The sequence below is a fragment of the Plantactinospora sp. KLBMP9567 genome, assembly GCF_033446045.1.
In the GTDB taxonomy this organism is placed as follows: domain Bacteria; phylum Actinomycetota; class Actinomycetes; order Mycobacteriales; family Micromonosporaceae; genus Plantactinospora.
The window spans coordinates 230,146-287,684 of record NZ_JAWQRR010000026.1; the positions used below are offsets into that span (position 1 = coordinate 230,146).

At 71.8% G+C, this 57,539-nt stretch carries 49 protein-coding genes, 1 tRNA gene and 2 pseudogenes (1 of these 52 running past the window's edge); 22 read left to right on the forward strand and 30 right to left on the reverse strand.

Annotated elements, in window-relative coordinates; translation table 11 throughout:
* The first annotated feature begins 354 nt into the window (after positions 1-354).
* From R6Y94_RS21665 to R6Y94_RS21685, 5 genes are read left to right on the forward strand one after another with little or no spacing between them, the layout of a single operon-like run.
* Positions 355-717, forward strand: coding sequence for a hypothetical protein (locus tag R6Y94_RS21665; protein WP_318397696.1), 363 nt, complete (start codon positions 355-357; stop codon positions 715-717).
* Positions 717-1,667 carry a hypothetical protein gene (locus R6Y94_RS21670; protein WP_318397697.1) on the forward strand — a complete coding sequence of 317 codons (951 nt, stop codon included), beginning with the start codon at positions 717-719 and terminating at the stop codon, positions 1,665-1,667. The genes R6Y94_RS21665 and R6Y94_RS21670 overlap by 1 nt, the downstream gene beginning before the upstream one ends.
* 17 nt (positions 1,668-1,684) lie before the next feature.
* The gene (locus R6Y94_RS21675) at positions 1,685-2,179 is read left to right on the forward strand and encodes a hypothetical protein (protein WP_318397698.1); all 495 of its coding nucleotides are present in this window, start codon (positions 1,685-1,687) and stop codon (positions 2,177-2,179) included.
* An 11-nt stretch (positions 2,180-2,190) separates the two neighbouring features.
* Positions 2,191-3,045: a hypothetical protein gene (locus R6Y94_RS21680; RefSeq protein ID WP_318397699.1), complete on the forward strand. Its 855-nt coding sequence runs from the start codon at positions 2,191-2,193 to the stop codon at positions 3,043-3,045.
* 41 nt (positions 3,046-3,086) lie between these two features.
* Positions 3,087-3,551: a RidA family protein gene (locus R6Y94_RS21685; protein ID WP_318397700.1), complete on the forward strand. Its 465-nt coding sequence runs from the start codon at positions 3,087-3,089 to the stop codon at positions 3,549-3,551.
* A 27-nt stretch (positions 3,552-3,578) separates the two neighbouring features.
* On the opposite strand, the gene R6Y94_RS21690 is transcribed toward R6Y94_RS21685, so the two are convergent.
* The 13 genes and pseudogenes from R6Y94_RS21690 to R6Y94_RS45225 form a co-directional block, all read right to left on the reverse strand.
* Entirely contained in the window at positions 3,579-3,767 is a 189-nt protein-coding gene (locus R6Y94_RS21690; RefSeq protein WP_318397701.1) for a hypothetical protein, read from the reverse strand.
* A 98-nt stretch (positions 3,768-3,865) separates the two neighbouring features.
* Positions 3,866-4,732, reverse strand: coding sequence for a peptidase (locus tag R6Y94_RS21695; RefSeq protein ID WP_412102831.1), 867 nt, complete (start codon positions 4,730-4,732; stop codon positions 3,866-3,868).
* The gene (locus R6Y94_RS21700) at positions 4,702-5,979 is read right to left on the reverse strand and encodes a VWA domain-containing protein (RefSeq protein ID WP_318397702.1); all 1,278 of its coding nucleotides are present in this window, start codon (positions 5,977-5,979) and stop codon (positions 4,702-4,704) included. Before R6Y94_RS21700 ends, R6Y94_RS21695 begins: the two co-directional genes overlap by 31 nt.
* Positions 5,980-6,041: 62 nt before the next feature.
* Positions 6,042-7,331 (reverse strand): sulfate adenylyltransferase subunit 1, encoded by a 1,290-nt coding sequence (locus R6Y94_RS21705; RefSeq protein WP_318397703.1) that lies wholly within the window; start codon positions 7,329-7,331, stop codon positions 6,042-6,044.
* Positions 7,331-8,242 carry a sulfate adenylyltransferase subunit CysD gene (cysD, locus tag R6Y94_RS21710; protein WP_318397704.1) on the reverse strand — a complete coding sequence of 304 codons (912 nt, stop codon included), beginning with the start codon at positions 8,240-8,242 and terminating at the stop codon, positions 7,331-7,333. The genes R6Y94_RS21705 and cysD overlap by 1 nt, the downstream gene beginning before the upstream one ends.
* A 185-nt stretch (positions 8,243-8,427) precedes the next feature.
* Positions 8,428-9,291, reverse strand: coding sequence for an inositol monophosphatase family protein (locus R6Y94_RS21715; RefSeq protein WP_318397705.1), 864 nt, complete (start codon positions 9,289-9,291; stop codon positions 8,428-8,430).
* 151 nt (positions 9,292-9,442) lie between these two features.
* On the reverse strand, positions 9,443-10,033 hold the full coding sequence (pth, locus tag R6Y94_RS21720; RefSeq protein WP_318397706.1) for an aminoacyl-tRNA hydrolase: 591 nt from the start codon (positions 10,031-10,033) through the stop codon (positions 9,443-9,445).
* A 116-nt stretch (positions 10,034-10,149) separates the two neighbouring features.
* The gene (locus R6Y94_RS21725; RefSeq protein ID WP_318397707.1) at positions 10,150-10,839 is read right to left on the reverse strand and encodes a 50S ribosomal protein L25/general stress protein Ctc; all 690 of its coding nucleotides are present in this window, start codon (positions 10,837-10,839) and stop codon (positions 10,150-10,152) included.
* 440 nt (positions 10,840-11,279) lie between these two features.
* Positions 11,280-12,260, reverse strand: coding sequence for a ribose-phosphate diphosphokinase (locus R6Y94_RS21730; protein WP_318397708.1), 981 nt, complete (start codon positions 12,258-12,260; stop codon positions 11,280-11,282).
* Between the two features lie 51 nt (positions 12,261-12,311).
* On the reverse strand, positions 12,312-13,826 hold the full coding sequence (glmU, locus tag R6Y94_RS21735) for a bifunctional UDP-N-acetylglucosamine diphosphorylase/glucosamine-1-phosphate N-acetyltransferase GlmU (protein WP_412102832.1): 1,515 nt from the start codon (positions 13,824-13,826) through the stop codon (positions 12,312-12,314).
* 73 nt (positions 13,827-13,899) lie between these two features.
* Positions 13,900-13,970, reverse strand: a tRNA-Gln gene (locus R6Y94_RS21740).
* Between the two features lie 47 nt (positions 13,971-14,017).
* Complete coding sequence (locus tag R6Y94_RS21745) at positions 14,018-14,539, reverse strand: hypothetical protein (RefSeq protein ID WP_318397710.1); 522 nt, start codon at positions 14,537-14,539, stop codon at positions 14,018-14,020.
* Positions 14,540-14,690: 151 nt separating this feature from the next.
* Positions 14,691-14,978 (reverse strand): annotated as a pseudogene (locus R6Y94_RS45225) (hypothetical protein); the annotation flags it as partial.
* A gap of 76 nt (positions 14,979-15,054) precedes the next feature.
* Here R6Y94_RS45225 and R6Y94_RS21750 point away from each other — a divergent pair.
* Together R6Y94_RS21750 and R6Y94_RS21755 are read left to right on the forward strand one after the other, a co-directional pair.
* A complete protein-coding gene (locus R6Y94_RS21750; RefSeq protein ID WP_318397711.1) occupies positions 15,055-16,026 on the forward strand; it encodes an acyl-CoA desaturase in 972 nt (323 codons plus the stop codon).
* A gap of 132 nt (positions 16,027-16,158) precedes the next feature.
* Positions 16,159-16,860 carry a TetR family transcriptional regulator gene (locus R6Y94_RS21755; protein ID WP_412102838.1) on the forward strand — a complete coding sequence of 234 codons (702 nt, stop codon included), beginning with the start codon at positions 16,159-16,161 and terminating at the stop codon, positions 16,858-16,860.
* A gap of 19 nt (positions 16,861-16,879) precedes the next feature.
* On the opposite strand, the gene R6Y94_RS21760 is transcribed toward R6Y94_RS21755, so the two are convergent.
* The 7 genes from R6Y94_RS21760 to R6Y94_RS21790 form a co-directional block, all read right to left on the reverse strand.
* Positions 16,880-17,353 (reverse strand): DUF4383 domain-containing protein, encoded by a 474-nt coding sequence (locus R6Y94_RS21760; RefSeq protein ID WP_318397712.1) that lies wholly within the window; start codon positions 17,351-17,353, stop codon positions 16,880-16,882.
* Positions 17,354-17,481: 128 nt separating this feature from the next.
* Positions 17,482-17,937 carry a DUF4383 domain-containing protein gene (locus tag R6Y94_RS21765; RefSeq protein WP_318397713.1) on the reverse strand — a complete coding sequence of 152 codons (456 nt, stop codon included), beginning with the start codon at positions 17,935-17,937 and terminating at the stop codon, positions 17,482-17,484.
* 166 nt (positions 17,938-18,103) lie between these two features.
* On the reverse strand, positions 18,104-19,912 hold the full coding sequence (locus R6Y94_RS21770) for an ABC-F family ATP-binding cassette domain-containing protein (protein WP_318397714.1): 1,809 nt from the start codon (positions 19,910-19,912) through the stop codon (positions 18,104-18,106).
* Between the two features lie 23 nt (positions 19,913-19,935).
* The gene (locus R6Y94_RS21775; RefSeq protein WP_318397715.1) at positions 19,936-20,892 is read right to left on the reverse strand and encodes a 4-(cytidine 5'-diphospho)-2-C-methyl-D-erythritol kinase; all 957 of its coding nucleotides are present in this window, start codon (positions 20,890-20,892) and stop codon (positions 19,936-19,938) included.
* Positions 20,893-21,022: 130 nt separating this feature from the next.
* Positions 21,023-21,898: a 16S rRNA (adenine(1518)-N(6)/adenine(1519)-N(6))-dimethyltransferase RsmA gene (gene rsmA, locus R6Y94_RS21780; RefSeq protein WP_318397716.1), complete on the reverse strand. Its 876-nt coding sequence runs from the start codon at positions 21,896-21,898 to the stop codon at positions 21,023-21,025.
* A gap of 236 nt (positions 21,899-22,134) precedes the next feature.
* Positions 22,135-23,145, reverse strand: coding sequence for an ABC transporter ATP-binding protein (locus R6Y94_RS21785; protein ID WP_412102839.1), 1,011 nt, complete (start codon positions 23,143-23,145; stop codon positions 22,135-22,137).
* 130 nt (positions 23,146-23,275) lie between these two features.
* Positions 23,276-24,394 carry an ABC transporter ATP-binding protein gene (locus R6Y94_RS21790; RefSeq protein WP_412102833.1) on the reverse strand — a complete coding sequence of 373 codons (1,119 nt, stop codon included), beginning with the start codon at positions 24,392-24,394 and terminating at the stop codon, positions 23,276-23,278.
* A 131-nt stretch (positions 24,395-24,525) separates the two neighbouring features.
* Between R6Y94_RS21790 and R6Y94_RS21795 the strand changes: the two genes are divergently transcribed.
* The 7 genes from R6Y94_RS21795 (at position 24,526) to R6Y94_RS21825 (ending at position 32,527) form a co-directional block, all read left to right on the forward strand.
* Positions 24,526-25,734: a dipeptidase gene (locus R6Y94_RS21795; RefSeq protein WP_318397719.1), complete on the forward strand. Its 1,209-nt coding sequence runs from the start codon at positions 24,526-24,528 to the stop codon at positions 25,732-25,734.
* Positions 25,734-27,347, forward strand: a complete 1,614-nt coding sequence (locus R6Y94_RS21800; protein WP_318397720.1) for an ABC transporter substrate-binding protein — start codon at positions 25,734-25,736, stop codon at positions 27,345-27,347. Before R6Y94_RS21795 ends, R6Y94_RS21800 begins: the two co-directional genes overlap by 1 nt.
* Before the next feature lie 97 nt (positions 27,348-27,444).
* Complete coding sequence (locus tag R6Y94_RS21805; RefSeq protein WP_318397721.1) at positions 27,445-28,410, forward strand: ABC transporter permease; 966 nt, start codon at positions 27,445-27,447, stop codon at positions 28,408-28,410.
* A 73-nt stretch (positions 28,411-28,483) separates the two neighbouring features.
* The gene (locus R6Y94_RS21810; RefSeq protein WP_318397722.1) at positions 28,484-29,404 is read left to right on the forward strand and encodes an ABC transporter permease; all 921 of its coding nucleotides are present in this window, start codon (positions 28,484-28,486) and stop codon (positions 29,402-29,404) included.
* 8 nt (positions 29,405-29,412) lie between these two features.
* Complete coding sequence (locus R6Y94_RS21815; protein ID WP_318397723.1) at positions 29,413-30,579, forward strand: Xaa-Pro peptidase family protein; 1,167 nt, start codon at positions 29,413-29,415, stop codon at positions 30,577-30,579.
* Between the two features lie 2 nt (positions 30,580-30,581).
* The gene (locus R6Y94_RS21820) at positions 30,582-31,448 is read left to right on the forward strand and encodes an alpha/beta hydrolase (RefSeq protein ID WP_318397724.1); all 867 of its coding nucleotides are present in this window, start codon (positions 30,582-30,584) and stop codon (positions 31,446-31,448) included.
* Positions 31,445-32,527: an Lrp/AsnC family transcriptional regulator gene (locus tag R6Y94_RS21825; RefSeq protein WP_318397725.1), complete on the forward strand. Its 1,083-nt coding sequence runs from the start codon at positions 31,445-31,447 to the stop codon at positions 32,525-32,527. Before R6Y94_RS21820 ends, R6Y94_RS21825 begins: the two co-directional genes overlap by 4 nt.
* A 135-nt stretch (positions 32,528-32,662) precedes the next feature.
* Here R6Y94_RS21825 and R6Y94_RS21830 read toward each other — a convergent pair whose 3' ends face one another.
* Positions 32,663-33,568, reverse strand: a complete 906-nt coding sequence (locus R6Y94_RS21830) for a TatD family hydrolase (RefSeq protein WP_318397726.1) — start codon at positions 33,566-33,568, stop codon at positions 32,663-32,665.
* A gap of 203 nt (positions 33,569-33,771) precedes the next feature.
* Here R6Y94_RS21830 and R6Y94_RS21835 point away from each other — a divergent pair, with 203 nt between their 5' ends.
* From R6Y94_RS21835 to R6Y94_RS21845, 3 genes and pseudogenes are all read left to right on the forward strand, one after another.
* The gene (locus tag R6Y94_RS21835; RefSeq protein ID WP_318397727.1) at positions 33,772-35,058 is read left to right on the forward strand and encodes a hypothetical protein; all 1,287 of its coding nucleotides are present in this window, start codon (positions 33,772-33,774) and stop codon (positions 35,056-35,058) included.
* Positions 35,059-35,127: 69 nt separating this feature from the next.
* A complete protein-coding gene (locus tag R6Y94_RS21840) occupies positions 35,128-36,426 on the forward strand; it encodes a DUF6236 family protein (protein ID WP_318397728.1) in 1,299 nt (432 codons plus the stop codon).
* Positions 36,427-36,660: 234 nt separating this feature from the next.
* Positions 36,661-36,856, forward strand: a pseudogene (locus tag R6Y94_RS21845) (DUF397 domain-containing protein); the annotation flags it as partial.
* Between the two features lie 78 nt (positions 36,857-36,934).
* Here the strand turns inward: R6Y94_RS21845 and R6Y94_RS21850 are convergent.
* The 4 genes from R6Y94_RS21850 to metG form a co-directional block, all read right to left on the reverse strand.
* Complete coding sequence (locus tag R6Y94_RS21850) at positions 36,935-37,495, reverse strand: hypothetical protein (RefSeq protein WP_318397764.1); 561 nt, start codon at positions 37,493-37,495, stop codon at positions 36,935-36,937.
* Positions 37,495-38,085 (reverse strand): sigma-70 family RNA polymerase sigma factor, encoded by a 591-nt coding sequence (locus R6Y94_RS21855; RefSeq protein ID WP_318397729.1) that lies wholly within the window; start codon positions 38,083-38,085, stop codon positions 37,495-37,497. The genes R6Y94_RS21850 and R6Y94_RS21855 overlap by 1 nt, the downstream gene beginning before the upstream one ends.
* 470 nt (positions 38,086-38,555) lie before the next feature.
* Positions 38,556-39,416 (reverse strand): SAM-dependent methyltransferase, encoded by an 861-nt coding sequence (locus R6Y94_RS21860; protein WP_318397730.1) that lies wholly within the window; start codon positions 39,414-39,416, stop codon positions 38,556-38,558.
* A 75-nt stretch (positions 39,417-39,491) separates the two neighbouring features.
* Positions 39,492-41,306, reverse strand: a complete 1,815-nt coding sequence (gene metG, locus R6Y94_RS21865) for a methionine--tRNA ligase (RefSeq protein ID WP_318397731.1) — start codon at positions 41,304-41,306, stop codon at positions 39,492-39,494.
* A 221-nt stretch (positions 41,307-41,527) separates the two neighbouring features.
* Between metG and R6Y94_RS21870 the strand changes: the two genes are divergently transcribed.
* A complete protein-coding gene (locus R6Y94_RS21870) occupies positions 41,528-42,637 on the forward strand; it encodes a hypothetical protein (RefSeq protein WP_318397732.1) in 1,110 nt (369 codons plus the stop codon).
* A gap of 24 nt (positions 42,638-42,661) precedes the next feature.
* Here R6Y94_RS21870 and rsmI read toward each other — a convergent pair whose 3' ends face one another.
* Complete coding sequence (gene rsmI, locus R6Y94_RS21875) at positions 42,662-43,522, reverse strand: 16S rRNA (cytidine(1402)-2'-O)-methyltransferase (protein WP_318397733.1); 861 nt, start codon at positions 43,520-43,522, stop codon at positions 42,662-42,664.
* 147 nt (positions 43,523-43,669) lie between these two features.
* Here rsmI and R6Y94_RS21880 point away from each other — a divergent pair, with 147 nt between their 5' ends.
* From R6Y94_RS21880 to R6Y94_RS21895, 4 genes are all read left to right on the forward strand, one after another.
* Positions 43,670-45,316: a dolichyl-phosphate-mannose--protein mannosyltransferase gene (locus R6Y94_RS21880; protein WP_318397765.1), complete on the forward strand. Its 1,647-nt coding sequence runs from the start codon at positions 43,670-43,672 to the stop codon at positions 45,314-45,316.
* A 770-nt stretch (positions 45,317-46,086) separates the two neighbouring features.
* Entirely contained in the window at positions 46,087-48,294 is a 2,208-nt protein-coding gene (locus tag R6Y94_RS21885; protein WP_318397734.1) for a DUF6461 domain-containing protein, read from the forward strand.
* A gap of 41 nt (positions 48,295-48,335) precedes the next feature.
* On the forward strand, positions 48,336-49,862 hold the full coding sequence (locus R6Y94_RS21890; RefSeq protein WP_318397735.1) for a PQQ-binding-like beta-propeller repeat protein: 1,527 nt from the start codon (positions 48,336-48,338) through the stop codon (positions 49,860-49,862).
* 159 nt (positions 49,863-50,021) lie between these two features.
* Complete coding sequence (locus tag R6Y94_RS21895; protein WP_318397736.1) at positions 50,022-50,846, forward strand: SGNH/GDSL hydrolase family protein; 825 nt, start codon at positions 50,022-50,024, stop codon at positions 50,844-50,846.
* Between the two features lie 100 nt (positions 50,847-50,946).
* Here the strand turns inward: R6Y94_RS21895 and R6Y94_RS21900 are convergent, their stop codons facing one another.
* The 4 genes from R6Y94_RS21900 to R6Y94_RS21915 all read right to left on the reverse strand — a co-directional run.
* Complete coding sequence (locus R6Y94_RS21900) at positions 50,947-51,318, reverse strand: sigma factor (RefSeq protein WP_318397737.1); 372 nt, start codon at positions 51,316-51,318, stop codon at positions 50,947-50,949.
* Between the two features lie 172 nt (positions 51,319-51,490).
* Positions 51,491-51,724: a hypothetical protein gene (locus R6Y94_RS21905; protein WP_318397738.1), complete on the reverse strand. Its 234-nt coding sequence runs from the start codon at positions 51,722-51,724 to the stop codon at positions 51,491-51,493.
* Positions 51,725-51,960: 236 nt separating this feature from the next.
* Positions 51,961-54,729: an FtsX-like permease family protein gene (locus R6Y94_RS21910; protein ID WP_318397739.1), complete on the reverse strand. Its 2,769-nt coding sequence runs from the start codon at positions 54,727-54,729 to the stop codon at positions 51,961-51,963.
* A gap of 74 nt (positions 54,730-54,803) precedes the next feature.
* Positions 54,804-57,539 carry the 3' portion of an FtsX-like permease family protein gene (locus tag R6Y94_RS21915; RefSeq protein ID WP_318397740.1) on the reverse strand. The gene runs 456 nt beyond the window's last position, so the window shows 2,736 of its 3,192 coding nt (coding positions 457-3,192); its start codon lies off the right edge, out of view; its stop codon occupies positions 54,804-54,806.

Consider the following 57,539-nt stretch of genomic DNA (forward strand, 5'->3'; position numbering starts at 1 on the left):
CAACCTGCTCCCGGTGACACACATACCTCCGGGTTAGACATGGTTCCGACTTCCAGGTGCCGCCGTTGAGATGGAGTACGAACTGCTGCCCGGGTACCACGAGACCGGCGGCGAGGAACTGACCTGGGACGCCGCCTAGGAAGACGGATCCTGATCGGAGGGTCGGGGTGGTGCGGACATCGAAGTTATCCACAGGTGCGCGACTCTAGGGTGACGAGGCGGTCGCGCTTCGTGCTATAACCTCCGAGGCGATTTCACCTGTAACCGGGGGTAACGGGATCATGGAGACAACCGAGCCGGGCAGGAGGCTCGGCGCGCCCTCCGCTCCAGGCGCCCCAGCGGAGGAGGAGTGGCGTGCCTAAATCCGGCAGTGACTTGGGAGTGGACCTCTACGAGCTGTGGGTCGCCGGCGAACGATCGCTGCCGGAAGTGGCGCAGCAGTTCGCCGAGGCGGGCAAGTGCTTCGGCCAGACGGAGTCGGGGGACGGCTACTTCTCCCGTCCGGCCGAGATCGGCGGTGGTGGCTACGGGCCGGCGCAGCGGGCATTCGCCGAGCTTCGGATGACGATGTCCGCCGTGTTCCGGGACAGCCAGAGCAACCTGGAGCTGGCTGGACAAGCCCTCAAGATGGCCGCTGACAACTATGACGCTTCGGACCAGGCAGCCATGGATCAGTTCAACGCGATGAAGGACGATGCCGGGCAGGGGCGCTTTTGATGGCCGGCTTCACGTACGAGAACCTTGCCGCGGGGGCGGAGGCGTTGCGCAAAGCGGCCATCAAGACGGCCTGCGAGCAGGCGGCGATCCCGCCCCTGCCCGAAGCCCAGTCCGGCCAGCAGAAGCAGGACGTCATCGCTATCGAGGCAGCGTTCGCTGGCGTACCGGCCATGTTCTATCCGTTCCTTGATATGCCAAGGCCGGAGAATTTTGACGGCATCTTCGCTGACCTGCAGCAGAGCGCTACGGTACTGATGACCACACAGAACGCACCGGATTCGGACCTCGAGCTCACTGCAGCGAATAACAACAAGTTCTCCGGGGTAACCACGGTAGGTGACAACCTGGCGAGCTGGAGTGGCGCGGCGGCGCGTGAGTTCAAGTCGCAATATCTCGACAAGCTTCCCGTTCAACAGGCCAGCCAGTTCAACGCCGTGGCCGCCTCCATGAAGCTCATCCAGCAGGAAAAGGCCATCTGGACGGAGGCCCGCAAGAACGTCGCGGATATTGTCAATCAGGCCATCGAGGTACTGGAGAACATGCCGCAGCGGTGCAGCAAGGACAACTGGACGGTGGCGTTCACGGTGGTCGCCGCAGTGGCGAGCGTCGCCGCCGTGTCGCTCGCGGCCGCCGGTGCCGGCATTGTCGTCGGTCTCACCGTGGCCGACAAAGTAGCTGGGGGTTCCTCTCTTTTCATAAAAGACGATCCGCCGGAAAACCGGCGCTTCGAGGCATCGACGGCGGACGGCGTGATCCGCGAGGTCGATCGCGGGGTCAAGGAACTGATCGCCCGGATCGTTGAACAGGAAGGCAAGATCGCGGCGGCGTTCAGCGGCGTTAACGCGTTGGTCTGGGACGAACGGGAGGCGTTCGTGCCGAAGCGGCCACTACTCGCGAAGGCAACCCCGGAGAACATCACTGACCAGGACATGCTGGGTTTTTCGAGCTGATAAGGACGGCCAGAGCCATGGGCGCAATGGCGGACCGGATCAACGCCATCCACGTACATGCCTCGGCACCAGGGGGCGGGATTCACGGCGAGGTCCGCGGGCACAACAGCATCGAGATCTACTTCTCGTCCGGCTACTACGACCAGGCAAACGAGCGACAACTCGAGCGACAACTCGAAGGCCTGGCCCGGCTTTTGTGGACGGCCCGGGAGCGGGCGCTCCGAACAAGCATGGCGGAGTTCAACGTCCACCCCGACGAATCCATCTCGTCGTACGAAGACGAGCGGTTCCACGAGGAGCGCGCCCAGCTGCTCGCCGTCGGCTGCTCGGACGACGACCGCATCGTGGTCTCGGTGCGCGGCATGCAGGAGTGGAGGGTCCAGCTCGCCGCCGGAACGCTCCAGGCGCACAGCGAGCGCTCCTTCCTTGCCGGGTTGCAGGTCGCGGCTACCCGCCTGATCAGCAACCAACTCCAGCAAGTCAACCAACTGAAAGTGCAGGTGTACCAGTGAGACGCCGGAGGATGCTGCTCGCAGGCGCGCTCGTGGTCGTGCTGCTGATGGCGGCGGGCCTGTGGTGGGTACTGCGGCCGGGTGAGGACCCGGAGACTGCGGCCTGCCCATACCCGGTAGTTAGCGGGGTGACCTCGGCGAGGCCGAGCGGCGACAACCGGGCGACGATCGCGGCGCCATCGAGCGGTGCCGTCACGGTGACCGAGACCGGCTTCACGCAGATCACGAACCAGGGTGAGGTCAGCATCGGCGCCGTCGTCGAAAATACGAGTTCCCAGGTGGCATATCAGACCCGTGGAATCTTCGGCGCCTTTGAGGCGGATGGCAGCTACGCGCTTGGGGAGGCCGAGCGGTTCAATTACTTCTTCGAAATCCCGATCATCCGGCCCGGTGAGCGAGCAGTGATCGGCACCTACGCGTTTCTGGACCGGGCCAGCTTCAACCGGACCGGGAACTGGATCCACGTTGCCCAGGCAAGTCTGCAGCTTGTCCAAACCCAGTGGATTTCAGCAGCGGACACAGGGACATTCCCGGCGATCATCGCCCGCCTCAACACTGAGAAGCCGCCGCTAGCACAGGACGGCAGGGTCACCATATATCTCGCGGCGGATTCAGACGTCTGCCGAAAGCTCGGCAGTCGGGGCATGGGCATCGTGTTCCGCGATGCCGGCGGAGCCGTGGTCGGCGGCTCATACTACCCTGTTCGGGATCCGGAATTCTGTGCGTCGGGCGGCTTCACCGCGACGGCACAGGTGTTCGACAGCAAGCTGCCGGATGCGGATCTGGCTCGTACCGACCTCAGCGCCTACTGTGATCTGACTCCGAGCAGCGATCTGCCACCGGGTCCGACCCAGCCCGTCAACTGACCTGGATGACAGTGGTCGTCTGGCCGACGTGAGGACGCTAGATGTTCAACGTGACGCCGCCGGGCGAGGAGCCGGTGGACCGTCGTCCATGGAGTCGACGGCTGTGGAGATCCGTAACATTTCGGAACCCGTCACCGCGACGGGTCCATCCACCCATCGCCGGCTTCCACCACCAGGCCGAGGTTCACGGGGGCCGCTGGTTGGCGTTATCCGGCCAGTTCGGAATTCGACCGGACGGATACGCACCAGACGGCCAGATCGAACAGCTGGGGGTCGCGCTGGAAAACGTCCGACAGAACCTCATCACCGCCGATCTGCTGGTCTACGACGTGGTAAAGCTGACCATCTACCTCGTTGGCGATGCCGACATGGATCCGCTGCGAGCCGAACTCGCCAAGTGGCTCGACGGCCACGCACCGACCCTGAGCATCCTCTTCGTCGCCGGACTCGTCGGTCCCAGCTTCCGGGTGCAGGTGGATGCCCTGGCTGCCGCACCCTTTCGCTGAACCGATCGGGCCGGCTCCCGGCACCCGTCACCGCAGATGTCGACGATTCCGGTGTTCGTTCGCCACCCAGGCGTCCGGCAGCGTGACCCACTCGTCCTGGGCCACCGGCACCACCGTGGCGTCGAGCCGGGGAAGCTGCCCCGGATCCTCCATCGGGCAGAGCAGCCACACCGTCCCACCGCCACCCCGGGCCAGGTCCGCCAACTCCTCCAGCAACTCCCTGGCAACAACCTAGGCGCTCGGGTTATCGGTGTACAGCGCTCGGTAGCCGGCGCTCCGGGGCCCTTCCCGGTCGGGGGAAGGACCCCGGCAGGTCAGCGGCGGCGCCAGGTCAGCGAGAACCCGAAGACTCCGGCCACCGCCGCCAGCACCCCGCCCACCGTCGTCCAGATCCACCGGGTCGAGAACGCCGGCACCCAGTCGAAGGCGTCGTTGTCGTCGGCCGCCGCCGGGCTGGGCGACGCGCCGGATCCGTCCGTCGCGGTCAGCACCGCGCCGGGCCGGGCCGGCGGGGCCAGCGGCGCCCGCAACTCGCCGTCGTCGGCGTCGGCGCCACCGTCCGTGGTGCCGAGCAGCAGGTCGACCTCGACCGGCAGCCCGAGGTCCGCCTCGGGTAGCTCGACGACCGACAGCTTGGCGTAGTACGTGCCGGGCAGCGGGTCACCGGACCACGGCTCGGCCCAGGACCGTACCCGGCGCAGCACGCAGTCGAGGCGTACCTCGGAGGCGTCCTTGGCGACGGTCGGCGTCTGCGCGCCGGCCGTGCACGCCTGCCTGCGCCGCAGCCCGTCGAACACCTCGATGCTCCACGTCGACGGGCCGGACCGCTTCGCACCGGTCGGAAAGCGAAGCGTGGCCGCGATCTCCGTCACGTCGCCGGCCGCCCCCGGGAACGACCAGTAGAGGTAGTCGCCGGTGGAGGCGTCGAGGCGTACCGGCTGGCCAGCGGTGACCGGCGCGGCGGTGAGGAACGACGTGCCGGCCCGGTCCAGCGGAGTCGCCCCGGGCGACGGGGTGGGTGCGGCGAGTGCGGAGGCCGGGGACAGCACTCCGAGCAGGACGGCCAGCAACACCAGGACAGCCGGCAACCGCAGGACGGCCGGCACCGCCAGGGCCGCCGCGACGGCGGCGGGTCGAATCCGGGTACCCATCAGTTCGTCCTCCAGGTCGCGATCCACCACCGGGTCAACCAGCCCGCCAACACGCCGGTGAGCAAACCGGCCGCGCCCAGCACGAGCAGCAGTAGCCAGCCCCGGCCGAGCCCCGGCGCGTCGGGCGTGTCCGAGGCGGTCACCACGTCCACGACCAGCTCGAACGGCAACCCGGGCTGCCCGGCCTGCCGATCGACCGGGGCGAACGAGTTGCTGATCACCAGGCAGACCTCGGTGGGCCGGGCGTCCTCGCCTGTCGCCGGGCTCGGCGACGACCCCGGTTCCCCCGCCGACCAGCGCAATCCGGCGGACAGTACGTCGGTACGCCCGCTGCCCGCGTCCGTACCCCGGACGAGTTCCCGCCCGTCGGCGGCGGTCGCCCGCAGCAGCACCCCGTAGTCGCGCTGGACCGGGCGGTCCGGCGCCACGCTGACCGCCGCCCGCAGCTCCTGCCCGGTGGCCACCGGTACCCGGTACCACCGGTGCTCGGCGGGCTTCTCCCGGTCGGTGTAGACGCCGGGCCCGAGCAGCGGCGCACCGGCGCACTCCCGACCGCCGGCGACCGGCGCCGGGGCGGGAGTGTTGGTGTCTTCGGCCCGCCGCACCAGTTGCCTGATCCGCTTGGTGAGTTGCTCAGGCGTCTGCGCGGCGGCGTACGTCCCGCCGGTCGCGCCGGCGATGCACAGCAACTGCCGGCGTACCTTCTCGTCGGGGGCGAGGCCGAGGGTGTCGACCACCAGTTTGGTGCCCTGGGCCGCCAGCTCCCGGGCCACGTCACAGGGGTCCGGTGGGGCGCAGGTGTCCTCACCATCGGTGATCAGCACGATTCGCCGGTTGCCGCCCTCGGTGCCGAGGTCCCGGGCGCCCTCGCGCAGCGCGAGACCGATCGGCGTGTGCCCGGTGGGCCGCAGCGTGGCGATCGCACTTTTCGCGGCCGCCCGGTCCACCGGCCCGACAGGTACGAGTTGCTGGGTGTCCCGGCAGGCCACCGCCTTGTCCTTGCCCGGGTATGTCGCGCCGAGGACCCGGATGCCGAGCTGGGTGTCGTCCGGCAGTGCGTCGACCACCTCGTTGAACGCCTGCTGGGCGACGGAGATCCGGCTCCGGCCGCCGATGTCGGCGGCCCGCATCGAGCCGCTGACGTCGAGCACCAGCTCGACCCGGGGAGGTTCGGCGGAAGGTTCGGGCTCGGCGGCGAGCGCCGGCACCGCCGCGAGTGGACAGAGGACAGTGGACAGTCCTACAAGGACGAAGAAGGATCGTGATCCGTTGAGCACCCGAGCATCCTAGTGATCAACAACCGTCACTAGCCGTCGCGCCCCGGCGCATTGCGGGATGGTCAACCGGCCTCGACGATCATGCCGGCCCCGACCGTACGGTTGGTCGACTCGTCGATCACGATGAAGCCGCCCGTCGTACGGTTGCGCCGGTACTCGTCAGCCAGCAGCGGCACGGTGGTGCGCAGCCGTACCCGGCCGATCTCGTTGAGCTTCAGCTCGGTCGCGGACTCGTCCCGGTGCAGCGAGTTCACGTCCAGCAGGTACCGCAGGTTGCGGATCACCGCCCGCGCGGACCGGGTGGTGTGCTTGATGGCGTACTTGCCGCCGACCCGCAGCGGCTTGGTCTCGTCCATCCAGCAGATCATCGCCTCGATGTCCTGGGCCACCGCCGGGGCGTTGGTCGGCCGGCAGATCAGGTCGCCCCGGGAGATGTCGATCTCGTCGGTGAGGCGCACGGTTACCGACATCGGCGGGAACGCCTGCTCGACCGGGCCGTCGGCGGTCTCGATCGAGGCGATCCGGCTGGTGAACCCGGACGGCAGCACCAGCACCTCGTCGCCCGGCTTGAGCACCCCGGAGGCGACCTGCCCGGCATAGCCCCGGTAGTCGGTGACCGTGGTCGACTGGGGACGGATCACGTACTGCACCGGGAACCGTACGTCGACCAGATTGCGGTCGCTGGCGATGTGCACGTGTTCCAGATGGTGCAGCAGCGACGGGCCCTCGTACCACGGGGTGTGCTCGGAGCGGGAGACGATGTTGTCGCCGTGCAGCGCCGAGATCGGCACCACGGTCAGGTCCGGCACGTCCAGCTTGGCCGCGAACGCGGTGAACTCGTCCGCGATCCGCTCGAAGATCTCCTGGGACCAGTCGACCAGGTCCATCTTGTTGACGCAGAGCACCAGGTGCGGCACCCGGAGCAGCGAGCAGAGGAACGCGTGCCGGCGGGACTGCTCGACGAGCCCCTTACGCGCGTCGACCAGGATCAGCGCCAGGTCGGCCGTGGATGCCCCGGTCACCATGTTCCGGGTGTACTGGATGTGCCCGGGGGTGTCGGCGATGATGAACTTCCGCCGGGGGGTGGCGAAGTACCGGTACGCCACGTCGATGGTGATGCCCTGCTCGCGCTCGGCCCGCAGCCCGTCGGTGAGCAGCGCCAGGTTGGTGTACTCGTCGCCCCGGGCCGCGCTGACCGCCTCGACCGCTTCGAGCTGGTCGGTGAAGAGCGACTTGGTGTCGTAGAGCAGCCGGCCGATCAGGGTCGACTTGCCGTCGTCGACGCTGCCGGCGGTGGCGAACCGGAGCAGGTCCATCGCACGGGTCTCGGTGGGGACCGCGGTCGCCGTCATCAGAAGTACCCTTCCCGCTTGCGGTCTTCCATCGCCGCCTCGCTGACCCGGTCGTCGCCCCGGGTGGCGCCGCGTTCGGTGATCCGGGTCGCGGCCACCTCCTCGATCACCAGTTCGACGGTGTCCGCCGCCGACCGGACCGCGGCCGTGCACGAGGCGTCGCCGACGGTGCGGTAGCGGACCTGCTCGACAAAGGGCGTCTCGCCGGCCCGGGGCGAGATGAACTCGTTGACTGCGTAGAGCATGCCGTCCCGCTCGACGACCTCCCGCTGGTGGGCGTAGTAGATCGACGGCAGCCCGATCTGCTCCCGGGCGATGTAGTGCCAGACGTCCAGCTCGGTCCAGTTGGAGAGCGGGAAGACCCGGATCGACTCGCCCGGATGGTGCCGGCCGTTGTAGAGCGACCACAGCTCGGGGCGCTGGTTCTTCGGATCCCACTGGCCGAAGTCGTCGCGGAAGCTGAACACCCGCTCCTTGGCCCGGGCCTTCTCCTCGTCCCGCCGGGCACCGCCGAAGAGCGCGTCGAAGCGGTACTTCTCCACCGCGTCGAGCAGCACCGGCGTCTGGATCCGGTTACGTACCCCGTCGGCCGGCTCCTGCACCAGCCCGGACTCCAGCGCCTCCGGCACGCTGGCCACCACCAGTTGCAGCCCCATCTGGGCCACCCGCCGGTCGCGGTATTCCAGCACCTCGGGAAAGTTGTGCCCGGTGTCGACGTGCATCACCGGGAACGGGATCCGGGCCGGCGCGAACGCCTTCTCGGCCAGCCGGAGCATGACGATCGAGTCCTTGCCCCCGGAGAAGAGCAGCACCGGCCGCTCCAGCTCGGCCACCACCTCGCGGATGACGAAGATGCTCTCGGCTTCCAGGGCGTCGAGATGGGAGACCCGGTAGGCCGCCGGCGAGGTCATGGCGCCACCTCGCCGCGCTCACCGGCGGAATCCGGCTTCCCGGCGCTGGCGTGATCGGCGGGGTCGGCAAGGGCGCTGGCCCGCTGGCCGGTCCGTTCGCGGTGCCCGCTCGTGCCGGCCCTCGCAGGTGCTGCTCGCATGGGATTTCCAGACCCTCCCGATCGGTTAAGTCTTCATGTCCCGGTCTACGGTACCTGGAGGTGCCGCTGCAACGCTGCGAGCAACCGAGGAGCGAGATCCTTACGGCACACCACCAGATCCGGCAGGCGGGGATCGGCCTGGTTGTATTTCAACGCGGATCCGTCGATTCGGGAAGCGAAAAGCCCGGTGGCCGTCGCCACAGCGACCGGAGCCGCCGAGTCCCACTCGTACTGGCCGCCTGCGTGCACGTACCCGTCGACCTCGCCACTGATCACGGCGGCGATCTTCGCGCCGGCCGACCCCATCGGCACCAGCTCGGCGCCGAGTTCGGCGGCCAGGTCGGTGAGGAAGACCGGCGGCCTGCTCCGGCTCGCGGCCAGCCTGATCCGCCGGCCGATGCCGTCCGGGCCGGTCGATCCGGTACCGTCGGGCGCCGCCGGCAGCGTCATCGGCGGGTACGCAGGCGGCTGGTCGGTGCCGAGCACCCGGTGCTGGGCGGGCAGCCCGACCGCGCCGGCGACCAGTTTGTGCGCGGTGCCGGCCCGGCGGGACCAGAGCGCCACGTGCACCGCCCAGTCCGCCCGGCCCTCCTCGGAGAACTCCCGGGTGCCGTCCAGCGGGTCGATGATCCAGACCCGGTCGGCGGCCAGCCGGGGCGCCACCTCCGGCTCGGCCTCGGCGGCCCAGGCCAGTCGGGCGCCCTCGTCCTCCTCCGAGAGCACCGCGTCGGCGGGTCGCCAGCGGGCCAGCTCGGTGCGAAGAAGTTCGTGCGAGACCTTGTCGCCGGCCGCCTTCAGCGCGCCCGGGTCGGAAAAGCCCAGCTCGGCCCGGAGTTCCAGCAGCGCCTGGCCGGCTCGACCGGCCAACCAGCGGGCGAACTCGCCGTCGATCACGGGCGGCGCGGCCATCAGCACACCCCCAGGGAGCCGGCTTCGCCGGTCGTCGGACACGAGATCATCATCGTCAGCCTCCTCACCCGCGGCGAGAAGACTACCGGTCTCGATGCGAATGCGGGTGGACCGGCAGTCCGCCACACCGATGCGGTCCGTCCGTCGCTGGTCAGGTCCCGTGGTACGCGTTCTGCGCCCACTCCAGGCCACGGGTCACGACCGTCTCCGCCGCATCGGCCGCCCGGTCCACCAGGAACTCCAGCTCCTTGCGCTCCACCGAGGAGAAGTCGGAGAGTACGAAGTCGGCCGGGTCCTGCCGCCCCGGCGGCCGCCCGATCCCGAACCGCACCCGCAGGTAGTCCTTCGTCCCCAGCGACTTGGACATCGACCGCAGCCCGTTGTGCCCGCCCTCGCCACCGCCCTGCTTCAGCCGGATCTGCCCGTACGGGATGTCCAGCTCGTCGTGCACGGCGACCACCTGGTCGACCGGCACCTTGTAGAACTGGGCCAGCGCCGCCACCGGGCCGCCCGAGAGGTTCATGTAGGTCGTCGGCTTCGCCAGCACCAGCTTCGGCCCGCCGAAGCCGAGCCGCCCCTCGGCCACCTCGGCGACCGCCCGGCGGTGCCGGCCGAACTTGGCGCCGATCCGCTCGGCGAGCAGGTCGGCCACCATGAAGCCGACGTTGTGCCGGTGCCGCGCGTACTCCTTGCCGGGGTTGCCGAGCCCGACCAGCAACCACGGATGAAGCTCCTCCGCCACGCCGCTCTTCCCCCAGTTCTGCTTCCCGGCCCGCTGGGCGTCACAGTCCCGCCGACGTCACAGTACGGAAACAGGCGCCCCCGAACGTCCGGGGGCGCCTGTCAGACGGTTGTCGCTCAGGCCTCCGCGGCAGCCTGCGCGGGCGCGCCCTGGTTGTCGCCCTCGGCCTCGGCGGCCTCGGCACCGGGGCCCTCGGCTCCGGCCTCCTCCTCGGCCTCCTCGGTCGGCTCCTCACCGGCCTCGGTCGCCATCTGCTCGGCGGTCGGCGCCTGGCTGACGAGCGCGAGGATCTGCTCCGGGTCGGCGACCAGCTCCACACCCTGCGGCAGCCGTACGTCCGCCGCGGTCACCTGCGAACCGACCTCGAGACCGTCGATCGAGACCTCGAAGCTCTCCGGCAGCCGGGTCGCGTCGGCACTCACCGAGAGGGTGTTCTGCTCGTGCACGACCAGGGTGTCCCTGGCCGCCTCACCGGTCAGGTGCACCGGCACGTCGACGGTGACCTTCTCGCCCCGCCGGACCAGCAGCAGGTCGATGTGCTCGAGAGTGTCCTTGATCGGATCACGCTGGATGGCCTTCGGCAGTGCAAGCGCCTGGGTGCCGTCACTGATTTCGATCGCGAACAACTGGTTGGCGCCACCGTGCCGGATGGCGGCGGCGAACTCACGCGCGGGTAGCGCGATGTGCTTGGGCTTTTCGCCGTGGCCGTACAGCACGGCGGGCACCTTACCGGCCCGGCGGGTACGACGGGCACCACCCTTGCCGAACTCGGTGCGGGGCTCGGCGCTGATCTTTACCTCGGACACGGGAAGACTCCTGATACGGTCACTGCGGCGCTACGTCGGCTGGCGGTTGGCGGTGCTAGGGCGAAGGGCGCGCTGGGGGCTTTGCGTGTGGCCACTGCCCGGAGCACCGCGTCGATGACGGTGCATCCGTGCGGCGCTTGCTTCAGCGGCCCGCAGGCACCCTCGCCGTGGCAACCGCACCAGTCTACCCGAGCCCCGATGCGGCTTTGCGGCGGTCCCCACCCAGGCAGGTTGGCGCCATTCGCCATCCGCCAATTCCACCTCCCGGCGCCCCCGCAGGCTCACGCCTGCGGCCTGTGGAGGGCCCCTCGACCGACTCGACAGGGCGCCGAGTCAAGCCGGCCGGGCAGACGGCGCCGTGAGGTTCAGCCCGCCTGACAGGCTCCGCCGTCGAGTCAGCCCGCCGGACAGGCCGTCAGCTCAGCCCGCCGAACAGGCCGTCAGCTCAGGCCGCCGAAGAGGGTGGTCACCGAGCCGTCGTCGAAGACCTCGCGGATCGCCCGGGCCAGCAGCGGCGCGATGGAGAGCACGGTGAGCTTGTCGAGCTGCTTCTCCGGCGGCAGCGGCAGGGTGTTGGTCACCACCACCTCGCTGATCCGGCTGTTCTTCAGCCGTTCGGTCGCCGGGTCGGAGAGCAGGGCGTGGGTGGAGGCCACCAGCACGTCCGCGGCCTTCGCCTCGTGCAGGATCTCGGCCGCCTTGCAGATGGTGCCACCCGTGTCGATCATGTCGTCGACGATCAGGCAGACCCGACCCTCGACGTCCCCGACCACCCGGTTCGCCACCACCTGGTTCGGCTTGGAGGGGTCCCGGGTCTTGTGGATGAACGCCAGCGGACAGCCGCCGAGCCGGTCGGTCCAGCGCTCCGCCACGCGTACCCGGCCCGAGTCCGGGGCCACCACCGTCATCGGGCGGCCGGCGTACTTGCGCTGGACGTACTCGGCCAGGATGTCCATCGCGAAGAGGTGGTCCACCGGCCCGTCGAAGAATCCCTGGATCTGCGCGGTGTGCAGATCCACGGTGAGGATCCGGTTGGCGCCGGCCGTCTTGAGCAGGTCCGCCACCAGCCGCGCCGAGATCGGCTCCCGGCCGCGGTGCTTCTTGTCCTGCCGGGAGTACGGATAGAACGGCAACACGACGGTGATCCGCTTGGCCGAGCCGCGCTTCAGCGCGTCGATCATGATCAGGGTCTCCATGACCCACTTGTTCACACCGTGCGTGACGGACTGCACCACGAAGGCATCCGAACCACGCACCGACTCCTTGAACCGTACGAAAATCTCACCGTTGGCGAACTCGTACGCGTCGGACGGTGTCGGCGCCACCCCGAGCACCTCACCGATTTCCGTTGCCAGCTCCGGAAATCCCCTTCCGGAGAAGAGCATCAGACTCTTGCGATTTTCGGCGACGATGCTGCCCATCGGCTCGTCTGCTCCCGTTTGTCGGTGGGTCACCCGGCGTTGGGCCAGAGACTATTCGGTTGCAGTATCTCCCGAGGCCGGACGACCTTCACCCGCTACGGAGCCCCCGTGCAGTGGCTCACCTTCGCTTGCGCCCGGCGCCCCCTGTCCGGCACGCTCCGCGGCCGCCGCCGACTTCGTGCCGGCCCGGCGGCGCAGCACCCAGCCGTCGATGTTGCGCTGCTGGGCCCGGGTGATCGCGAGCGCCCCGGGAGGTACGTCCTTGGTCACCGCGCTGCCCGCCGCCACGTACGCCCCGGCGCCCACCTCGACCGGCGCGACCAGGCTGGTGTCACAGCCGACGAAGGCCGCCTCACCCACCACCGTGTGGTTCTTGTTGACCCCGTCGTAGTTCACGAAGAGCGTCCCGGCGCCGATGTTGGCCCGCGCCCCGATGGTGGCGTCCCCGACGTACGTCAGGTGGGGCACCTTGGCCCCCTCGCCGATCTCCGACTTCTTCACCTCGACGAAGGTGCCGACCTTCGCCTTCTCCCGCAGCGTCGCCTCCGGCCGCAGGTACGCGTACGGCCCCACGCTCGCGCCCGGGCCGACCGCCGCGCCGACCGCGTGCGCCCGGATCACCGTGGCGCCCGCGCCGACGGTGGTGTCGATCAGGGTCGTGTCCGGGCCGACCGCCGCCTCCGGACCGATCGTGGTGGCGCCGCAGAGCTGGGTGTTCTGGTCGACCACCGCGTCCCGGCCCAGCGTGACGGTGACGTCGATCCAGGTGGTCGCCGGGTCGAGCAGGGTCACTCCGCTCCGCATCCAGCCCTCGTTGACCCGGTCCCGCAGCAGCCGGCGCAGCGCCGCCAACTCGACCCGGTCGTTGCAGCCCAGCGTCTCGGTGGCATCTGCCGCCACGTGCACCGCCACCGTCTCGCCGGTCGCGGCGAACTGGCCGAAGACGTCGGTCAGGTATTCCTCGCCCTGGTCGTTGTCGGTGGAGAGCTTGCCCAGCGCGTCGCGCAGTAGCGCGGCGTCGAAGGCGTAGATCCCGGCGTTGATCTCCCGGATCGCCCGCTGGGCAGCGCTGGCGTCGCGCTCCTCGACGATCCGCTCCAGCCCGCCGTCGGCGCCCCGGACGATCCGGCCCAGGCCGGTCGGGTCGGCCACCTCTGCGGCGAGTACGGTCGCCGCCGCTGAAGCGGCCTCGTGCGCGGCGACCAGCTCGGTGACGGTCTCCGGCCGCAGCAGCGGTACGTCTCCGTTGAGCACCACCACGGTGCCCCCGGCGTCCGGCGCACTCTCCAGGGCGATCCGGACGGCGTGCCCGGTGCCGTGCTGCTCGGCCTGGAGCACCGGCTCGGCGTACGGGGCGACCTCGCGCAGGTGCGCGGTGACCTGGTCGGCACCGTGGCCGACCACCACCAGCGTGCGGTCGGCCGACACCGGGGCGGCGGCCGCGAGCACGTGGCCGAGCAGGGTGCGGCCGAGGATCGGATGGAGCACCTTGGGTAGCGCCGACTTCATCCGCTTGCCCTCACCGGCGGCGAGGACGACGACGGTGCGGAGGCGGGGCTGGGACACGAGAATGCTCCCGTCGTAACGGCCGGCAGTATGCGGCCCCATGCTAACCAGGCGCCAGCGACGATGGGCGAAGCTCCCGGGAGAGGATTCGAACCCCTACAATCAGGACCAAAACCTGACGTCCTGCCATTAGACGACCCGGGATCACCCAAAAGGGACAAAGTGCCCCTCAGTTGGAGAGCATCTACACCCTACCGCCCCGCCCTCAGATCCTCATCCGTCATCCCCCGCATGATCCCTTCGATCTTCCAGTACAGCCGGCTCGAGCCAGGGACATCGATGACCAGGCAGCCGCGATAGCCGTCGCCGGTGTTCCGCCGGTTGGTCTCCGGCCGGTGCCGCTTGAGCGAGGGCCTCCGGAAGGCCTGCACCGGAACGTCCACCAGATCGGACCACCACCGCCCGGCGGCTTCCGCGTCGGCCGCCTCGTGGATGCTGACCCGGAACCGCAGGACCGACCGCCGCACTCCGAGCGCCTCGACGAAGCGGATGAACAGAAGGACCAGGCCCGGATCGCTGTTGACGAACTTGACGCGACAGTCGTTCGGGCGCCAGGGCTTGGCCTTGGCACCCTCGCACCAGTAGATCGCCGCACCGACCAGGACCAACTCGCGGTACCGAAGACTCTTCACCCAGGCCGCCGTCGCCTTGATCGTCTCCGCCCGGGCCGCGTCCCGGGCCGCGCGATGCGGTCCCCAGAGCGCGTCGGTCATCCGACGGGAGTAACGACTTCGTGGCCGGCACCGAACCGGGGGTGCTGCGTGCTCGTCGACGGTCAGCCTCGGCTTCCGGGTCGGGGGCGAGCCGCAGGTGCCGAACCCACCGGTACGCCGTCGACTTCGCCACCCCCAGCTCGTCGCCGATCTCCGGCACCAAACGGCCCGCCCCGCGCAGCTCGACGGCCCGGGTCCGCAACTCGTCCTTGGCGTTGGGCCGTTTCGTCCACTCCGGTGGGGGAACATTCCGCAGCAACGCCGACAACCGGTCCTTGCCGATGCCGAGCCGTCGCCGGATCTCTCGCGCGGACAGCAGCTCGACGGTACGCAGACGACGCGCCTCGGCAGCGAGCGGATCAACCATGACCTGGAGATTAGGACTCGTGTACGACAAGATCCGTCGATGGCTGACAGCGGATTCCCAGTCCGCGTACATGGCAGACTACGAGAGCGTAGGTTACGGTGACGTAGGCGTAAGTTATCAGTCTTCCCCCTACGCTCAGCGAGGTGCCATGTCCTCCGTCCTGCTCGAACAACCGGCCTCCGAAGCCAAGAAGGGGCCCAAGCCGCTCACCGACGGCGTCCAGTCCAAGGGCATCCTCGTCGCCCTCTGGTCCTTCGTCACCATCCCCTTCCTCGCCCTGCTCGCCGCGATACCGGTGGCCTGGGGCGGGTGGCTGAGCTGGACCGACATCGCGATCGCCGGAGTGTGGTACGTGGTGGCCGGGCTCGGCATCACGGTGGGCTTCCACCGGTACTTCACGCACGGGTCGTTCAAGGCCAAGCGCTGGCTGCGGGTGGCCCTGGCGGTGGCGGGTTCCTTCGCCATCCAGGGGAACATCACCCAGTGGGTCGCCGACCACCGCCGGCACCACGCCTTCTCCGACCTCGAAGGCGACCCGCACTCGCCGTGGCGGTTCGGCGCCAGCGTGTGGGGGCTGACCAAGGGGCTGTTCCACGCCCACATCGGCTGGCTGTTCAACCGGGAACTCTCCAACCGCGAGCGGTTCGCCCCCGACCTGCTCGCCGACAAGGACATCGACCGGGTCGACCGGCTCTTCCCGCTGCTGGTCAGCCTCTCACTGCTCACCCCGGCGCTGCTGGGCGGCCTGGTCACCTGGTCCTGGCAGGGCGCGCTGACCGCGTTCTTCTGGGCCGGCCTGGTCCGGGTCTCCCTGCTGCACCACATCACCTGGTCGATCAACTCGGTCTGCCACGTCTACGGCGAGCGCCCCTTCGAGGTGCGCCAGGGCGACCGGGCGACGAACTTCTGGCCGCTGGCCATCCTGTCCTTCGGGGAGAGCTGGCACAACCTGCACCACGCCGACCCGACCTGCGCCCGGCACGGCGTACTGCGTGGTCAGGTGGACATCACGGCCCGGACGATCTGGCTCTTCGAGAAGGTTGGCGCCGCGTACGACGTACGGTGGCCGAAGCCCGAGCGGGTCGCCGCGAAACTGCTCAAATCCACACCGTCACAGTGACCCGCGACGCGCCCGGGCATCCGGTTACGAGCGTCTGCCTGGCAGGATGGCCAGGTGACCGAGCGCAGCGAGGGCACCACCAGGGACGGCACGAGTCGGCACGGCATCGCGGGACGGCAGCGGGATGACGAGGTGACAGACGGTTCGCCCACCACCCGCCGGGTCGGGCGCCGGCAGGTCCCGGCCCCGACGCCACCGCCGCCGCCGGCCAAGCCCGTTTCCCGGGTACGGATGTCCGCGGCCCAGCGCCGGGAGCAGCTCATCGCGATCGGCCGGCAGGCCTTTGCCGAGCGCGGGTTCGACGCCACCTCGATCGAGGAGGTCGCCGCCCGCGCCAAGGTCTCCAAGCCGGTGGTCTACGAGCACTTCGGCGGCAAGGAGGGCCTCTACGCGGTCGTCGTCGACCGGGAGGTACGCGCCCTGCTCGACCGGGTCACCACGGCGCTGACCGCCGGGCACCCCCGGGAGCTGCTGGAGCAGGCGGCGCTGGCCCTGCTCGACTACATCGAGGAGGAGACCGACGGCTTCCGGGTGCTGGTCCGGGAGTCTCCGGTGCTCTCCGCCACCGGCAACTTCAGCAGCGTGATGAACGACGTGGCGCACCAGGTGGAACACATCCTGGGCGCCGAGTTCAAGAGCCGGGGCTACGACCCGAAGCTCGCCGAGCTCTACTCGCAGTCCCTGGTCGGCATGGTGGCGCTGAGCGGTCGCTGGTGGCTGGAGGTACGTAAGCCACGCAAGGAGACGGTGGCGGCGCACCTGGTGAACCTGGCCTGGAACGGCCTGTCCCACCTGGAGGCCAAGCCGACCCTGCTCACCCGCCGGACCCGCTGAGCGGCCGGCGGGGCCGGGTTCAGGGGCCGGGGCGGGCGCTCGAACTGCTGCGCATCTCGCGCTCCTCCTCGGCGTGCCCCGGCGGGCCGACTTTGTCGTACAGGCCGGTGGCGAGCAGGACCAGGCCGAACAGCATCGACACGATGACCGTCGACATCGAGAAGTTGAGGATGTTCGCCTCGGTCTGCAACACGGTCATCATCGCGATGGCGACCACCAGGAAGACCACCCCGATGGCCAGGTTCATCAGGTGCCCGAAATTGCCCCGGTGCACCGCCCCGAACAGCACCACCAGCCCGAAGATCACCGACGCCAGCGCGAACGCCATGTTGGTCCGCAGCCCCAACACCCAGTGGCTGCCCCGGCTGAAGAAGTCGTCCCCGGCGGTCTCGAAGAGTCCGAAGACGCCGAAGACCACGATGTAGAGGCCGATCAGCCCGGCGAGTACCCGGTAGACCGGCCGGGCCGGATGGTTGATCGGAATATGCGCCATGTCCCCTCCTCGCCGCCGCTGGGCGGCTTTCCTACCGGATTGTCACCCGGGCCGGAGGGGATTGCCCGGCGAACGCCGGGATCGGCACCGGCCGACCGGGAGATACCGGCGGCCGGTGCGTCGCCGGATCAGAGCACCAGGCGGGCGTCCTGCCAGGCCTTGGCCTCTTCCTCGGAGCCGACCTTGCCGTACATGCCACACATCAGCAGCACCAGACCGAGGATCATGATCACGATGGTGGTGGCGACGGTGAAGTTGAGATAGTTGGCGTCGGTACGCAGCACCGCCAGCTCGGCGAGCCCGAGCGCCATCAGGCCGTACCCGAGGAACTTGTCGACCGCCGTGTCGACGTTCCGGCCGACCAGGGTGGCGAGCAGGATGACGAGGCCGAGCACGGTAGAGATCGCCGAGTAGCCGAGGTTGGTCCCCTGGCCGAGCACGAGGGTGTCGTCCTGGGCGAAGAACTCGCCGCCGCCGGCCTCGACGAAGCCGAGGACGCCGAAGGCCACCAGGTAGAGGCCGGTCAGCCCGCCGATCGCCCGGTAGACCGGCCGCGCGGGATGGTTGACGGGGTTGTGGGCCATGATCAGCAATCTCCAACGCCGTTGCCAGTGGGGGTCGGGCTAGATTCTTCCGCATGGCATCCGGGTGACGCCGCACACCCCCGCCAGGCCCCGTCAGGCACGCCGCCGGTGAGGTGCCGCCGTCGTCGCAGCGCCGGCGCTCAGCCCTCCGGTACAGCCCCGGCACTCAGCCCTCCGGTACCTCCTCGGCCAGGGCCAGCCAGGCCTCCTCGGTCTGCTCCCGCTCGGCCCGTACCGCCCGGAGCTGGCCGTCCAGCTCGGCGATCCGGGTGTAGTCGGTGGCATGCTCGGCCATCTGATTGTGCAGCGCCGCCTCGCGCTGCTCCAGCTTGCCGATCTGCCGCTCCAGCCGGCTCAGCTCCTTGCGGGCCGCCCGCAGTTCCCCGCCGGAGAGCGCGCCGTCGACCCGTGCGACGGCCGGTGCCGCACCGTTGCTCCGCCCGTCCGGTGGCGGCCCGCCGGGCGCGACTGCCCGGGCAAGATATTCGTCGATACCTCCGGGCAGGTGCACCAGCCGGCCGTCGCCGAACATTCCGTACACCACATCGGTGACCCGTTCGACCAGATAGCGGTCGTGACTGGCCACGATCAGGGTGCCGGGCCAGGAGTCGAGCAGGTCCTCCAGCGCGGCCAGGGTGTCGGTGTCCAGGTCGTTGGTCGGCTCGTCGAAGAGCAGCACGTTCGGCTCGGCGGCGAGCAGCCGGAGCAGTTGCAGCCGGCGCCGCTCCCCACCGGAGAGGTCGGAGACCGGGGTCCAGAGCCGCCGGTCGTCGAAACCGAAGATCTCGGCGAGCTGGGACGCGTTGACCTCCCGGTCCCCGAGTACGACCCGGCGGGCCACCTCCTCGACCGCCTCCAGTACCCGCAACTGGCCCGGCAGCTCGGCCAGTTCCTGCGACAGGAAGGCGGGCCGGACGGTGGAACCGGTCCGTACCTGCCCGGCATCCGGCCCGCGTACCCCGGCCAGCAACCGCAGCAGGGTGGTCTTGCCCGCCCCGTTCGCGCCCACGATGGCGATCCGATCGCCCGGACCGACCTGCCAGGTCAGGTTCTCGAGGATCAGCTTCGGGCCGGCGTTCAGGGTGACGTCGGTCAGGTCGTACACCTGCTTGCCGAGCCGGGCGGTGGCCAGCCGTTGCAGCGACACGGTGTCGCGCGGCGGCGGTACGTCCGCGATCAGCGCGTTCGCCGCCTCGATCCGGAACCGCGGCTTGGAGGTCCGGGCCGGCGGGCCGCGCCGCAGCCAGGCGATCTCCTTGCGCAGCAGGTTCTGCCGGCGCGCCTCGGTGGCCGCGGCCACCCGCTCCCGCTCGACCCGGGCCAGCGTCCAGGCGGCGTAACCGCCCTCGTAGGCGCGGACCGTCCGGTCGGCGACCTCCCAGGTGTCGGTGCAGACGGCGTCCAGGAACCACCGGTCGTGGGTGACCACCACCAGCGCGCCGCGCTTGCCGATCAGGTGCCGGGCCAGCCAGTCCACCCCGGCCACGTCGAGGTGGTTGGTCGGCTCGTCCAGCACCAGCAGGTCGGTGGTGCGGACCAGCAGTGCGGCCAGGGCCACCCGCCGCCGTTCGCCGCCGGACATCGGCCCGACCGGCTGGTCCAGCCCGAGGTAGGGCATGCCGAGACCGTCCAGGATCGCGCGTACGCCCGCGTCGCCGGCCCACTCGTGCTCGGCGCCGAACCCCTCGTCGAGCCAGGCGGTGCCGAGCACCACGTCCCGGACCCGGGCCTCGGGGTCGAGTACGAGGGTCTGCGGCAGCCAGGCAACCCGCAGGTCGCGGCGGTGCGTCACCCGGCCGCTGTCCGGCTCCTCGGTCTTGGTCAGCAGCCGCAGCAGGGTGGACTTGCCGGTGCCGTTCAACCCGACGACGCCGATCCGGTCCGAGTCGGAAAGGCCCAGGGAGACGTCGGTGAGGAGCTGCCCCGCCGCGCCGTACCCCTTGGAGACCCGGTCCAGATTGACGATGTTGGCCATGTACTCAGACGGTAGTCAGCCGGTCAGCTCACCCGGGCGCCGGGGACCGGCCCGTACGCCGTCCGGACCGTCCGGCACAACCCGGAGGCGGTCAGCTCGGCGGCGACCCGCTCGGCGTGCCCGCCGTCGGTGGCCAGGAAGACGCAGGTCGGGCCGGATCCGGAGACGATGCCGGCGAGTGCCCCGGCCGCCTCGCCGGCCTTCAGCGTCTCCGTGAGCGCCGGGCGCAGCGAGAGCGCGGCGGCCTGGAGATCGTTGCCGAGCGCCCGGCCGAGCCGGGCCGGATCCCGGCCGCGCAGCGCGGCGAGCAGCGCGTCGGCGTTGCGCAGCGGCGGCGGGGCGGCGTGTTCGGCGCGCAGCCGGTCGAGCTCGCGGTAGGCGGCCGGGGTGGAGAGGCCGACCTCGGCGATCGCCACCACCCAGTGCCAGGTGACCGGCCGGGCCAGGATCGGGCTGATCGTCTCGCCGTGTCCGGTGCCGAGCGCGGTGCCGCCGTACACCAGGAAGGGGACGTCGGAGCCGAGCCCGGCGGCGATCCCGGCAAGGTCGTCCCGGCTCAGGTCGGTGCCCCAGAGCGCGTCGCAGGCGACCAGCGTGGCGGCGGCGTCGGCGCTCCCCCCGGCCAGGCCGCCGGCCAGCGGGATCTGCTTGCGCAGGTGCAATCGGGCGTGCGCCGGCACCCCGGCGTGCGCGGCCAGCGCCCGGGCCGCCCGGATCACCAGGTTGGACTCGTCCAGGGCCAGCTCACCGGCGCCCTCGCCCTCCATGGTCAGGGTGAGGGTGTCACCCCGGCGGGCGGTCAGCTCGTCGTGGATCGAGATCGCCTGGTAGACGGTGTTCAGTTCGTGGTAGCCGTCCGGGCGCAGCGGCCCGACCCCGAGATGGAGGTTCACCTTCGCCGGTACCCGGACCTTGACCGGGCCGGACATCCTCCGGCGCGGACGTTCGTCCTCGTCGTCCGGCCGCCATGCCTCGGTCATGCAGCGATGCCCCGGGCCCGCCGCCGGGCGAGCCGCTGGCGGAGCGGGTCGGGTGACCACGGCCGCCGGGACGCGGGATCGACGGGCTCGGCCGTCACGTCGGCCACCTCCTGCCACACACGCCGTCAGCCTACTCGGCGGGTCGGGCGGCCACCGGGGCCGACGCGGCGATCGCGGCGAACTGCGCGACGGTCAGCGACTCGCCCCGGGCGCCGGGGTCGACCCCGGCCGCGACCAGCGCCGCCGCCGCCCGGTCCGGGCCGCCGGCCCAGCCGGCCAACGCGGCCCGCAGGGTCTTGCGGCGCTGCGCGAACGCCGCGTCGATCACCGCGAAGACCTGGTGCCGGGGTACGTCGGACCGGGGCGGCTCGCGCCGGATGAAGGCGACCAGCCCGGAGTCGACGTTCGGTACCGGCCAGAAGACGTTCGGCGGGACCCGGCCGGCGCTGCGCGCGTCGGCGTACCAGGCGAGTTTGACCGACGGGACCCCGTAGGTGCGGGAGCCGGGGCCGGCGACCAGCCGGTCGGCCACCTCCTTCTGCACCATCACCAGTCCGTGGCGCAGGGCGGGCAGCTCGGCGAGCAGGTGCAGCACCACCGGCACGGCGACGTTGTAGGGCAGGTTCGCCACCAGCGCGGTCGGGACCGGCTCGGCGAGTTCGGCGGCGGTGATCCGCAGCGCGTCGGCGGGGTGCACGGTCAGCCGGGCCGCACCGGCCGGGCCGGCGTACCGGCGCGCCGTCTCCGGCAGCGCCCCGGCCAGCACCGGATCGAGTTCGACCGCGTGCACGTGCCCGGCCACCGGCAACAGGCCGAGGGTGAGCGAGCCGAGCCCCGGCCCGACCTCCAACACCACGTCAGCCGAGGTCAGTCCGGCGGCGGCGACGATCCGGCGCACGGTGTTCGGGTCGTGCACGAAGTTCTGGCCGAGCTTCTTGGTCGGGTGCACTCCCAGCCGGGCGGCGAGTTCCCGGATCTCCGCCGGGCCGAGCAGGTCTGCGGCCATGCTGCAACAGGGTACGGCCCACCGGTGCGGCCGGGACGGCGTACCCGCCGTACCGTCCCACGCCGCTGCGCCCACGGCCACCGTCCGCACGAGCAGCCGGCCGCTCCACCGTCCCGGCCGGCGCTGACCTGGACACCAGAGGCGTTATCCGAGTGCCGTAACGCCTCTGGTGTCCAGGTATACCGAGCAAATGTCCAGGTGCACCGGGCGCAGAGCGGGACCAACGGCGCTGCGGGCTACGGCGTGGCCGGGAGGGGCGTACCGGCGAAGTGGCAGGCGGCGACCCGCTCGCCGACGACGGTCGGGGCGTCGCCCTCCGGAACGAGCAGCGCCGGGGTCTCCCGGGCGCAGACGTCCTGGGCGATCGGGCAGCGGGTGTGGAAGCGGCAGCCGGACGGCGGGTCGACCGGGCTCGGCGGGTCGCCGGCCAGCACGATCCGCTCCCGTCCCCGCTCGCGCGGGTGCCGCACCGGTACGGAGCCGAGCAGCGCCCGGGTGTAGGGGTGCGCCGGGTCCTGGTAGACGGTGGCGGCCGGACCGAGTTCGGCGAGCCGGCCGAGGTACATCACCGCGACCCGGTGCGAGACGTGCCGGACCACGCCGAGGTCGTGCGCGATGAAGACCAGGGCGATGCCGAGCCGCTGCTGCAACTCGGCGAGCAGGTTGACCACCTGGGCCTGCACGGAGACGTCGAGCGCGGAGACCGGCTCGTCGCAGACCACCACCCGGGGTTCGGTGGCCAGCGCCCGGGCGATGCCGATGCGCTGCCGCTGCCCGCCGGAGAACTCGTGCGGAAACCGGCGCATCATGTCCGGGGCGAGCCCGACCATCTCCAGCAGTTCGGCGACCCGGTCCCGGCGGGCGGCCGCGCCCCGGGCCAGCTTGTGCACGTCGAGCGGCTCGGCGATCACGTCCAGGATCGGCATCCGGGGGTTGAGCGAGGTGACCGGGTCCTGGAAGACCATCTGAACGGCCCGGCGCAGTTCGCGACGGCGGGTGCCCCGGGCGGAGCCGACGTCCAGGCCGGCGTAGCGGACCTGGCCGGAGTCGGGTCGTTCCAGCCCGACCAGCAGCCGGGCCAGCGTCGACTTGCCGCAGCCGGATTCGCCGACCACCCCGAGGGTCTCGCCGGCCGCCACGGTCAGGTCGACCCCGTCCACGGCGTGCACCCGGGATCCGCCGCCGAGGCCGCGTCCGGCCCGGTAGGTCTTGCGGACTCCGGTGGCGACCAGCAGCGGCTCGCCGATGGTCGGCGCGTCGGCGGTCAGCGGACCGGAGGTGTTCGGGCCGGCGGAGACGGAGAGCGCGGTCGGCGTACCGACCGTGGGGGTTGACCCGGCCGGGCCGGCGGAGGCTGGGCCGGGCCCGGCCGGGTGGTCAGACGGGGGCATCGACGGCCTCCTCGGCGTGGTGGCAGGCGGCGGTCCGGCCGGGTACGGCGAGCGGCCGCCGCTCCGGGCGGGTCACCGTGCACTCCTCTGTGGCCCGGTCGCAGCGCGGATGGAAGGCACAGCCGGTCGGCAGCGCCAGCAGGTTCGGCGGGCTCCCCGGGATCGGCCGGAGCCGGTCGCCGGGCTGCGCCAGATCGGGTACCGAGCGCAGCAGCGCCGCCGTGTACGGGTGGGCCGGCCCGTCCAGCACCTCGGCCACGGTGCCGGTCTCGACGATCCGGCCGGCGTACATCACGGCGACCCGGTCGGCGATCTCGGCGGCCACCCCGAGGTCGTGGGTGATCAGCAGGACGCCCATGCCGAGTTCGGTGCGGAGCCGGTCGACGAGTTGCAGGATCTGCGCCTGCACGGTCACGTCGAGCGCGGTGGTGGGCTCGTCGGCGATCAGCAGCCGGGGCCCGAGCGCGACCGCCATGGCGATCAGGATCCGTTGCCGCATGCCCCCGGAGAACTGGTGCGGATAGTCGCGTACCCGGCGGTCGGGGGCCGGGATGCCGACCAGCCGGAGCAGTTCGGCGGCTTCGGCCCGGGCGGCCCGGCGGGAGAGCCCGCGGTGGATCCGGAACACCTCGCCGAGCTGGTCGCCGATCGAGAGCACCGGGTTGAGCGCGGAGAGGGCGTCCTGGAAGACCAGCGCCATGGTCTCGCCGCGCAGCTTCCGGACCTGCTCCGGCCCGGCCGTGGTCAGATCGTGCCCGGCGACCCGGAGCTGCTCGGACCGGACCTGCACCCCGCCGGAGTCGAGCAGTCCCATCACGGCGCGGGCGGTGACGGACTTGCCGGAGCCGGACTCGCCGAGCAGCACCAGCACCTCGCCGGCGGCGATGTCGAGGTCGACCCCGCGCACCGCCGGTACGACGCCCCGCCGGCCGCTGAAGGTGACGTCGAGGCCCCGGACCCGCAGTGCGGCCGGCAGGTCGGCATCGGGTGACCGACGCTGGATTTCTACCCCGCTAGTCACTACACCTCCCGAATTTCCGTGATGTTTCCTGCCGTAACGGTTTCTGTCGCCCAGCCGTTGATCCGCGCCGGAGTTGGCCAACATGTTGACACGCTGCGCCTGATCCTGGCAATCTCTGCTCCCACATCGCCGACAATCCACACCCAGATCAGGTAACGGCGCCGAAATCCACCGCGCGCCCCGGCACCTGGCCCCGACCCGAAGGAGGCAGCGGCGTGCTCGACCCGGCCCCGCGCTACACCGGATACACGTCCTACAGCTACCTGGAGGCAGGTACCGACTACCGGGAGTTCAAGCTCGCTCCGGAACTCGGCCGGGTGCCGGCGTACCAGGGCATCTCGCTGACGGACGGACAGCGAGACCGGGTCCGCCGGCTGCTCACCGACAACGTCGTGATCTCGCTGCACGACCACCCGTCGGTCTTCCCGGAGGAGATCGGCCAGACCGTCGACTACAACCGCACCGCCCGGCACCACACCGGGTACGCCGGACTGGCCCGCTCCGGCATGACCGCCGTCTTCGACAACATGATGGACGGCACCTGCTGCGTGACCAGCCAGATGGGCTGGAAGTGGACCGACGTCATCGCCGACCTCGGGATGCGGCTGTCCGACCTGGCCCACCAGGACTACCTGATCCGGGTGGAGCGGCTGGCCGACATCCACCACGCCCACGAGACCGGCCGGATGGGCCTGGTGCTGGCCACCGAGGCGGCCACGATGATCGAGAACGAGCTGGACCGGATCGACATGCTCTACGGCTTCGGCGTCCGGCAGATGGGCATCGCCTACAGCGAGGCGAACACCCTGGGCAGCGGGCTCAAGGAGCGCGGCGACGGCGGCCTGACCTACTTCGGCGAAAAGGCCGTACGCCGGATGAACAAGCTCGGCATCGCGATCGACGTGTCGCACTCCGGCGACCGTACCTCGGCCGACGTCATCGCCGCCTCCACCAAGCCGATCTTCATCACGCACGCCGGATCGCGTACCGTCTGGCCCACCAACCGGATGAAGCCGGACGAGGTGATCCGGGCCTGCGCGGAACGCGGCGGGGTGCTCGGCCTGGAGGCCGCACCGCACACCACGCTCTCGCCGGCCCACCCCGAGCACAGCATCGAGTCGGTGATGGACCACTTTGTGCACTGTGTCGACCTGGTCGGCATCGACCACGTGGCGTTCGGGCCGGACACCCTCTTCGGCGACCATGTCGGACTGCACGACACCTTCGCCGCACACCTGTCCATCGCCGAGGCGCACGGCCACGTCGAGCACCCCCGGGTGCCCTACGTGGACGGGCTGGAGAACCCGGCCGAGTGCTACTGGAACATCGTCTCCTGGCTGGTCGGCCACGACTACTCGGACGACGAGATCGGCAAGGTCCTGGGGGGCAACATCATGCGCGTCCTTGAGGAGGTCTGGCACTGATGCGTACATTCCGGCGCGCCCTCGCCGTGGCGGCGGGCGCGCTCTCGATAGGGCTGGCGGCGACCGCCTGCTCACCCAGTAATCCGGACAGCTCCGACGACGGCGGCAGCGGCGGCGCGGCGGACCGGATCACGATCGGCACCACCGCCGACGTGCTCAACTACAACCCGCTGGTCGGCAACAGCCGTACCGACACCTGGGTCACCAACCTGATGTATCCCCGGCTGATGAGCATGGGGATGGACGGGGTGCGCTCGCCGTACCTGGCCAGCAAGTGGGAGTACACCGACGGCGGGCGCAAGGCGAAGTTCACGCTGCGGGACGACTTCACCTGGAGCGACGGGGAGAAGGTCACCGCCGACGACGTGGCGTTCACCATCGACGCCGTCGCCAAGGAGAAGATCGGCGTCGTCGCCGGGCTGATCTCGTCGTACCAGAAGTCCACCGTGATCTCCCCGACGGAGATCGAGTTCCAGCTCTCCCAGCCGGACGGCACCTTCCTGGAGAACGTCGGCTTCTGGATGCCGGTCGTCCCGGAGCACGTCTTCAGCAAGGTCGGCAGCGTGCAGAAGTTCGCGAACGACTCCGACTGGGTGTCGGCCGGGCCGTACAAGCTGACCACGGTGGAGCGGGGCCAGCGGTACGTGCTGGAGCGGATGGAGAACTTCCCGCTGGTCGAGGGCGGTCCGAAGACCAGGGAAGTGGTCTTCCGGGTCTTCCCCGACGTCAACACCGAGGCGCTGGCGCTGCGTAACGGCGATGTCGATCTGATCGCCAACGCGCTGCCGCCACCCCTGGCCAAGACCCTGGAGGGCGACAGCAAGCTGAAGCTGGTCAAGGTGCCGTCGCTGGGCTGGGCGCACATGCAGTACAACACCGCGCGCGAGCCGCTGGACAAGCTGGAGGTACGCCAGGCGCTGGCCGCCGCGGTCGACTACGAGGCGATCCGCCGGGTGGCGTTGCAGGGCAAGGCGGTCTCGTCGAACTCCTCGGTGCTGACCCCGACGCTGAAGCAGTGGCAGGACCCGTCCGCCAAGGAGTACGCGCACGACCCGGCCAAGGCGAAGACGCTGCTGACCGGGGCGGGGTTCTCCGACGGCAACGGTGACGGGCTCTTCGACGGGCTGAGCCTGCGGATGATCTACGACCAGGCCGACCCGAACATCTCCAAGTGGGCGCAGCTCGTCCGGGACTCCAGCAAGGAGGCCGGGATCGAGATCAAGCTGGAGGGCCTGGAGCGGAACACGTACGTCGAGAAGTACACCGCGCGGGACTACGACATCTACGCCGGCTCGTGGGCGATCATGGAGAACCCGCCGGCCAACCTGGCGCTGGCGTTCAAGTGCAAGGGCTTCATCAACTACGCCAACGCCTGCGACCCGGAACTGGACGCTTTGATCGACCAGGCCAGGTCGCAGTTGGACCAGGCCGGCCAGAAGGGCCCGATCCAGCAGGCCGCGAAGATCATCACCGACAAGGTGTACGACAACGTGCTCTACGTCGAGGAGTTCACCATCGCGCACTCGGCGGAATGGTCCAACTTCCTGGTCCAGCCGAGTGAGCTGCTCTCCATCGTCAACCCCGTCTCGGTGGCCCAGGCCACCAAGGGCTGACCAGTTCGACGCGGGGGGGGGGGGGGGGGGGGGGGGGGGGCCCCCCCCCCCCCCCCCCCCCCCCCCCCCCACCCCCCCCCCCCCCGGGCGCGAGACCATGCCCGCTGGCGCCCGGTTCGTCACCCGCCGCCTGCTGCGCGGCGTACTGACCATGTGGTTCGCGGTGACCGTGACGTTCTTCCTGCTCCGCCTGCTGCCCGGCGACCCGGCACTGGCGGTGGCGGATCCGACGATGACCGACGAGCTGCGGGCCGAGCTGCTGCGCGACTACGGCCTGGACCGGCCGCTGGCGGTGCAGTACTGGGAGTACCTGACCCAGCTCCTGCACGGCAACCTCGGGGTGTCGTTCCGGCAGAACCAGCCGGTGCTGGACATCCTGCTGGAGCGGCTGCCCTGGACCCTGCTGCTGGCCGGCTCCGCGCTGGTGGTGACGGTGGCGCTGGGCATCCCGCTCGGCGTGCTCGCGGCCACCCGGGCCAAGGGCACCCTGGACCGGCTGATCCAGGTCGGCGGCATCACCGGCCAGTCGCTCTTCATCCCGAGCATCGGGGTGTTCCTGCTCTATGTCTTCGGGGTGGTCTTCGGCATCCTGCCGATCGGCGGCGCGATGGACGACGACGTCTACGGGCTGGCCGCGTACGGCAGCATCGCGCTGCACCTGGTCCTGCCCTGCCTGTCGCTGGTGCTGGTGCAGCTCGGCTCGTACGTGCTGACCCTGCGCAGCACGCTGATCGACGCGCTCGGCGAGGACTACTGCACGCTGGCCCGGGCCAAGGGGCTGCCGAACCGGAAGGTGGTGTGGCGGCACGCGCTGCGCAACGCGCTGCTGCCGACGACCACGCTGGTCGGGCTGCAACTGGGCTTCCTGGTGGGCGGGGCGGTGCTGACCGAGTCGATCTACGCGTACCCGGGGGTCGGCCGGGCCATCTTCGAGGCGGTCGGCCAGCTCGACTTCCCGGTGTTGCAGGGCGCGTTCCTGATGCTCGCCTTCGCGGTGATCGCCGCCAACCTGCTCACCGACCTCGCCTACGGACTGCTCGACCCGAGGGTCCGGACCTCATGAGCGAACGCAGCCAGCGAACCAGCCAGCTCGACGAGGAACGTCATGACGACGACGAGCGCAGCGAGGAGGCGGCATGACGACCACCGATGCCCTGATTCCGTCGTCGGGCGACACGCCGCCGCCGGCCGCCGCGATCCCGGCGTCCGGCGGGCTGCCGCCGTCCGAGTCGGTGGGGCGGCAGACCTGGCAGTCGTTCCGGCGCAACCCGCTCGGCCTGGTCAGCGCCGGGATCCTGCTGCTACTCGGCCTGGTCGCGCTGGCCGCGCCGCTGATCGCCGACTACCCCAGCGGGTACGGCGAGGAGGTGCTCGCCGGCCCCGGTGCCGGGCACTGGTTCGGTACCGACGACCTGGGGCGGGACGTCTTCGCCCAGGTGGTCTGGGGGACCCGGGTCAGCATCGTGGTCGGCCTGGCGGCCAGCCTGCTGGCGATCGTCATCGGCGTGCTGGTCGGGGTCGCCGCGGCGTACTTCCGGCCGGCCGACATCGTGCTCGGGGTGATCGTCGACGTCTCGCTCTCGCTGCCGGTGCTGCCGCTGATGATCCTGGTCGCCGCGCTGGCCGGGCCGAGCGTGCCGACCCTGGTGGTGGTGATCGCGGTGTTCAGTTGGCCCGAGGTGGCCCGGGTGGTCCGCTCCCAGGGGCTGGCCGTGGTGCCGATGCCGTACGTCTCGGCGGCGCACGTGATCGGCGGCTCGCACCTGTGGATCATCCGCAAGCACGTCCTGCCCGGCGTCGCACCGGTGGTCGCCGTCTCGGTGGTGCTGACCACCTCCCGGGCGGTGCTCTCCGAGGCGGGACTGTCGTTCCTCGGTCTCGGCGACCCGAACAGCTGGTCCTGGGGGACGATCCTGCACCAGGCACAGCGCTCCGGCTCGCTCGCCACCGCCTGGTGGACCACGCTCTTCCCGTCGCTGGCCATCCTGCTGCTGGTGGTGGCCACCACCCTGCTCGCCGTGGCGTACAACGACGCCCGCAACCCGAGGACGAGGTGACGAGGCCGGTGCGACTGGCTGCTTCCTTCTACTCCGCGCTGCACGAAACCGTCCGGGCCGAACTGGACCGGGCCGGGCTGGACGCGCTGCTGCTGGACGATCCGCTCGACGTGGCGTACCTGACGGGTTTCTCGCACTTCCCGAACGAGCGCCCGGTCGCCGCCTACCTGGCCCGGGACGGCGCCGTGCTGCTGCTGGTCCCGGACCTGGAGCGGGAGTACGCGGCCGACCAGCGGGCCGCCGCCGACCTGGTGGTCTATCCGGAGTTCCCGGGCGAGCGGAGCCCGTGGGCGGTGCTCCGGGACGCGGTGCCGGCCCCGCCGGCCCGGGCCGGCTACGCCCCGTCCACCTCGGTCGCCCGGGTCGCCGGGATCGGCCGGGCGTTCCCCGGCACCGCCTGGGAGCCGTGCGACCTGGTCGGGGCGCTGCGGCTGCGCAAGACCCCGGAGGAGATCGCCCTGCACACCGAGGCGGCCCGGATCGCCGACGCGATGCTGGCCGAGGGCGTCCGGCTGGTCGCCGACGCGGTGGCCGGCGGCGGTGAGCTGCCCACCGAGACGGAACTGGCCGGCCACGTCACCCGATACGGCGCGGCGCTGATGTACGCCGAGCACGACGACGTCGTGGTGGTGCCGATGCTCACCGGCGGCCTGGTCTACGGCGGCCCGAACTCGGCCCAGCCGCACCGGCTGCCCGGCGGGGACCGACTGCGGCCCGGCGAGCCGTTCATGCTCTCGCTCGGCTGTGCGGTCGGCGGCCGGTTCGTGGAGAGCGAGCGGACCTTCCTGCTCGGCGGGCCGACCGCGCAGCAGCGGCGCTACTACGAGGTGGTCCGGGAGGCGCAGCAGGTCGGCACCGAGGCGCTGCGGCCGGGCACCCGCTGCGTGGACGCCAACCGGGCCTGCCTGGACGTGATCCGCCGGGCCGGGTTGGGCGAATACCTGCGGCACCGGCAGGGGCACGGGATCGGGCTCGGCTTCCACGAGCCGCCCTGGGTGGCCGACGGCGACGACACGGTGCTGGCGGCCGGCATGGTGCTCTCCAGCGAACCCGGGGTGTACGTGCCCGGACACGCCGGCTACCGGATCTCGGACACCGTACTGGTGACCGACGACGGGCCACGGCGGCTCACCAGCTATCCCCGGGACCTCGACGAGATCGTGATCGGAGCATGACCATGACCAGCGAATTGACGATGGTGGAGATCAACGGCAACCGGCTGAACGTGCTGGTGCTCGGTGACGACGCGCCGGAGAAGCCGGTGATGATCGTGCACCATGGCGCGCCGGGGCTGGGCTCGATGGCGGAGCCGAGGGTGTCGTTCGCGGCCTTCGCCGACGAGTACCGGGTGCTGGTCTTCGACGCCCGGGGTTCCGGGGCGAGCGAGGGGAACGGGCCGTTCACCCACCAGCAGTGGGCGGCCGATGTGGACGGGCTGCGGGAGTGGATCGGCGCCGAGCGGATCGTGATGGCCGGCGGCTCGTACGGCGGCTTCATCGCGATGGAGTACGCGATCCGCTATCCGGATCGGGTGGCCGCGCTGGTGCTCCGGGACACCGCCGCAGACAACGCCAACCAGGAGCTGGCGCTGCGCAACGCGCTCGCCTCGGCGCGGGTGGAGATCGACCGGGTGAAGCTGGACCGGATCATGTCCGGCACGGTCCGGGACGACGCCGACCTGCGGGACTGCTGGGCGGAGATCCTGCCGCTCTACGACCACGACCTGGACTGGGACAAGGTGCGGGAGCGGGTGGCGAACACTCCGTACCGGTACGCCACGCATAACTTCGCATTCGCCGTCAACCAGCCGAATTACGACATCAAGTCGTTGCTCCCGGGGATCTCCTGCCCGACCCTGGTCACCGTGGGTCGACATGACTGGATCACGCCGGTGGAGTGCAGCGAAACCATCGCCGGACTGATCCCGGACGCGAAACTGGTGGTCTTCGAGCACTCCGGGCACTCCCCGCAACTGGAGGAGGCGGAGCGGTTCCAGCAGGTCGTCCGGGAGTTCCTGGCCGGCGTACCGGCGCCGCAGGCATGATCCCGGGCGAGATCTACGACCTCGATCCGACCGACCGGCGCATCGTCGCCGCGCTCCAGGTCAACGGCCGGGCGAGCTGGACGGAGATCGCCCAGCTCACCGGCACCTCGGTCACCACCGTGGCCCGGCGGGCACAGCAGCTCTTCGCCGACGGGCTGGTCAAGGTCGCCGCCGCGCCGCAGCCCGGCGGCGGGCCGGCCGACCTGCTGATCGTGCGGATCCGTTGCGCGGCGGGGAGCCAGCTCGCCGCCGCGCAGGCGCTGGCCGCGATGCCGGAGATCCGCTTCGTCGCACTGGTGACCGGGGTGTACGACCTGGTGGCCGAGGTACTGGTGCCGAAGGGGACCAGCCTGCACAGCGTGCTGCTCAACGGCTTGCAGAAGATCCCCGGGGTGCAGGGCAGCGTCGCCGACCTGAACCTGCACACCTACAAGTCGACCCACGAGTGGTCCCGGCACCTGCTCGGCACCGAACCCCAGCTCGTCGCCCCGCCACCGGTGCACGACTGCCCCCCGGCGCACCTCGACGAACTGGACGAGCGGATCATCGCGGCGCTCCGCGAGGACGGCCGGAACAGCTTCCAGGCCGTGGCCGGCGGGTTGAGTGTCAGCGAGAGCACCGTCCGGCGGCGGTTCGAGTCGCTGTACAACGCGGGCTGCGTACAGGTGATCACGCTGGTCCCGGCCACGGCGCTCGGCTTCGAGGCGGAGATCTTCTTCTGGCTCTCGGTGGCGCCGTCCCGGCTCGACGGGGTGGCCCGGGAGCTGGCCGCGCTGCGCGGCGTCCGCTACGTCGCCGCGACGCTGGGCCAGGAGTCGCTGATGTGCGAGGTGATCCTGCCGACCCACGCCGACGTCTTCGAGTTCACCACCAAGACCCTCGGCGGGATCGACGGCATCCAGGCATGGACGGCCGGGGTGCAGCTGCTCACCGTCAAGCGGGGCTTCGTGATCACCCCCTGGGCCGCCCGGCGACTCGCCGCCCAGGGCATGGCCGGCGAGCTGGTGCCGGCCCAGGCGTCCGGCGGTGCGCCGGCCGGCAACGGCCGCGCCACCCGTAACCGGCGCGCCTCGGCCTGATACCACGCCGGCCGGGAACCGTGCCGGCCTGGAACTGTCGGCGGCCGGAAACCGTGCCGGCCTGAGACCACGGACTGAGACCACGCCGGCCGGAAACCGTGCCGGCCTGGAACTGTCGGCGGCCGGGAACCGCGGTCACCAGGGGCCGAAGACCCGGTCGCCGGTGGCGGAGATCGCCGCGCAGAGTTCACCGAGGTCGGCGCCGGTCGTCTCGGCCAGCGACCGGACGGTCAGCGGAATCAGGTACGAGGCGTTCGGCCGCCCCCGGTGCGGCATCGGCGTCAGGTAGGGCGCGTCGGTCTCCACCAGGATCTGGTCCAGCGGGGTGATCCTGGCCGCCTCGCGCAGCCCGGCGGCGTTGCCGAAGGTGACCGTGCCGGCGAAACTCAGCAGGTAGCCGCGCCGGACGCACTCGGCGGCGAACTCGGCGTCCCCGGAGAAGCAGTGCAGCACCACCGTCTCCGGGGCACCCTCCGAGTCGAGGATCCGCAGCACGTCGGCGTGCGCGTCCCGGTCGTGGATCACCAGCGGCTTGGCGTACCGCTTGGCGATCGCGATGTGCGCCCGGAAGCTCGCCTCCTGCGCCGCCCGGCCCTCGTCACCGGTACGGAAGAAGTCCATCCCGGTCTCGCCGATCCCGCGTACCCGGTCCTCGGCGGCCAGGGACTCGATCTCCCGCAGCGCCTCGTCGAGGTCGGCCAGCCGGGGCGCCTCGTTCGGGTGCAGCGCCACCGTGGCGACCACCGCCGGTTGTCGCCGGGCCAGCTCGGCACCCCAGCGCGACGACGTCACGTCGACGCCGACCTGCACCAGCCGGTCCACCCCGACCCCGGCGGCCACCTCGACGGCCGCCGCCACCGGATCGTCCGGCCGGCCGTTCCACGGCGGGGTGCCGGCCTCGGCGAGGGTGATGTCCAGGTGGGTATGGCTGTCGATCACCGCCCCGGGCAGTGGCTCCGGTACCGGTGGAAACTCCCCCGCCCGGCGGGCGGCCCGCGCACGGCGGCTCTCGGTCGGCTGCTGACTCATCGCCGCCAGCATCACACATCGGCGGGGCGGGCCGGGCTCGGGCGTACCGAACGGGGTGGTTCTGGGCGGGATCCGCCGAACCGGCGGGGCGGGCGGCCGAACCGGCGCCAGCCGGCCAGCCGAACCGGCAGTTCGCGCTCGCGGCGGACCGGGCAACCCCGGCCGGTAACCCTCTGTTCACCGGGCCGGTACGGATCGGTCTTAGCGTCGGCGCGGTGAGCGTGTCCCCGCCGGCCAGTGCGGTGCCCGAGACGCCGGCCGGACTCCGGGTCCGGTACGGCGCAGCCGTGCACCCGGCCGAGGAACTCGCCCGGGGCGCCGCCTACGAGCTGTTCAGCACCGAGCCCGTGCCCGGCTTCGAGCGGGACCGCCGTCCCGACGCACGCTACCCGTACCACCGGTACGCGCACGCCAGCGAGGTCGGGGTACTCCCGGACGGCCGGGCGACCGGCGGTGGCGCCGGTCCGGGCGAGCGGGCGAACGGCCTCGGTGTCCCGGACACCCCGCTGACCGCACCGCTGCACCGGGTCTGGGGCTGGACCGACATCCACGGCCTCAGCCAGAGCCCGGCCGCGGCCGAGGACCCGGTGCTGGTCTCGGTACGCGAGTCGGCGACCGTGCAGCGGGGCAGCCAGATGGTCAAGGCGCTCTCCGCCCAGCAGTTCGCCGGTTTCCTGCTGCGCGGCTGGCTGCCGTACGGCTTCTGCTACCGGGAGTACGATGTGGCGCACCTGCGTACCCCGGCCGACCAGATGCTGCTGCGTACCGACTCGGACGCGGGCCGGGCGGTGCCCGAGGTCGCGTACCTACTGCGCTGGCGGGCGACCGACCCGATCGACTACGTCGCACCGCTGGCCCCCGAACACCAGGGTCTGATGACGATGCCGCCGCACGACCGGGTCGGGCCGCCGGTGCTCGGCACCGGGTTCACCCCGAGCGGGCGGCACCTGATCCCGGAGTTCGTCACCCGGGACTTCGCCGACCTGCCGCTGCCGGCGAACGCCGCCCTGCTGGCGCACACCCCGGACGGGGACGAGGTGGTGCTCTACACGTACCAGCCGGAACAGCGCGGCTGGCTGCGGATGGCCGGGCCGCGCTGGCGGCACCTGCTGGCCGCGGTGCCCGGGGTCTCCCCCGATCAGGAGTACGTCTCGACCAGCGACGCCATCCGGTCCACCCTGCTGATCGGCGGATACCGGGGGCAGGAGCACGAGGCGGTCGCCGACCCGCCCGGCGAGTTCCGGGTGCTGGCGATGACGAGGGCGGCCCGCTACCCGGTGGATGCCCTCACCCGCCGGGCCCGGTACGTCGTCTGGCGCGACGCCCGCTGCCTGGTGCTCCGCGAGGAGGGCGGCTGGCTGCGGGTACGGCTCTGCCGGCCCGACCCGGACAACGTCGCGGCGCTCGGCGCGCAGTGCTACGAGCGCGGGGTCTACGAGGCGTGGGCACCGCTGGTCGAGGTGACCCACGACCAGCTCCTCGACGTGCCGTACGAGATCTGAGCGAGCGTCGGTCTCAGGACTCGTCAGCTCGACTTCCGGGTGTGGCGCCGAGCGGGCATTGTGGTCCCCGTGAGTGATGTCGCCCTCTACTTCCCATACGTCCACCTCCCGGCGGACGAGTGGGTGAAGGCCGCCGCCCTGCACTGGCCCCAGCTCGGCCGGATCCGTCCGTCCGGCTATTACAACCTGCGCGACTCCGACACCGTCAAGCGGCTCCGGGACGAACTCGACTTCGTCATCGACGTACGGCCCGGGTGGGGCGAGCGGTCCTGGGTGGACCGCGAGGTTCTCGAGAGGGTGGATGACGTCTACCTCGAGTGGGCCCGGCGGGTGGGCACCGAGGACCAGGTCGACGCGCTGTTCTTCGACTTCCTCGACCGGCACCAGGACGAGCTGACCCCACGGTACGGGGCCGAGGCACTCGGTCTCGAATCCCTGCGTACCTGGGAGGTGTACGACGAACTCCTGTCGACGGATCCCCGGCTGGAGAAGATTCATCCGGGCAAGCTGTCGTACGGGCTGGCGCATCGGTTGGCAGAGGCCGGTTTGCTGATCTCGCGGAGTTACCAGTGGCGGCGCGCGTCCGACGGGAAGGTGCTGCACATCGCCGACCTGGCGGCGCACCGCCGCCTGGCCCGGCTGTATCTGGCGATCCTGGCTGACGTCGTCGCCCGGGAGAACGGGATGACGCCGATCACCGACCAGCCGCTGGCCTCCGCCGGAATCTCGGGCTGGACGGTCGAGGCTATGGCCCGGGTCCTGCTCGGCGAGGAGACCGACGCGGCGCCGGAGGACCCGACGGACTACAGCCACGCGTTCGCGGTGTTGGCCCTGGAGACGGTGCTGCCGCGCGACCTCGCCGAGGTGCCGGTCGAGCGAATCATCGAGGCGCGACGGAGGCTGCTGCCGCAGTTGCTGCAATACCGCGAATTCCTCGACTCGCTCACCCCGGACTTCGTGGCGATCAGCGAGGTCCGGGACCCGGACGTGCGAGCGGCCAAGCTCCGCAACCACGTGGAGAGCCGGATCGCCCATCCGCTCGAGGAGATGGAACGTACGCTCGGTCGGCTCGGCCTGGTGCCGGTCCGAGCCGTACTCAGTCTCCAGACGCTCGCGCCACCGGCGGCATTGGGCGTGCTGGCCAACGCCGTCCACGTTCCGCCGGTCGTCACCAGCGCGGGCGTGGTGGCGGGATGCCTGATCGGGGCGGTGAGCAGCACGCTCGACCAGCGGAGGCAGGTCGTCGCCGGTCACCCGGCCGGCTATCTGCTGGAGCTGCGCCACGAGCTGGGCCCTTCCGACGCCGTCGCGCAGATCCGGTCCGCCATCCGGCGAGCAGTCCCCGAGCGACGTAGCCGCCGCCGGTAACCGCCGAACCTTCTCAACCTCCCCTTGCAGTCCGGCGGAGCGCAAGGTCGGACGCGGTGCGTGGGCGCCGCGCGATTCAGGTATCTGGATCGACCGAAAGACATCGACGCCCACAACGCCATCTGGAAGGACCTCGCCCAGCTCGCCCTTCCGGAGGCAGAATCGAACGACGTGATCAGAGCGTTCGCAGGGAAGAGACGATGACCGACCGAACCGAGCCGACCGGCACGGCCCTGGCGCAAGAGCACCCGCAGCGGGGGAAGGTGACTGCGTCGAGGTCGCCGACAACCTCGCCGACCTGGTCGCCGTACGCGACAGCAAGGACCTGTACGGCCACTGGCCCGGATGCAGGAGGAGGTCGATCCTGACCTTCGCCTCCGGCCCCTGGCGCCAGTTCGTCCGGGGCGTCCGGCGGCACCCGCAGCGGTAGTACCTGCGACTTACGACCGCGGGTGGCGGGCGATGCACCGAACGGCACCCCGCCCGCCACGCGCCTCTCGATTGGCGATCAGCCCCGGACCGGCGTGGGCCTGTGCTCGCCGAGTACACCCTCGCTGAGAATTCCCTCGTCGACCGCCCGCTGTCCCGCGTAGCAGGTCCAGCGCAGGCCGGCCGCGTCCTCACCGACGCAGCCGCCGGCGACGTTGCCCTGCTCGTCGGTGAACGCCTCCTTCCGATCCGTGAAGTCGCGGACCATCGGCCCCTTGGGCCGCTTCGCCTCCGGAATCCGGGAAAGGTCGGGTAGCGGGTCGTTGGGGGCACGGTCGAGCGTGCAGGTGAAGACGACGTTGTCCTCGGTCGTACACGTCGGATCGGTCCCCTGGAAGATCTCGGCCGCGCCCGGCATGCCTCGACTGACGGTTTCCGGGGTGAGCAGCGCCACCGCGGCGAAGGCGGCACCACCGCCGACCGCCAGCACCCCGGCGGTGACGGTCGCCAGGAACGCGGCCCGGGATCCGAAGAGCCGGCGGCTCCGCTGTCCCCGGCCATTGGCGGCGATCTCCCGGCCGACCGCGTGTTCGAGTTCGTTGCCGAGCCGGACCAGGTCCGGGTGCAGGTCGTTCGTCATCACGATGCCCTCCTGGCCGGGGTCGCCCGGGTCGGTCTGGTTGGTCTGGTTGGTCTGGTTGGTTGGAGCAGGCTGCGCAGAGCGGCGAGTCCACGGGAGACCCGGATCCGGGCCGCGCCGGGTGAGCAGTCGAGCGCGTCGCCGATCTGCTGGTAGCTCTGGTCGTGCAGTATCCGCAGCTCGACCGCGCTGCGCTGGGCCGCCGGCAGCGACGCAAGCGCCGCCTCCAGATCCGCGTCCAGGCCGTCGAGCCAGCTCTGCTCCGGGGCCACGGCGGCCCGATCGGTTCGTACCTGCAGTCGGGCGCTCGCCTCGGCCTGGATCCGCCGGTCCCGTACCGCCCGGAGCAGCAGGTTGCGGGCGATGCCGAACAGCCACGGTCCCACCGATCCGGCCCGCTGGTCGACGAACCGGTGCCGCGACTGCCACGCCTGGGCGAAGGTCTCCGCCGTCAGGTCCAGTGCCGCTTCGTGGTCGCCGGTGCGCCTGTGGCAGAACCCGTGGATCGCCTGCGCGTACCGGTCGTACAGCTCTCGAAAGGCGTGTGCGTCGTGGTCTGCGGCCACGAGCAGCTCGATGTCGGTCCTCACCCGTGCCCCGTTCCGGCCGGCCTTCGGACGTGTTCGTCCACCAACGTGTCCCTCCCAGGTCGTGGTCTTCCTCCACCTCTGCTATGCCGGGGACCGGGTCGGTTGTTTCAGCTTGATCGGTTCGGGCGGATTGGCCGAGGGCTCAGGCAGGGCAGAAAGCTGCCATGGCTGCCATGTGGGAGCGCGCGGTTCTTCGTCGGGCGCCCCGAACCGGCGGTGGAGCAGGCGCAGACGTTTGTGGGCACTGGTCCCAGCCGACGCCGGACCGGTGACCTGGACACCAGATGCGCTATCGGTGCCGGATAACGCGTCTGGTGTCCAGGTGAAGCTCGTCGGCCGCCGAGGGGGTGGTATCCAGGGGAAGCTCGTCGGCCGCCGACGGGTGGTGCCGGGGGCACAAGCGGGGCAGCTCGACAGCCTTCGACGGGGACACCCCTTGGCGGGACATCGTCCCCGAGTTACCGGGTGGGTCAGAGCTTGCGGAACACCACGCCGCACTCCATGGAGCGCTGGTTCTCCGGGGGCGACTCCAGATAGGGCCGCAGCGGCTCGTCGACATGCGCCAACCTCGGCTGGTCGGGGTCGGGACGCCAGTCGACGACCTTCACCAGGCCCGGCTCCACCGACTCGGCCCCGGTCAACCCGCGCATCAGCTCGACGACCTGCTCCGTGGTGCGGTTGCGCCAGGCCAGGCCGAGCCGCTTGGTCATCTCGTTGCCCTCGTCCACCGTCGCCTGGTCGACACCGCACACCTGGGAGAAGGCGAGGTAACTGCCGGACGCGAGCGCTCCCCAGACGGTACTGAGCATGTTACCCAACAACGTGTCGTCGACGATGGAGTGCCCGATGGAGAGGAACAGTGCGGCGGCCGGCCGGGAGAAGTCGATCAGCTTCCGCGCATCCGGGTCGCCCAGGATCCGCTCCGGTTCGGTCATGTCCGCCGCGATCACGGTGGTGGTCCGGTCGTCGGCCAGCAGCGCCCGCCCGTGTGCCAACACGATCGGATCGTTGTCGACGTAGACGACGTGCGCGTCCGGCTGGAACTGCTGGGCCACCTGGTGCACGTTGGCCTGGGTCGGCAGTCCGCTGCCCATGTCCAGGAACTGCCGGATCCCGGCGTCCCGGGCCAGGAAGCGCACCAGCCGGTAGAGGAACAGGCGGTTGTTCCGGGCCTCGGTCACGCCCTCCGGGAACTGCTTGTGCACGGCCAGCACCGCCGCCCGGTCGACGGGAAAGTTGTCCTTGCCGCCGAGGCAGTAGTCGTACATCCGCGCCGCGGTGGGCAGGTCCTGCCGGATCTGAGGCTTGCTTCCGTCATTCGGCGCGGTCACGACACCAGCTCCACGATCGACAACCGTCTCTGACTCGGGGGAAGTGGAAAGACGGATCGTACCCGACCGGCTGGCTCAGCCGACGAGTCGGGCGAGTTCCTCGTCCACGATCGACGGGTCGAGCTTGCGGAAGACCGGCTTCGGCGCGGCCAGTGCCCGCCCCGCCTCGACCGGTACCGACTCCCACCGTGCCCCGACCGTGTAGTCCCCGGTCAACACCGGGTACGACGGCCCGCCGTCCAGGTCGTCGACCTCCACGATCGACGGCATCGGCGCGTGCACACCCGTCCCGCCGAGCAGTTCGTGCACCTGCTGCGCCGAGTGCGGCAGGAACGGGGTGAGCAGCGTGTTGGCGTCGCTGACCACCTGGAGCGCAACGTGCAGGATGGTGCCCATCCGGGGCTTGTCCGTCTCACCCTTCAGCTTCCAGGGGGCCTGCTCGGAGAGGTACTTGTTGGCCTCGGCGACCACCCGCATCGCCTCGCCGATCGCCTGCTTCTGCCGGTGCTTTTCGATCAGCTCGCCGACGGTGCCGAACCCGACCCTGGCGGTGGCGAGCAGCGCCTCGTCGGCCTCGGTCAGCCCGGCCGGGTCGATCGGCGGGATCGCGCCGAAGTTCTTCGCGGCCATCGAGATCGACCTGTTGACCAGGTTGCCCCAGCCGGCAACCAGCTCGTCGTTGTTGCGGCGCAGGAACTCCGCCCAGGTGAAGTCGGTGTCCTGGCTCTCCGGCCCGGCGACGGCGATGAAGTAGCGCAGCGCGTCGGCGTCGTACCGGGCCAGAAAGTCGCGTACGTAGATCACGACCTGCCGGGACGAGGAGAACTTCTTCCCCTCCATGGTCAGGAACTCGCTGGAGACCACCTCGGTCGGCAGGTGGAGCCGGCCCAGATCGCCGGGCTCACCGCCCCGGTCGCCCTCGCCGTCGTAGCCGAGCAGCAGCGCCGGCCAGATCACCGAGTGGAAGACGATGTTGTCCTTGCCCATGAAGTAGTAGCCCCGGGCGTCTCCGCCGGTGGAGCCGTCGGCGTCCGTTGGTGTCCACCAGCGCCGCCACGCCTCCGGGTCGCCGGAGCGCCGCGCCCACTCGATGGACGCCGACAGGTAGCCGATCACCGCGTCGAACCAGACGTAGATCCGCTTGTCGCTGCGGTCGCGCCAGCCCTCCAGCGGAATCGGTACGCCCCACTCCAGGTCCCGGGTGATCGCCCGGGGCTGGAGGTCGTCCAGCAGGTTCCTGGAGAAGCGCAGCACGTTCGGCCGCCACCCCTCCCGGCTGTCCAGCCACTTCGCCAGTGCCTGGGCGAAGGCAGGCAGGTCGAGGAAGAAGTGCTCGGTCTCGACGAACTGCGGTGTCTCACCGTTGATCTTGGATCGGGGATCGATCAGGTCGATCGGGTCGAGCTGGTTGCCGCAGTTGTCGCACTGGTCACCCCGGGCGTGCGGGTAACCGCAGATCGGGCAGGTGCCCTCGATGTAGCGGTCCGGCAGGGTACGGCCGGTGGACGGCGAGATCGCCCCCATGGTGACCTTGGGCACGATGTAGCCGTTGCGATGCAGCGCCTCGAACAGCTCCTGCACCACCGCGTAGTGGTTGCGGGTGGTGGTCCGGGTGAAGAGGTCGTAGGAGAGGCCGAGCCCGTGCAGGTCCTCGACGATCACCCGGTTGTAGCGGTCGGCCAGCTCGCGCGGGGTGACCCCCTCCTTGTCCGCCTGCACCTGGATCGGCGTGCCGTGCTCGTCGGTGCCGCTGATCATGAGTACGTCGTGCCCGGCCATCCGCATGTACCGGCTGAACACGTCGGAGGGGACCCCGAAGCCGGAGACGTGGCCGATGTGGCGCGGGCCGTTGGCGTACGGCCAGGCAACCGCCGCGAGAACGTGACTCATGAGAAGCAAGCCTAGTGACCACCGTCCGACTACCGCGAACCAACGCCGTACCCCGGGCCGACGGCGCCGGTAGGGGCTTGGTTGGAGACCGGGCATCGACGGGTGTTTAGCGGAAAGATCACTCAACCTGCCAATATTCAGACTGATATCCGACTTTTTTCTCCTTCGACACGCCTGTGCGGCTGCCTGGGCGAGTCCGGCCAGCGTTGTCCAATGGACGGGTGACGGGCCAGGAGGGTGGGCAGCCAGCAGCGGAAACGCGCCCTTCCGAGGCCCAGTCCGGTCCACCGGCACCCGTCCAACCCGATCCACCGACATCCGTCCAGCCCGGTCCACCGGCACCGGCCGGGGCCGCGCCCGTACCCGCCGACGGGCAACCAACCACCGGGCCGGTCCAGCCCGCCGAGGCCACCGACAACCCGGCCGCCGAGGCGGGACCGGCGCCGCAGCAGCGGCCGGCCCCGGCGTACGAGCCGGCGCCGGCCAGACCGTTCCGCGGTGCCACACCCGCACTCGGCTCCGCCTGGCTCGGTGCCCCCGGCACGCTCGCCGGCCCGTCCGGCATCGAGCCGACCACCGGCGCCCCGCTCGCGATGCTGCCCCGGCGGGCGCCCCGGGCCACCGCACCGACCTGGAACGGACCGACCGGGTCGCTACCGACCGCCGCACCGGGAACGGATCCGGAAACCGCCCAGGAGGACGACTTCTGGCTGCCGATCGAGGAGGTCCACTGGGACGGTACGCCCGTGCAGCCGACTCCCCGGACCTGGTACGGCCGGCCGAAGGACCCGGACGCGACCGCGACCCGGCGGCGGGTGCCACGACCGCCGAAGCCGCCGCGGAACCCGGCGCTCGGGCTCGCCGGGGTGATCCTCTGCTCCCTGGTCGTCAGCTTCTTCGCCTGGGTCAGTGCCGAGCCGTTCTGGCTCGCCGTCGGCCACGGCGAGCTGGGTACGGCGACGGTGCAGACCTGCACCGGGCGCGGGCTCGGGCAGCACTGCCGGGGCACCTTCGGCGCCGACAGCGGCGGCTTGCGGGTCCACGACATCCGACTGGTCGACGTCGGCGCGGCGCACCGCGAGTTCGGCAGCCGGATCACGGCCCGGATGACCGGGGCGGACAGCGGGAAGGCGTACGTCGGCGCGGGCACCGGCCTGCTGCACCTGCGCTGGATACTCGGCTTCGGGATGGTGCTGCTGTGCTGCGTGGGAGCCGGTTGGACCAGCGGGGCGCTGCGACTGGTCGAGCGGCGCGCCCGGCACGCCGCGGCCCTGGTGAGCGTCGCCGGCCCGCTGCTGCTCGCCGCCGGGTTCCTGGCCGGCGCCTACTGACCCCCGCTGGCGTCGGCCGGCGCGTCAGCTCGACGCCGGGGGGTGCACGGCGCTGTAGACGTCCCGGCGGCGCAGGCCGTACTCGGTGGCGACCGCGGTGATGGCGTCGCGTCGGGACGTACCCCCGGCCTCCAGGTCGGCGACCGCAGCCCGCAGGTCCGCGACGGCCGGGAGCGGCGCGGCGACCGCCGGGGCACCGGCCACCACCAGGGTGATCTCGCCGCGCGGCCCGCCGGTGGCGGCCCAGGTCGCCAACTCGCCGAGCGGGCGACGCAGCACCTCCTCGTAGGTCTTGGTCAGCTCCCGGCAGAGCGCCGCCGGCCGATCGGCGCCGAACGCGGTCGCCAGGTCGGCGAGCGCGCCGGCCACCCGGTGCGGCGCTTCGAAGAAGACCAGCGTCCGCTCCTCGGCGGCGAGCGCCCGCAGCCGGGCCCGGCGCGGGCCGCCGGTGCGGGGCAGGAACCCCTCGAAGCAGAACCGGTCGGTGGGCAGGCCGGAGAGGGCGAGCGCGGTGGTGACCGCGCTCGGGCCGGGCGCCACGGTGACCGGGGCACCCGCGTCGAGCGCGGCCCGGACCAGCCGGTAGCCGGGGTCGGAGACGCTCGGCATCCCGGCGTCGGTCACCAGCGCCACCAGCGCGCCGTCGAGGACGGCGTCGACCAGGTCCGGGGTACGGCGCTCCTCGTTGCCCTCGAAGTACGACACGATCTTGCCGGTGATGGTGACGTCCAGGTCGCGGGCCAGCCGGGTGAGCCGGCGGGTGTCCTCGGCGGCGACGACGTCGGCCTGCCCGAGGGCGTCCCGCAGCCGCGCCGAGGCGTCGCCGGGGTTTCCGAGCGGCGCCCCGAGCAGGATCAGCCGGCCGTTACCGGGCGTTTTTTCCACCGACTGGCTCCTTCATCGATACCTGTCATCGCACATAGCGAGCGTCGTGCCCCGTTTCACACCATCGCAGCCTACGATCACGGGGTGACTCTGGCGTCGACAGCGCAGACCGAGAGCCCGGGCACCGCCGGGCCGGCGGCAGGCCCGATGGTCGAGGTGGTCTCGGCCACCCCGGCCGGGACAGCCACGACCGAGCGCCCCGAGCGCCCCGACGGGGGCGTACCCGGGATCATCAGACGCCGGCTGGCCCCGTTCGACGCCCGGCTCGAACCGTGGTCCTGGCTGGCCACCGCCGTGGTGGTGCTGATCGCCGGCATCCTGCGCTTCGTCGGGCTGAGCAACCCCAAGGGCAAGATCTTCGACGAGATCTACTACGCCACCGACGCGCACAACCTGCTGCTGCGCGGCGTCGAATGGGACGAGAAGAACAATACCGCCGCGTACGTGGTGCACCCGCCGCTCGGCAAGTGGATGATCGCGATCGGCGAGCAGATCTGGGGCTACAACGAGCTGGGCTGGCGGTTCTCCGCAGCGGCGATCGGCACGCTCTCCGTCCTGCTGCTGATCCGGATCGCCCGCCGGATGTTCCAGTCGACAGTGCTCGGCTGCACCGCCGGGCTGCTGATGGCGCTGGACGGCTTCCACCTGGTGCTCTCCCGCACCGCACTGCTCGACATCTTCCTGATGTTCTTCGTGCTGGCCGCGTTCGGCGCCCTGGTGGTGGACCGGGACGTCCGGCGGAAGCGCTGGCTGCGGGCGATCGAGTCCGGCCTCGACCCGAGCCAGCCGGGGCGGCGCAACCGGCCGGCGTTCCGGTGGTCCGACGGGGTGCCGTGGTGGCGGCTGCTCGCCGCGGTACTGCTCGGCTGCGCGTTCGGGGTGAAGTGGAGCGCACTGTACTTCATACCGGTGTTCGCGCTGCTGGTCGTGCTCTGGGAGGTCGGCGCCCGCCGTTCCGCCGGGGTACGCCGGCCGTGGCGGGACACCTTCCTCGACGAGGGGCTCTGGCTACTCGGCGCCGGGGTGCTGATCGGGCTCGTCTACCTCGCCACCTGGTCGGGCTGGTTCGCCAGCGACAACGGCTACTTCCGGAACTGGCTGGCCGACACGGGCCAGTCCAGCCCGCCGATCATCGGCAGCCTGCAGAACCTCTGGCACTACCACGAAGAGGCGCTCAAGTTTCACTCCGGCCTCGACGACAAGCACGTCTACCAGTCCTGGCCGTGGCAGTGGCTACTGCTCGGCCGGCCGGTCGCGTTCCACTGGTCCGACCAGGGCGCCTGCGGGGCCCCGAGCTGCGCCTCGGAGATCCTGTTGCTCGGTACCCCGATCCTGTGGTGGTCGTTCCTGCCGGCGCTGGCCGCGGTCGCCTGGCTGGGCCTGGCCCGGCGGGACTGGCGCCCTCTGGCCATCCTGCTGCCGGTGGCGGCCGGCCTGCTGCCGTGGTTCTGGTTCGCGCTGGACGGCCGGACGATGTTCTTCTTCTACGTCGCGCCGGTGGTGCCGTTCATGATCCTGGCCGTGACCTACGTGCTGGGCGCGATCACCGGCCCGGCCCGGGCACCGGCGCTGGCGGGCACCCCGGCCGGTGGTGATCCGCCGGCCGAATCGTCCGGCGACGGTGGCCAGGGCGGGCGGACCAGTGACCGCCGCATGATCGGCGCGATCGTCGCCGGCACGTACGTGCTGCTGGTGGCGATCTGCTTCGCCTACTTCTATCCGATCTTCGTGGGACAACTCCTGCCGTACGCGGAGTGGTCGAGCCGGATGTGGCTCGGCAACCGCTGGATCTGACTCCTTCGGCACAGCCGATGGGACGGCCGGGCGGCGCACACTCCGGGCCCGCCCGGCCGCTCCCTCTCGGCGGACCCGGCCGTGTCGGCGGGGTTCGGCCGTGCCGGCGATCCCGGCGGATCGCCGGCACGGTGATCGTGTGGACCCTGCGGCGGTGATCCGCCCGGCGCGGGTTCCACCGTGGACGACCAGGACGACCGCAGACGACCGCAGGAACGGCTGCGCGGCGGCCCTGGTGTTGCCCGGGGCGCTTCGTGGTCGGTGCGCGGGGCACGGCGGACGGCACCGGCAGAAAGGCTGGTCGGGACACGGAAGGGCCCCGGACATAGGTGCGCGCCCCGATCGCCTGCCACGGGGGAAGCGGGCGATTGGGGCGCGCACCAAGGAGCTTAACCACCCTGGATCAGTGGCACAACGGGTGGTGTTAAGTCAGATTTCCGACCCACGCACCGCCGAGCACAACGGGCGTATGGGGCAGAGTGCTCGGACGGGTATCAGCCACCCGACCGAGCGGGCCCGGCCGGCCAACTGAACCGGCCCGAAGCGGGGCCGCCACCGCTCGTTCCCGGACAACCCGCACCGGCCCCGGCCGGTCAGCCGCTCCCGCCGATCGGCCCCGGGATGGATGTCACCCCGGACCGGTACGCTGCCGTACCGTCGCCGTCGGCAGTGAACAGCGTCGATGGTCGGTGTCCACGGGGGAAGATCCAGGCACCGCCGGGCGCGAAGTCGTTCGGCGACCGACGGTCGGTGTCCACGGGGGAGGTTCGGTGACGGGTGTCGAGCGGGTCGTCGCAGGCTGGGCCAGGATCGAGGAGTGGCTGGCCCAGCACGCCGTCGAGACGTACGGGTCGCTGCGGCCGCCCGCCGATCCGGCAGCGGTGGCGGACGCCGAACGGGCGATCGGGGTGACCTTCCCGGCCGACCTGTCCGCATCGCTGGCCCGGCACGACGGCTGTGCCGACGGGGCGGGCACGCTGGAGCTGGCCGGGTCGTACCAGCCAATGTCGGTGGAGCAGATCGTGCGGCGGTGGCGGAACACCGAAGAGGGGCTGCGCGAGTTCATGACCGACGACACGATGCGTGGCCACTACTGGCATCCCGAGTGGGTGCCGTTCGCCAAGACGAACTCGGTGGACATGCTCGTGCTGGACTGCCGCCCCGGCGGGTCGTACGGGGCGGTCGGAACGCACCTGAAGGGCGGCGGGACCAGTTTCGGCCGCTGGGCGTCGCTGGGCGACCTGCTGGCGGAGCTGGCGGACGCGCTGCACCGGGGGCGGCCGATGCGGTCCAGGCATCCGGTCGCCTTCGGCGGGCGGCTGCACTGGGAGACGGTCCGGGAGCAGCATCCGGCCCCCCGGTCGGTGTTCGCGCTGCCGGCCGAGGTCGGTCCGGCGGCAGCGGCCGGGACCACCGGGCGTTATCCGGCGCAGCCGCACCCGCCGCAGCCCGAGGCGGGCTGGGTCGGCGAGTTCGGCAACCTCTGCCTCAGCTTCGTGGCGGGCGTCGACGAAGCCGAGCTGTTCCGGCGGTACGGCGCCGAGCCGGCCCGTGCCGTACCCCGGGACCGGCTGGCGGCCGGAGACCTCGCCGAGACCTGGACCGAGGGCTACCGGCCGGTGGTCCGGGTCGGCCGGGCCGGCGCCTGGGCGTTCGCCGCCGAGGAGCGGGACGCGCAGGGCGCCCGCCCGGAGGTGTTGCGACGGCTTTCCGCCGGCACCCGGGCGGTGGCGGTGCACTACATCGGCACCGCCACCCGGTTCGCGCTGTACGAGGACGGCACGCTGGTCACCGGGTACGACACGCTCCGGCCGGAGCAGTCGACCGGCAGCCGGCCCGACCTCCTCGCACCGGCGCTACGGGCCGCCGGGCTGCTCCCGCCGCCGCCCGACCGTTACCCGGACGAGGACCTGCCGGCCCTGCTCGACGTGCTCCGGGCCGAACTGGGCATCGAACTGGACGTCACGACGCTGCTCGGGGCGCTGCCGAGCGCGCAGTATCAACCGCTGCTGCCCGCTCCGCCGGCCGAGGCCGCGCTGCCGGCCGTACTGGAGCCGACGATCGCCGGCCTGATCAGGTACGCCGACGAGCCGGACCTGCGGTCGGCGATGGTCGCACAGGCCCGCAGGCTCGCCGCCGAGACCGGGCTCGACGGCTATCCGGAGTTCTCCGCGGCGCTGGACCGGACGGCGACCGGCGCGCGCTGGCGGGTCGACGACGACTCGCCGCTCGGGCTGCGGATCCGCCGGATCGCGGTGGAGGCCCGGGCCGCGTACGCCCTCCGGGGCGACTACCAGGCGCGCGACCTGCTCACCGAGGCGGAGCGGGAGGCATGGGCGCGCCGGCAACGGGCCGCCGAGGCGATGCTCGGCGTCTTCGGCTCGCCGCCCCGGGTCGCCGTGTCGCATCTGCTCCGACACCGGCTGTCCCCGGACTGGCGTGCCGAGTTCGCCGCCGACCTGGGTCCGGTGCGGATACCGGACGGGGCGATCGAGGAACTGATCGCCGAGGAGGACCGGGCGCGAAGGGCGAACGCCGTCATCGCGCCCCTGGTGATCCGCCCACCGCGCCGCCGGCGGTGGCTCCACCGCTCCGGTGGTCCCGCCCTCCAGCCGCCGACCGCGATCCGGGCGGTCCCACCGGCCGGTCATCTCCCCATGCCACCCCGCCAGCTTCCACCACCGCCGCTTCCACCTGGCCAGCCTCCGCAACCGCCGGCACCGCCGGTCCTACCCCGCCAGCTTCCACCACCGCCGCTTCCACCTGGCCAGCCTCCGCAACCGCCGGCACCGCCGGTCCTACCCCGCCAGCTTCCACCACCGCCGCTTCCACCTGGCCAGCCTCGGCAACCGCCGAGGCTGCGGGGCCGGGACCGGCGCCCGCCTGCCGCCGGGCGGCTCCCCCGTTCGCGGGATGCCGACTCCGCCGATCATCAGGCCAACCCGCCGGAACGACCGGACATTGAAGTGACCGAATAGCGGTCCTGTCGGTAGTTGTCGTCGGTAGGCACACTGTTGCGGTGACCGGACCACTGCGTTCAGGATTCACCCCGACCCCGACCCGGCTTGTCGTGGTCGGCCTGGTGGCCGTACTCGGCCTCACCTCCTGCGACCTGGGCGGCGACGCGCCCGCCACCGGGCCGAGTTGGTCGGGCAGCGCAAGCCCGACCCCGGGCGGCGTGGGTGGCGCCGAACCCGCCGCGTTCACCGGCTGGTCGGATCCGGCCCTGGTCGGCAAGCCGTACGGCGACAAGGTGGACGGCCTGCTCACCTTCCGGGGCAATCCGACCCGGACGTACTACGGCACCGGGCCGATGCCCCGGACGACTCCGGCGCGGCAGTGGCAGTTCCCGCGCAGCGGTGGCCTGTGTGGGGAGTCGACCGACGAGAAGGGCACCCGGGTCTGGTGCGGTACGGGCTGGACCGGCCAACCCGCCGTCTTCGAGCGGGCCGGGCGGACCTGGGTGGTCTTCGGGGCGTACGACCACAAGATTCATTTCCTGGACGGCGAGACCGGCGAGCGGATCCTGCCGGACTTCCCGACCGGCGACATCATCAAGGGCTCGGTGACGATCGACCCGGACGGTTTCCCGCTGGTCTACTCCGGATCGCGGGACAACTACTACCGGGTGATCGCGATCGACCGGGGCAGGCCGACCGAGCTGTGGAAGCTGTCGGCGCGGGCGGTCTCGCCGACGATGTGGAACGACGACTTCGACGGTGCCGGCCTGATCCTCGACGACTACCTCTTCCTCGGCGGCGAGAACAGCCAGTTCCACATCGTCAAGCTCAACCGGAAGTACGCCGCCAACGGCAAGGTCACGGTCAAGCCGAAGCTGGTCTTCAACGCCCCCGGCTGGGACGCCCAACTCCTCCGCGACGTGGACGACCGGATGGTCTCGATCGAGAACTCGGTGGCGATCTCCGGCAACGTCGTCTACTTCGCCAACTCGGGCGGGCTGGTCCAGGGCTGGGACATCAGCGGCCTGAAGCAGGGGCGCAAGCCCAAGCGGGTGTTCCGGTTCTGGACCGGCGACGACACCGACGCCTCGATCGCGGTCGACGAGACCGGCGCGCTCTACGTCGGCTCGGAGTACGAGCGGGGCACCGCCCGGTCGAAGCAGGTCGGGCAGATGATGAAGCTCGACCCTAGGCGCAAGGGCAACCCGAGCGTCTGGCACGTCGACGACCACGCGCGCAAGCCGGCCGGCATCTGGGGCAGTCCCGCCCTGCACAAGGACATCGCGATCTTCGACACCCAGGGCGGCGAGGTACTCGGCGTCGATCGGGCGACCGGAGCCGTGCGGTGGCGGTTCGAGCTGCCCGGTCCGACCTGGCAGTCGCCGGTGGTGGTCGACGACGTACTGGTGATCGGGGACTGCAACGGCACGCTGCACGCGTACGACGTCGCCGACACCAGGGCCGCGCCGAAGCCACTCTGGAAGGTCAAGCTGGGCGGCTGCATCGAGTCGACTCCGGCGGTCTGGCGGGGGCGGATCTACGTCGGCACCCGGGCCGGCGCGTTCCACGCCATCTCGGCGCGCTGAGCCGGCCGGCGCCGCAGACCCTGCCGGGGTCTCCGGGTGGATCCGACGGCCACGGGAACCAGGGGTGAACGAGAGGAAAGAAACCTACACAGGTACTACCGCGCAGCGCAGGTATCTGCCAACCTGGCATCTATCTTTGCCTATGTCAGGAGGCCAATCATGTCGCTGCCTCGTCGCCTGGTCCCCCTGCTAGCCGCCATCACCGTCCCACTCGTCACCGCGCTCACCGTCGGTCTGGCCGCCGTACCCGCGCACGCGGCCGCGACCACCTACACCGCACTCGGCGACTCGTACGCCTCCGGCACCGGCACCCGGGAGTACTACCCGGACAGCGGCTCCTGCCAGCGCTCCCGGCACTCCTACCCGGTGCTCGACGCCGCCCGGCTCGGCGCCACGCTCAGCTTCCCGGCCTGCGCCGGAGCCACCACCTCCAGCGTGCTCAGCGGGCAACTCGGCAGCCTCAACCCGGCCACCAACTACGTCACGGTGCAGGCCGGCGGCAACGACATCGGCTGGTCATCGGTGATCGTGCAGTGCGCGCTGCCCTGGCCCACCACCTGCTGGTCCCAGATCGACAGCGCGGAGAACACCATCCGGAACACCCTGCCGGGCCGGCTCGACCAGCTCTACTCCCGGATCCGCAGCCTCGCCCCGAACGCCCGGGTCGCGGTGGTCGGATATCCGCGCCTCTTCAACGGCGAGGAGTGCAACATCATCGCCCGGATCTCCCCCGGTGAGCAGGCCGAGCTCAACGCCGCGGCGGACCTGCTGGCGACCACCATCGCCGCCCGGGCCGCCGCGCACGGGTTCGCCTTCGTCGACGCCCGGGGGCCGTTCACCGGGCACGCGGTCTGCGACGACGTCGAGTGGCTGAACGGCACCTCCAACCCGATCGGCGAGTCGTACCACCCGAACCGGGCCGGCCACGTCGGTTACGCCGGCATCGTCGAGACCGCCATCCGGGCCGCCGCCCGCAAGTCCTGACCCGCAGGGCCTGACCGGTACGTCCACGGCCCCGTCCGGTATCCGCCCGGGCGGGGCCGGCAGAGGTCCGGCGACGGCTTGCTCCCGCCGTACCCGTGGATTATTCGCAGGTCCAGCGGACGGCGGCGGTGGCGTCGTCCGGGCCGACCGAGACGAGCCCGCCGACCACCCGGCCGTCGTCGCTGACGCTCACCGCCGCCGGTCCCGCCCTGCCGGGTACGGCCCCGTCCGGCAGCGGCAGCAAGACCGGCCGCTCGCCGGCCAGTACCGCCGGGGTCTCGGCCCGGACGTACCCGTCGAGGTGGGTGACAGTACGGACCCGGGGCCAGTGCACGTAGAGCGTGGTGAAGGTCTGCTGGACAAGATCGTCGGCCCGGTGCGCGTCGCCACAGAGCAGGTACGCCAGCCGCCGCATCCTCGGCATCGCGGTCGTGACGAACTCGACGTACTCGTGCTCCCAGTCCGGCTGCATCCGGTCGACCCTCCCAGAGACGATTCCGGCACTGGGATGCTCGCCGGGCCGCGAATGGTTGTATCCGCGGTCGACAATTTCCCGGCACGGTCAGCAGTTCCCGGCAGGGCCAGCGGTTCCCGGCGCGCGGTCGGCCTCGCGTCGTGCGGCAGAGCCTCTCGCCCCGGCGCCGCTACTCGGTCATCCCGACCGGGTCGGAGCGGACGAACGCCATCGTCCAGCAGCCGTCGGCTTCCTGCTGGGGCCGCAACTCGTAGAGGTGGTCCACGCCGGGCGGCTCCGCAGGCCCGTCCGAGCTGCTGCTCAACACCCACCGTCGCGGCGGCCGGCCGCCGGGCGCGGCCGGCAGGTCCCGGGCGGTGCCGTCGGCCGGACCGCCCGCGAAGCGTACGGTGACCCACTCCACGTCCTCATGTTACGAGCGCGATCGCCCGCAGATGCGCCGGAACGAGCAGCCGGTCGCGGTCCACCGCCGGTTCGGCCGGGTGGACCGCGTTACCGACATGCCCACGGTCAGAGCAGCCGCAACCGCAGCCGGTTCCGGTCCGGTCCGGAGAACGGCCGTTTCCGACCCGGAACTGCCGCAGGTCCGACCGCCGGCTGTCCCCGCCCGCCCGAGGTACCGCGCCCGGTCGACGGCGGCTATCCCCCGCCCGCCCGGAGTACCTCGGCCAGTCGCCGACGGCGCCGGAATGCGAACTCGACCCGCAGCACCGCGACGACCGCCACCGGCAACGCGACGGCGAGCAGACCGATCTGCCACCACGGCAGCACCAGCGCCGGGTCGGCAGCCTGCAGGGTGAGCAGCCGCAGCGCGAGCGGACCGAGCGTCAGGCCGGCGAGCAGCACGCCGAGCAGCGGGCCGGCCACCGCGGCGACGGCCACCGGCGGCAGCAACTCGCCCGCGGCGACCCGGCGGGTGTCCCTCGACCGCAGGCCGAGCGTCCGCAGCCGGGTCAGCGTCTGCCACCGCTCCGACGCGCCGGCAGCCGCGCCGAGCGCCAGCCCGAGCAGCCCCATCGCCAGCAACATCGCCACCGAGGCCCAGCCCAGCCGCAGCATCCCCAGCGAGAGCGGCGCCGCGCGGCGCTGTGCCAACACGTCCTCGCGCACCACCACCTCAGCCGCGACGCTGGTGTCGGCGGCCGCCCGAGCAGCGCCGGGCCCGGCCACCCACACGGTGTTCGGAACGACCGGTACACCGGTGGCGGCGATCGCGGCGGCGTCGACGATGACCACGTCGTCCGCGTCGCCGACGGTTGGCGCCGCGCCGACCACGGCGAGTTGGACGGCCGGGCCGTCCTGCCGGCGGAGCTCCAACCGCGTGCCGGGCCGCAGCTCGCCGTCGGTGGAGCGCACCAGCGCCGGGACGGGACCGGGGCCGGCCGCCGTGAGCTTGTCGAGTTCCGGTCCGTCCGCCAGCGGGGTCGCGGCCAGGAGCCGCGCGAGAGCGACGGCGTCCACGATCACCAGACGGGGTGCGACGAGCGTCGAATCGGCGGCGATCGGCGCACCGTCGGTCACCTGCGCGGCCACCACCTGCCGCACCCCCTGCCCGGCGGCGATGCGCCGGGCGAGATCTGCCGTGGAGTCCTCGGCGGCCGGGCTGACGTCGAGCCGGACGTCGGCGCCGACGGTACGCCACGCGCCCGCCGCGAGGCCCCGGACGGTGGTGGCCTGGAGCGTGAGCGCGAACGACGCCAGCGCGACGGAGGTCACCAGGACCAGCAGTGGAAGCACCCGTGCCGACGTCGCTGCCGCCCGCGCGGCGCCGAACACCGCGAGCGGGTGGCGGGAGCGCAGGGAGCGCCACAGTGCAAGGCGGGTACCGACAGGCAGCAGCCGCAGCAGGACGAGCCCGCCGGTGAGCGCGCCAAGCGCGGGCGCGCTCGCCGGCAGTGTCACGCCATCGTGCTGGCCGGATTCCGGACCGGCCGGCGCGCCGGAGTGGACGGCCGGAAGGATTCCGCGCTGGTGCAGCGCGACGAAGGCGGCCACCGCGGCGGCCAGGACCGCAGCCTCCAGGGTGGCCCGGCGCAGTTGCCCGGTGCGGCGGACCCAGCGGCGTGCGGCCCGGTTGGCCGGGACGCGCCGGTCCCGGGTGGCCCGGGCGGCGGCGAGTGTGCCGAGAGCCGGGCCGGCGGCGGCCGCGGTGAGCACCACCGGGGTCGCCCAGCTCCAGGAGAGGCCCGGGGCGACCGCGCCGGCCAGCGCGAGCCCGGCCACGGCGGCCACCAGCGCCAGCACGGTGGACTCGAGCAGCAGTTCCGCGGCGAGGTCCGGCAGGGAGGCACCGCGCTGCCGGGCGGCGGCCAGCGCCGAGGCGCGGCGGCGGACCAGCAGCTCGGCAGCGAGCATCAGCACCAGTACCGCGACGGCCAGGACCCCGATGAGCAGTACGGACGCCTGCGCGGTCGCGGCGGCGATCTGGGTCCGGACGTCCCGTAGCACGGCATCGAGCCGCGTCTCCCAGCGCAGGGTGCCGTCTCGGACCCCGGAGGAGCCGGAGGACGCCTTGAGGGCGACCACGGTCGCCGCGATGCTGCCCGCCGAGTCCTGGGTGAGCGACTCGGGGTCGGGGCTGAACCAGAGGCTGCGCTGCAGTTCGTCGTCCTCGAAGGCGAGCCGGGCGTCGGGCAGGGAGTCGGCGGAGAGCAGCCCGGCGAGCCGAGTGCTGCCCACGCCGTCCACGCCGGGAACGGGTCGCAACAGCCACGGTGCGAGTCGCCAGGCCGGATCGTCGCTGTCCGCCGCCTCGAAGACACCGCTCACCTGGACGTACTTCTCGTTGTTGTGCTGGTCCACGAGCGGGATGCGGTCGCCGGGGCCCAGGCCGAGCGCTTCGGCGTCCGCCTTCGACAGGCCGACCTGCGCCGGCCAGGGCGGTCCGCCGTACGGGACCTCGACCCGGCTGTCCGCCTCCGGAACCGACGGCCGGGGGGCACCGCCGGCGATCCAGGTGACGTCCGGGCCCCCACCGGCCGCCGGATCGTTCCCGAGGTAGCTGAGCTGGAAGGTGCGTTGCACGCTGCCGTCAGTGATCTTGAGTGTGCTGCTGGTGACGCCGGCGATGGACGGGCGCAGCGCGGCCGCCAGATCGGGTCCGAGTTCGTCCCGGGCCATCCTGTGCAGGTCGCCGACGGCCTCGGCCAGGTACGGGTCGCGGACGCGTCCGCCGCGCGGTCCGGCGTCCGGCTCCCAACGGGCATGCACCCGGATCGCCGCGTCGTCGCCGGCGCGGCGTACCGCCTGCTGGACGGCGTCGTCGGCGGTGGCCCGGATCAGCGGCGGCACCGCACCGGCGAACAGGACGACGACCGCGACGACGACCGTTGTCAACAGCAGCGGCCCGGCATCGGCCCGAGGGCGGCTGCGGACAGTCGGCCAGTGCAGCGCGGGCCACCAGTGCACAGCGGGTCGCCAGTGCACAGCGGGTCGCCAGTGCACAGCGGGTCGCCAGTGCGCCGAGGGTCGCCGAAGCCGGATCACGAACTCACCCGCAGGTACGCGGCCTCGGCACGCCGGGTCCGGACGGTGACCACGACCGCCACCGCGAGCACGCAACCGGCCAGCAGCAGGCCGAGCAGGGCCGCCTCGGCCGCCCACGGCCAGTACGGCACGACGGGCGGGACCGGCGCGGCACCGGCGTCGGACCGGATCAGCGGGGGCGCGACGACGAGCGTGGCGAGCCCGCCGACGGCCGCACCCGCGATCAGCAGCGGCAGCAGGAGGCCGGCGTACTGGCCGAACAGCACCACTCGGACCTCGCGCCGGGTCATTCCCAGCCCTCGCAGCCGGGCCACCTCGACCCTGCGGGCCCGCAGGTCGACGAGCACGTGCAGGACGACACCGGCGATCAGCAGCAACGCGGCGGCGGGGACGAGCAGCCGGAGCGCGGCCGGCGGCCCGGCACGCAACGGCCCGGCACGCAGGCGCTCGGCCTCAGCGGCACGGGTGGTGACCTGACCGAGGTGCAGGGCTGCGGCGTGTACGGCGGCGTCCGCCCGGTCGGGGTGGCCGACCCACCAGCCGTCCACGGGATACTCGAGGTTGCCGGTGACCACCAGGGCACGGGAGACCGCGTCCAGGTCGGCCAGGATGGCGGCGGCACCGGGGGCGGACGGGACGTGCGGCACCACGTCGGCGACGACGACGGAGACGGCCGAGACGCCGACGCCGATGCTGAGCGGGGAGCCGCGGTGCACCCCGAGTTCGTCGAGGAGGCGGGCCGAGACGGCCACGGGTATCGGTCCGGGCGCGGGGAAGGCGGTCGCGACGAGGTCGCGGGCGGCGATCTGAGCGCCGCTGAACTGGACAGCCGTCGTCATCCTCAACTCGATACCCGAGGCGGTAGCGGCGAGCGCGACGGCCGAATCCGTGAGCTGTTCGGGTGCGGGCGGGGCGGAGGTGGCCGTCCACGGCGGTGCGCCGTTCCGGGCCGCCGACGCCCCGGGAGCCGTCAGCGTCACGGCGACGTGGCTGCGCTCGGGACCGGCCGGTCCGGCGGACGGGTCGGCCGCGATCGGCAGGGAGATCGCGACCAGTTCCAGACCGTCGGCCGGCACGCACTCCGGTAGCCGGTGCAGCGCGCCGTCGAGCGGGACGAGCTCGCCGGTGCAGGTCGTCCGCAGGCCCGTGGCGTCCTGAAACACCAGCCTGGGGGTCACCACGACCGGGGTCGAACCGGTCGCGGTACCGGTCACGGCGAGGGCGGTACCGGCCGGGACGGCGACCCCGACGGCGCGGGACGGCGGCGCCAGTGCGGCGCCCACCTCCGCCCAGCTACGGTCGCCGTCCAGCCGCCCACGCAGCAGCGCCCCGGCCCGGCCGGTGTCCACGGCCACCAGCCGGGGCGCGTCGCCGGCCGTGCCGAGCCACTGGCCAATGGCGACGCCGCGCTCGGCGGCCGGGCTCACCGCTCCCCCGGTCGCCCCGCTGACCGCCGCGCCCTGGCCGGCGACCGGCGGAGCCGTCAACGCGATCGCCAGATCGGTGCCGACCGAGAGGTCGGCCTGGTCGTACTGCGACCGTTCCCAGGTGGCGCCGAAGGCCACCCCGAAGGTGCCGGCTCCGCAGGCGAGGCTGATCAGCAGGCCGGCGGCGACCGCCTGGGGTCGGCGGGCGGCCTCGAACGCGGCAAGCGGAAGCGCCAGTCCCCGGGCGCGACGGGCCAGCCGCTCGGCACCGTGCAACGCGGGCGGCACCAGGCGCAGGGCCAGCGCGGCGCCGGCGGCCAGCAGCAGCGTGGGCGCGATCACCCGGGCGGCGTCGATCCGGCTGTCGGCGACGGTGGCCTGGGCATGCAGCTGCCAGAGCCCGACCGCGCCGAACGCCACGAGCAGGACATCGGCTCCGGACCGGGCGAGCAGCCCGCGCGGGTCGGGTCGGCCGCCGGCCACGGAGACCGGCCGGGCGGCGAGGGCCACGAGTACCGCCGCGAGCACCAGTACGCCGCCGGCGATGACGAGCACCTGCGGGGCGGTCACCCCCGGTGGCCCGGCAAGGCCGGCACCCGCCAGCGGTGGTAGCCGGGTCAGACCGGAATGCAGCAGGGACGAGGCGGGGACCGCGAGCGCGGCGGCGAGCAGCGCGAGCGTACCGCCCTCGACAGCCGCCGCGGCGGCGAGCCGGCCACGACCGAAGCCGAGTGTCGACAGCAGGCCGGTCTCCTCGGCGCGGATTCCGGCAGCGAGCCGTCCGGCGAGGGCCAGGGCGGCCGCGGTCAGGACACCGCCGAGCAGGGCGACGGCGAGCACCGTGGCGGCGGCGACCCGCTGCTGTTCACGGGCGGCCAGCAGCGTCTGCGGCAGCCGCGAGTCGAGGTTCTCGATCCGCACCCGGTCGCCGAGGATCCCGGCCAGCCGGCGGTCGGCGCCGCGTACGGCCCCGGCGACGGTTTCCAGGTCGTGGCGGGCGGCACTGGAGAGGTCCGGTCGGGCGGTGATCTCCATCCGGTCGATGGTGTGGCCGCCGGAGAGCAGGTCGGCGAGATCGACGACGACCGGACCGTAGGCGTGCACCAACTGCTGTTGGCGCCCGTCGCTGAAGGCGAGATCGTAGCCGGCCCCGCCGAGCGGATCGCGGTCCCACCCGGTGCCGGGCAGCGGGCGTACGACGCCGACCACGGTCACGTCGACCGCCGGGGCGGGCTCGTCGTTCAACTCCGCGCCGAGCCGGATGCGGCTGCCGAGGCCGAGATCGAGCCGCCGCGCGGTGGGTTC

What these genes read in the sequence shown, in the direction of transcription:
- R6Y94_RS21900 (WP_318397737.1), bottom strand. Translation starts at nt 51,318, where the DNA reads ATGCAGCCGGACTGGGAGCACGAGTACGTCGAGTTCGTCACGACCGCG.
- R6Y94_RS21800 (WP_318397720.1), top strand. Translation starts at nt 25,734, where the DNA reads ATGCGTACATTCCGGCGCGCCCTCGCCGTGGCGGCGGGCGCGCTCTCG.
- cysD (WP_318397704.1), bottom strand. Translation starts at nt 8,242, where the DNA reads ATGACCTCGCCGGCGGCCTACCGGGTCTCCCATCTCGACGCCCTGGAA.
- R6Y94_RS21750 (WP_318397711.1), top strand. Translation starts at nt 15,055, where the DNA reads ATGTCCTCCGTCCTGCTCGAACAACCGGCCTCCGAAGCCAAGAAGGGG.
- R6Y94_RS21770 (WP_318397714.1), bottom strand. Translation starts at nt 19,912, where the DNA reads ATGGCCAACATCGTCAATCTGGACCGGGTCTCCAAGGGGTACGGCGCG.
- R6Y94_RS21715 (WP_318397705.1), bottom strand. Translation starts at nt 9,291, where the DNA reads ATGGCCGCGCCGCCCGTGATCGACGGCGAGTTCGCCCGCTGGTTGGCC.
- R6Y94_RS21790 (WP_412102833.1), bottom strand. Translation starts at nt 24,394, where the DNA reads ATGTTGGCCAACTCCGGCGCGGATCAACGGCTGGGCGACAGAAACCGT.
- R6Y94_RS21820 (WP_318397724.1), top strand. Translation starts at nt 30,582, where the DNA reads ATGACCAGCGAATTGACGATGGTGGAGATCAACGGCAACCGGCTGAAC.
- R6Y94_RS21805 (WP_318397721.1), top strand. Translation starts at nt 27,445, where the DNA reads ATGCCCGCTGGCGCCCGGTTCGTCACCCGCCGCCTGCTGCGCGGCGTA.
- R6Y94_RS21825 (WP_318397725.1), top strand. Translation starts at nt 31,445, where the DNA reads ATGATCCCGGGCGAGATCTACGACCTCGATCCGACCGACCGGCGCATC.
- R6Y94_RS21850 (WP_318397764.1), bottom strand. Translation starts at nt 37,495, where the DNA reads ATGACGAACGACCTGCACCCGGACCTGGTCCGGCTCGGCAACGAACTC.
- R6Y94_RS21775 (WP_318397715.1), bottom strand. Translation starts at nt 20,892, where the DNA reads ATGACCGAGGCATGGCGGCCGGACGACGAGGACGAACGTCCGCGCCGG.
- R6Y94_RS21670 (WP_318397697.1), top strand. Translation starts at nt 717, where the DNA reads ATGGCCGGCTTCACGTACGAGAACCTTGCCGCGGGGGCGGAGGCGTTG.
- R6Y94_RS21760 (WP_318397712.1), bottom strand. Translation starts at nt 17,353, where the DNA reads ATGGCGCATATTCCGATCAACCATCCGGCCCGGCCGGTCTACCGGGTA.
- R6Y94_RS21880 (WP_318397765.1), top strand. Translation starts at nt 43,670, where the DNA reads ATGGTCGAGGTGGTCTCGGCCACCCCGGCCGGGACAGCCACGACCGAG.
- rsmA (WP_318397716.1), bottom strand. Translation starts at nt 21,898, where the DNA reads ATGGCCGCAGACCTGCTCGGCCCGGCGGAGATCCGGGAACTCGCCGCC.
- R6Y94_RS21705 (WP_318397703.1), bottom strand. Translation starts at nt 7,331, where the DNA reads ATGACGGCGACCGCGGTCCCCACCGAGACCCGTGCGATGGACCTGCTC.
- R6Y94_RS21675 (WP_318397698.1), top strand. Translation starts at nt 1,685, where the DNA reads ATGGGCGCAATGGCGGACCGGATCAACGCCATCCACGTACATGCCTCG.
- R6Y94_RS21765 (WP_318397713.1), bottom strand. Translation starts at nt 17,937, where the DNA reads ATGGCCCACAACCCCGTCAACCATCCCGCGCGGCCGGTCTACCGGGCG.
- R6Y94_RS21680 (WP_318397699.1), top strand. Translation starts at nt 2,191, where the DNA reads ATGCTGCTCGCAGGCGCGCTCGTGGTCGTGCTGCTGATGGCGGCGGGC.
- metG (WP_318397731.1), bottom strand. Translation starts at nt 41,306, where the DNA reads ATGAGTCACGTTCTCGCGGCGGTTGCCTGGCCGTACGCCAACGGCCCG.
- R6Y94_RS21730 (WP_318397708.1), bottom strand. Translation starts at nt 12,260, where the DNA reads ATGGGCAGCATCGTCGCCGAAAATCGCAAGAGTCTGATGCTCTTCTCC.
- R6Y94_RS21810 (WP_318397722.1), top strand. Translation starts at nt 28,484, where the DNA reads ATGACGACCACCGATGCCCTGATTCCGTCGTCGGGCGACACGCCGCCG.
- R6Y94_RS21830 (WP_318397726.1), bottom strand. Translation starts at nt 33,568, where the DNA reads ATGCTGGCGGCGATGAGTCAGCAGCCGACCGAGAGCCGCCGTGCGCGG.
- R6Y94_RS21745 (WP_318397710.1), bottom strand. Translation starts at nt 14,539, where the DNA reads ATGACCGACGCGCTCTGGGGACCGCATCGCGCGGCCCGGGACGCGGCC.
- R6Y94_RS21895 (WP_318397736.1), top strand. Translation starts at nt 50,022, where the DNA reads ATGTCGCTGCCTCGTCGCCTGGTCCCCCTGCTAGCCGCCATCACCGTC.
- R6Y94_RS21685 (WP_318397700.1), top strand. Translation starts at nt 3,087, where the DNA reads ATGTTCAACGTGACGCCGCCGGGCGAGGAGCCGGTGGACCGTCGTCCA.